Annotated in this window: 59 protein-coding genes (2 of these 59 only partly in view); 13 read left to right on the top strand and 46 right to left on the bottom strand. The window is 45.9% G+C overall.

What is annotated here, in order from left to right; all coding sequences use genetic code 11:
• Positions 1–79, bottom strand: partial view of a TerC family protein gene (locus tag J3P40_RS03215; protein WP_256002917.1) — the 5' end (the start) only. Its footprint begins 722 nt before the window's first position; 79 of the gene's 801 nt are visible here — the first part of the coding sequence; its start codon is at positions 77–79; its stop codon lies off the left edge, out of view.
• 185 nt (positions 80–264) lie between these two features.
• Between J3P40_RS03215 and aspS the strand changes: the two genes are divergently transcribed.
• The gene (aspS, locus tag J3P40_RS03210) at positions 265–2,010 is read left to right on the top strand and encodes an aspartate--tRNA ligase (RefSeq protein ID WP_256002914.1); all 1,746 of its coding nucleotides are present in this window, start codon (positions 265–267) and stop codon (positions 2,008–2,010) included.
• Between the two features lie 7 nt (positions 2,011–2,017).
• Here aspS and J3P40_RS03205 read toward each other — a convergent pair whose 3' ends face one another.
• From J3P40_RS03205 to J3P40_RS03165, 9 genes are all read right to left on the bottom strand, one after another.
• Entirely contained in the window at positions 2,018–2,476 is a 459-nt protein-coding gene (locus J3P40_RS03205) for a hypothetical protein (RefSeq protein ID WP_256002912.1), read from the bottom strand.
• The gene (locus tag J3P40_RS03200) at positions 2,448–2,840 is read right to left on the bottom strand and encodes a phage holin family protein (RefSeq protein WP_256002909.1); all 393 of its coding nucleotides are present in this window, start codon (positions 2,838–2,840) and stop codon (positions 2,448–2,450) included. The genes J3P40_RS03205 and J3P40_RS03200 overlap by 29 nt, the downstream gene beginning before the upstream one ends.
• A 17-nt stretch (positions 2,841–2,857) precedes the next feature.
• Positions 2,858–3,124: a YtxH domain-containing protein gene (locus tag J3P40_RS03195; protein ID WP_256002907.1), complete on the bottom strand. Its 267-nt coding sequence runs from the start codon at positions 3,122–3,124 to the stop codon at positions 2,858–2,860.
• A 35-nt stretch (positions 3,125–3,159) separates the two neighbouring features.
• Positions 3,160–4,221, bottom strand: a complete 1,062-nt coding sequence (locus J3P40_RS03190; protein WP_256002905.1) for an AI-2E family transporter — start codon at positions 4,219–4,221, stop codon at positions 3,160–3,162.
• A gap of 12 nt (positions 4,222–4,233) precedes the next feature.
• Positions 4,234–5,691, bottom strand: coding sequence for a hybrid sensor histidine kinase/response regulator (locus tag J3P40_RS03185; RefSeq protein ID WP_256002902.1), 1,458 nt, complete (start codon positions 5,689–5,691; stop codon positions 4,234–4,236).
• Entirely contained in the window at positions 5,678–7,291 is a 1,614-nt protein-coding gene (locus tag J3P40_RS03180) for a sensor histidine kinase (RefSeq protein WP_256002900.1), read from the bottom strand. The genes J3P40_RS03185 and J3P40_RS03180 overlap by 14 nt, the downstream gene beginning before the upstream one ends.
• A gap of 50 nt (positions 7,292–7,341) precedes the next feature.
• Positions 7,342–8,742 carry a sigma-54-dependent transcriptional regulator gene (locus tag J3P40_RS03175; RefSeq protein WP_256002898.1) on the bottom strand — a complete coding sequence of 467 codons (1,401 nt, stop codon included), beginning with the start codon at positions 8,740–8,742 and terminating at the stop codon, positions 7,342–7,344.
• A gap of 133 nt (positions 8,743–8,875) precedes the next feature.
• Positions 8,876–9,652, bottom strand: a complete 777-nt coding sequence (locus tag J3P40_RS03170) for an enoyl-CoA hydratase/isomerase family protein (protein ID WP_256002895.1) — start codon at positions 9,650–9,652, stop codon at positions 8,876–8,878.
• Between the two features lie 2 nt (positions 9,653–9,654).
• Complete coding sequence (locus J3P40_RS03165) at positions 9,655–10,074, bottom strand: cobalamin B12-binding domain-containing protein (RefSeq protein WP_256002894.1); 420 nt, start codon at positions 10,072–10,074, stop codon at positions 9,655–9,657.
• 78 nt (positions 10,075–10,152) lie between these two features.
• On the opposite strand from J3P40_RS03165, the gene J3P40_RS03160 reads away from it, so the two are divergent.
• Entirely contained in the window at positions 10,153–11,814 is a 1,662-nt protein-coding gene (locus J3P40_RS03160) for a glutamine--tRNA ligase/YqeY domain fusion protein (RefSeq protein ID WP_256002893.1), read from the top strand.
• Position 11,815: 1 nt separating this feature from the next.
• On the opposite strand, the gene J3P40_RS03155 is transcribed toward J3P40_RS03160, so the two are convergent.
• A complete protein-coding gene (locus tag J3P40_RS03155) occupies positions 11,816–12,649 on the bottom strand; it encodes an N-acetylmuramoyl-L-alanine amidase (RefSeq protein WP_256002892.1) in 834 nt (277 codons plus the stop codon).
• 151 nt (positions 12,650–12,800) lie between these two features.
• On the opposite strand from J3P40_RS03155, the gene J3P40_RS03150 reads away from it, so the two are divergent.
• On the top strand, positions 12,801–14,420 hold the full coding sequence (locus tag J3P40_RS03150; protein WP_256002891.1) for a DUF8614 domain-containing protein: 1,620 nt from the start codon (positions 12,801–12,803) through the stop codon (positions 14,418–14,420).
• Here J3P40_RS03150 and J3P40_RS03145 read toward each other — a convergent pair whose 3' ends face one another.
• The 8 genes from J3P40_RS03145 to gltX form a co-directional block, all read right to left on the bottom strand.
• On the bottom strand, positions 14,421–14,789 hold the full coding sequence (locus J3P40_RS03145) for a response regulator (protein WP_256002888.1): 369 nt from the start codon (positions 14,787–14,789) through the stop codon (positions 14,421–14,423).
• Positions 14,782–15,360 carry a chemotaxis protein CheB gene (locus tag J3P40_RS03140; protein ID WP_256002885.1) on the bottom strand — a complete coding sequence of 193 codons (579 nt, stop codon included), beginning with the start codon at positions 15,358–15,360 and terminating at the stop codon, positions 14,782–14,784. The genes J3P40_RS03145 and J3P40_RS03140 overlap by 8 nt, the downstream gene beginning before the upstream one ends.
• Positions 15,357–16,181: a CheR family methyltransferase gene (locus J3P40_RS03135; protein ID WP_256002882.1), complete on the bottom strand. Its 825-nt coding sequence runs from the start codon at positions 16,179–16,181 to the stop codon at positions 15,357–15,359. Before J3P40_RS03135 ends, J3P40_RS03140 begins: the two co-directional genes overlap by 4 nt.
• 1 nt (position 16,182) lies before the next feature.
• Entirely contained in the window at positions 16,183–16,548 is a 366-nt protein-coding gene (locus J3P40_RS03130; protein WP_256002879.1) for a response regulator, read from the bottom strand.
• Position 16,549: 1 nt separating this feature from the next.
• On the bottom strand, positions 16,550–20,140 hold the full coding sequence (locus J3P40_RS03125) for a response regulator (RefSeq protein ID WP_256002876.1): 3,591 nt from the start codon (positions 20,138–20,140) through the stop codon (positions 16,550–16,552).
• Positions 20,141–20,146: 6 nt separating this feature from the next.
• Entirely contained in the window at positions 20,147–21,274 is a 1,128-nt protein-coding gene (locus tag J3P40_RS03120; RefSeq protein ID WP_256002873.1) for a hybrid sensor histidine kinase/response regulator, read from the bottom strand.
• A gap of 75 nt (positions 21,275–21,349) precedes the next feature.
• The gene (ypfJ, locus tag J3P40_RS03115; RefSeq protein WP_256002870.1) at positions 21,350–22,189 is read right to left on the bottom strand and encodes a KPN_02809 family neutral zinc metallopeptidase; all 840 of its coding nucleotides are present in this window, start codon (positions 22,187–22,189) and stop codon (positions 21,350–21,352) included.
• 98 nt (positions 22,190–22,287) lie between these two features.
• Positions 22,288–23,799 carry a glutamate--tRNA ligase gene (gltX, locus tag J3P40_RS03110; RefSeq protein ID WP_256002867.1) on the bottom strand — a complete coding sequence of 504 codons (1,512 nt, stop codon included), beginning with the start codon at positions 23,797–23,799 and terminating at the stop codon, positions 22,288–22,290.
• Positions 23,800–23,847: 48 nt separating this feature from the next.
• Here gltX and J3P40_RS03105 point away from each other — a divergent pair, with 48 nt between their 5' ends.
• From J3P40_RS03105 to J3P40_RS03075, 7 genes are all read left to right on the top strand, one after another.
• Positions 23,848–25,071, top strand: coding sequence for a sensor histidine kinase (locus tag J3P40_RS03105; RefSeq protein ID WP_256002865.1), 1,224 nt, complete (start codon positions 23,848–23,850; stop codon positions 25,069–25,071).
• A gap of 62 nt (positions 25,072–25,133) precedes the next feature.
• Positions 25,134–25,319, top strand: coding sequence for a hypothetical protein (locus J3P40_RS03100; RefSeq protein ID WP_256002863.1), 186 nt, complete (start codon positions 25,134–25,136; stop codon positions 25,317–25,319).
• Between the two features lie 213 nt (positions 25,320–25,532).
• Positions 25,533–26,153: a TetR/AcrR family transcriptional regulator gene (locus J3P40_RS03095; protein WP_256002862.1), complete on the top strand. Its 621-nt coding sequence runs from the start codon at positions 25,533–25,535 to the stop codon at positions 26,151–26,153.
• Positions 26,150–27,472 (top strand): TolC family protein, encoded by a 1,323-nt coding sequence (locus J3P40_RS03090; protein WP_256002861.1) that lies wholly within the window; start codon positions 26,150–26,152, stop codon positions 27,470–27,472. Before J3P40_RS03095 ends, J3P40_RS03090 begins: the two co-directional genes overlap by 4 nt.
• A gap of 10 nt (positions 27,473–27,482) precedes the next feature.
• On the top strand, positions 27,483–28,523 hold the full coding sequence (locus tag J3P40_RS03085; protein ID WP_256002860.1) for an HlyD family secretion protein: 1,041 nt from the start codon (positions 27,483–27,485) through the stop codon (positions 28,521–28,523).
• Positions 28,524–28,525: 2 nt separating this feature from the next.
• Positions 28,526–30,073 carry a DHA2 family efflux MFS transporter permease subunit gene (locus tag J3P40_RS03080; RefSeq protein WP_256002859.1) on the top strand — a complete coding sequence of 516 codons (1,548 nt, stop codon included), beginning with the start codon at positions 28,526–28,528 and terminating at the stop codon, positions 30,071–30,073.
• A 239-nt stretch (positions 30,074–30,312) separates the two neighbouring features.
• Positions 30,313–32,901, top strand: a complete 2,589-nt coding sequence (locus J3P40_RS03075; protein ID WP_256002856.1) for a phosphoenolpyruvate carboxylase — start codon at positions 30,313–30,315, stop codon at positions 32,899–32,901.
• A 67-nt stretch (positions 32,902–32,968) separates the two neighbouring features.
• Here J3P40_RS03075 and J3P40_RS03070 read toward each other — a convergent pair whose 3' ends face one another.
• From J3P40_RS03070 to J3P40_RS03035, 8 genes are all read right to left on the bottom strand, one after another.
• Complete coding sequence (locus J3P40_RS03070; protein WP_256002854.1) at positions 32,969–33,220, bottom strand: DUF6952 family protein; 252 nt, start codon at positions 33,218–33,220, stop codon at positions 32,969–32,971.
• The gene (locus J3P40_RS03065; RefSeq protein ID WP_256002851.1) at positions 33,217–33,528 is read right to left on the bottom strand and encodes a thioredoxin family protein; all 312 of its coding nucleotides are present in this window, start codon (positions 33,526–33,528) and stop codon (positions 33,217–33,219) included. Before J3P40_RS03065 ends, J3P40_RS03070 begins: the two co-directional genes overlap by 4 nt.
• Before the next feature lie 11 nt (positions 33,529–33,539).
• Positions 33,540–34,184 carry a peroxiredoxin gene (locus J3P40_RS03060; protein ID WP_256002848.1) on the bottom strand — a complete coding sequence of 215 codons (645 nt, stop codon included), beginning with the start codon at positions 34,182–34,184 and terminating at the stop codon, positions 33,540–33,542.
• Positions 34,185–34,304: 120 nt separating this feature from the next.
• Positions 34,305–35,432: a hypothetical protein gene (locus J3P40_RS03055; RefSeq protein WP_256002846.1), complete on the bottom strand. Its 1,128-nt coding sequence runs from the start codon at positions 35,430–35,432 to the stop codon at positions 34,305–34,307.
• A 20-nt stretch (positions 35,433–35,452) separates the two neighbouring features.
• Positions 35,453–36,025, bottom strand: coding sequence for a YceI family protein (locus tag J3P40_RS03050; protein ID WP_256002843.1), 573 nt, complete (start codon positions 36,023–36,025; stop codon positions 35,453–35,455).
• Positions 36,026–36,097: 72 nt separating this feature from the next.
• Positions 36,098–36,904 carry a hypothetical protein gene (locus J3P40_RS03045; protein WP_256002840.1) on the bottom strand — a complete coding sequence of 269 codons (807 nt, stop codon included), beginning with the start codon at positions 36,902–36,904 and terminating at the stop codon, positions 36,098–36,100.
• A gap of 3 nt (positions 36,905–36,907) precedes the next feature.
• Complete coding sequence (locus tag J3P40_RS03040) at positions 36,908–37,444, bottom strand: heavy-metal-associated domain-containing protein (RefSeq protein ID WP_256002837.1); 537 nt, start codon at positions 37,442–37,444, stop codon at positions 36,908–36,910.
• Between the two features lie 82 nt (positions 37,445–37,526).
• Positions 37,527–37,925: an HYC_CC_PP family protein gene (locus tag J3P40_RS03035; RefSeq protein ID WP_256002834.1), complete on the bottom strand. Its 399-nt coding sequence runs from the start codon at positions 37,923–37,925 to the stop codon at positions 37,527–37,529.
• Positions 37,926–38,015: 90 nt separating this feature from the next.
• Between J3P40_RS03035 and J3P40_RS03030 the strand changes: the two genes are divergently transcribed.
• Together J3P40_RS03030 and J3P40_RS03025 are read left to right on the top strand one after the other, a co-directional pair.
• Positions 38,016–38,705, top strand: coding sequence for a peptidylprolyl isomerase (locus J3P40_RS03030; RefSeq protein ID WP_256002832.1), 690 nt, complete (start codon positions 38,016–38,018; stop codon positions 38,703–38,705).
• Between the two features lie 2 nt (positions 38,706–38,707).
• Positions 38,708–39,508 carry an exodeoxyribonuclease III gene (locus J3P40_RS03025; protein ID WP_256002829.1) on the top strand — a complete coding sequence of 267 codons (801 nt, stop codon included), beginning with the start codon at positions 38,708–38,710 and terminating at the stop codon, positions 39,506–39,508.
• Positions 39,509–39,522: 14 nt separating this feature from the next.
• On the opposite strand, the gene J3P40_RS03020 is transcribed toward J3P40_RS03025, so the two are convergent.
• From J3P40_RS03020 to J3P40_RS02990, 7 genes are all read right to left on the bottom strand, one after another.
• Entirely contained in the window at positions 39,523–40,086 is a 564-nt protein-coding gene (locus tag J3P40_RS03020; protein WP_256002826.1) for a 5-formyltetrahydrofolate cyclo-ligase, read from the bottom strand.
• A 271-nt stretch (positions 40,087–40,357) separates the two neighbouring features.
• The gene (gene efp, locus J3P40_RS03015; protein ID WP_256002824.1) at positions 40,358–40,918 is read right to left on the bottom strand and encodes an elongation factor P; all 561 of its coding nucleotides are present in this window, start codon (positions 40,916–40,918) and stop codon (positions 40,358–40,360) included.
• Between the two features lie 117 nt (positions 40,919–41,035).
• A complete protein-coding gene (locus tag J3P40_RS03010) occupies positions 41,036–41,656 on the bottom strand; it encodes an ABC transporter ATP-binding protein (RefSeq protein ID WP_256002822.1) in 621 nt (206 codons plus the stop codon).
• A gap of 5 nt (positions 41,657–41,661) precedes the next feature.
• Complete coding sequence (lpxA, locus tag J3P40_RS03005; RefSeq protein WP_256002819.1) at positions 41,662–42,447, bottom strand: acyl-ACP--UDP-N-acetylglucosamine O-acyltransferase; 786 nt, start codon at positions 42,445–42,447, stop codon at positions 41,662–41,664.
• Positions 42,444–43,856, bottom strand: a complete 1,413-nt coding sequence (locus tag J3P40_RS03000) for a bifunctional UDP-3-O-[3-hydroxymyristoyl] N-acetylglucosamine deacetylase/3-hydroxyacyl-ACP dehydratase (protein ID WP_256002816.1) — start codon at positions 43,854–43,856, stop codon at positions 42,444–42,446. Before J3P40_RS03000 ends, lpxA begins: the two co-directional genes overlap by 4 nt.
• A 14-nt stretch (positions 43,857–43,870) precedes the next feature.
• Entirely contained in the window at positions 43,871–44,929 is a 1,059-nt protein-coding gene (lpxD, locus tag J3P40_RS02995; protein ID WP_256002797.1) for a UDP-3-O-(3-hydroxymyristoyl)glucosamine N-acyltransferase, read from the bottom strand.
• Between the two features lie 50 nt (positions 44,930–44,979).
• A complete protein-coding gene (locus tag J3P40_RS02990) occupies positions 44,980–46,203 on the bottom strand; it encodes an HD domain-containing protein (protein ID WP_256002795.1) in 1,224 nt (407 codons plus the stop codon).
• Positions 46,204–46,269: 66 nt separating this feature from the next.
• On the opposite strand from J3P40_RS02990, the gene porX reads away from it, so the two are divergent.
• The gene (gene porX, locus J3P40_RS02985) at positions 46,270–47,823 is read left to right on the top strand and encodes a T9SS response regulator signal transducer PorX (RefSeq protein WP_256002793.1); all 1,554 of its coding nucleotides are present in this window, start codon (positions 46,270–46,272) and stop codon (positions 47,821–47,823) included.
• Between the two features lie 465 nt (positions 47,824–48,288).
• Here porX and J3P40_RS02980 read toward each other — a convergent pair whose 3' ends face one another.
• From J3P40_RS02980 to J3P40_RS02925, 12 genes are all read right to left on the bottom strand, one after another.
• Positions 48,289–49,443 carry an ATP-binding protein gene (locus J3P40_RS02980; RefSeq protein WP_256002790.1) on the bottom strand — a complete coding sequence of 385 codons (1,155 nt, stop codon included), beginning with the start codon at positions 49,441–49,443 and terminating at the stop codon, positions 48,289–48,291.
• A gap of 82 nt (positions 49,444–49,525) precedes the next feature.
• A complete protein-coding gene (locus J3P40_RS02975) occupies positions 49,526–50,305 on the bottom strand; it encodes a hypothetical protein (RefSeq protein ID WP_256002788.1) in 780 nt (259 codons plus the stop codon).
• Between the two features lie 227 nt (positions 50,306–50,532).
• A complete protein-coding gene (locus J3P40_RS02970; RefSeq protein ID WP_256002785.1) occupies positions 50,533–51,237 on the bottom strand; it encodes a hypothetical protein in 705 nt (234 codons plus the stop codon).
• Positions 51,238–52,031: 794 nt separating this feature from the next.
• Entirely contained in the window at positions 52,032–52,715 is a 684-nt protein-coding gene (locus J3P40_RS02965; RefSeq protein ID WP_256002782.1) for an Imm52 family immunity protein, read from the bottom strand.
• A gap of 186 nt (positions 52,716–52,901) precedes the next feature.
• Positions 52,902–53,348: a DUF4304 domain-containing protein gene (locus tag J3P40_RS02960; protein ID WP_256002780.1), complete on the bottom strand. Its 447-nt coding sequence runs from the start codon at positions 53,346–53,348 to the stop codon at positions 52,902–52,904.
• A gap of 1 nt (position 53,349) precedes the next feature.
• Positions 53,350–53,688, bottom strand: coding sequence for a hypothetical protein (locus J3P40_RS02955; RefSeq protein WP_256002777.1), 339 nt, complete (start codon positions 53,686–53,688; stop codon positions 53,350–53,352).
• A gap of 254 nt (positions 53,689–53,942) precedes the next feature.
• Positions 53,943–54,233 carry a colicin immunity domain-containing protein gene (locus tag J3P40_RS02950; RefSeq protein WP_256002774.1) on the bottom strand — a complete coding sequence of 97 codons (291 nt, stop codon included), beginning with the start codon at positions 54,231–54,233 and terminating at the stop codon, positions 53,943–53,945.
• Positions 54,234–54,241: 8 nt separating this feature from the next.
• A complete protein-coding gene (locus tag J3P40_RS02945; protein WP_256002771.1) occupies positions 54,242–54,652 on the bottom strand; it encodes a hypothetical protein in 411 nt (136 codons plus the stop codon).
• Between the two features lie 59 nt (positions 54,653–54,711).
• The gene (locus tag J3P40_RS02940) at positions 54,712–55,485 is read right to left on the bottom strand and encodes an RHS repeat domain-containing protein (RefSeq protein ID WP_256002768.1); all 774 of its coding nucleotides are present in this window, start codon (positions 55,483–55,485) and stop codon (positions 54,712–54,714) included.
• Between the two features lie 107 nt (positions 55,486–55,592).
• Positions 55,593–56,051 carry a hypothetical protein gene (locus tag J3P40_RS02935; protein WP_256002766.1) on the bottom strand — a complete coding sequence of 153 codons (459 nt, stop codon included), beginning with the start codon at positions 56,049–56,051 and terminating at the stop codon, positions 55,593–55,595.
• Between the two features lie 853 nt (positions 56,052–56,904).
• Positions 56,905–57,468 carry a PIN domain-containing protein gene (locus tag J3P40_RS02930; RefSeq protein WP_256002764.1) on the bottom strand — a complete coding sequence of 188 codons (564 nt, stop codon included), beginning with the start codon at positions 57,466–57,468 and terminating at the stop codon, positions 56,905–56,907.
• On the bottom strand, positions 57,458–57,671 hold the final stretch of the coding sequence (locus J3P40_RS02925; RefSeq protein WP_256002761.1) for a helix-turn-helix domain-containing protein. It continues 233 nt past the right edge of the window; the window shows 214 of its 447 coding nt (coding positions 234–447); its start codon lies off the right edge, out of view; the stop codon is at positions 57,458–57,460. Before J3P40_RS02925 ends, J3P40_RS02930 begins: the two co-directional genes overlap by 11 nt.

The raw sequence follows: 57,671 nt of genomic DNA, 5'->3' as shown, positions 1-57,671 counted from the left end.
TGTCTATGCCGAGGACGATCTCCAGTACCGTCAGCGTTAATAATGATATCCAGGCCTCTGGGCTGCTCAAAAATTCCATATTCTTTTAAATATTAGGCTAAGATAGAAAAAGCCCGTCGAAAGTATGAACAAGATTTGGCGGTTTTGGTTTTGCTCCGGAGAAGTTTCTGCGGCGCCCGCTCGATTAATTATTCAGTTAAATGTTCCAGACGGCAAATATGTAGTTCAAAATCAATATTTTTGCCGCTTTAATACACTAAAAACATGCTTAGAACGACAACTTGCGGTGCTTTAAACCTTGAGAATCTGGGTCAAGAAGTGATTCTGTGCGGCTGGGTGCAAAAATCCAGGGACTTGGGCGGAATGACCTTTATCGATATTCGCGACCGGTATGGGATTACCCAGCTGGTGTTCAATATGGACGACAACCGTGAACTGTGTGAAGCGGCCCGGAACCTTGGCCGTGAATTCGTGATAAAAGTGACCGGTACTGTTGTTGAGCGCTCTAATAAAAACCTGAAGATACCTACCGGCGAAATCGAGATCAAAGTTTCGGCGCTGGAAATTCTGAATGCCGCTAAACTTCCGCCTTTCATGATTGATGATGAAACAGATGGCGGTGATGACCTGAGAATGAAATACCGCTACCTGGACCTGAGAAGGAACCCGGTAAGAAATAATATGGTATTGCGTCACAGAATGGCGCAATCTGTACGTCGTTATCTGGACGGCCTGGACTTTATAGAGGTGGAAACCCCGGTCCTGATTAAATCGACACCGGAAGGCGCACGTGACTTTGTGGTGCCAAGCCGCATGAATGCCGGTGAATTCTATGCCTTGCCGCAATCGCCGCAAACATTTAAGCAATTGCTGATGGTTTCTGGTTTCGACCGTTATTTTCAGATTGTGAAGTGCTTCAGGGATGAGGACTTACGTGCAGACAGGCAGCCGGAATTTACGCAGATCGATTGTGAAATGTCTTTTATTGAGCAGGAGGATATTCTGAACACATTTGAAGGCCTCATCCGGACGCTATTTAAGGAAATAAAAGGCATTGATTTACCGGAAGTGCCACGTATGCAGTATGCGGATGCGATGAGATTGTACGGTTCTGATAAGCCAGACACGCGTTTCGACATGAAGTTCGTTGAGCTTACTGAACTTGTTAAAGGCAAAGATTTCCCTGTATTTGAGCAAGCAGAACTTGTGATCGGAATCAACGCCAAAGGATGTGCCTCTTATACCCGTAAACAATTGGACGAGCTGACTGATTTCATCAAACGTCCGCAGATCGGTGGTACTGGTCTGATTTATATGCGCCATAATGAAGATGGTTCCCTAAAGTCTTCGGTGGATAAGTTCTATGACGAGACTGAGCTTAAAAAATGGTCGGAAGCCATGAATACGGAGGCGGGCGACCTGGTGCTGATCATGGCAGGCATCAAAGACAAGGTCCGTAAGCAGCTTAGCGAACTACGGCTTGAAATGGGCAGCCGGCTTGGGCTACGCGATAAAAATGCGTTCAGCGCCTTGTGGGTGCTTGACTTTCCTTTACTGGAGTGGGACGAAGAGACCGAACGTTATCATGCCATGCACCACCCCTTTACGTCACCAAAACCCGAAGATATCCCTCTGCTTGATACGCAGCCAGGAGAGGTAAGGGCAAATGCCTACGACATGGTGCTGAATGGCACGGAGATCGGGGGCGGATCTATCCGGATTCACGATCGTGGGTTACAGGCACTGATGTTTAAACATTTGGGCTTTAGCCCGGAAGAGGCACAAAAGCAATTTGGCTTTCTGATGGATGCATTTGAATATGGCGCGCCGCCACACGGGGGTATTGCATTTGGATTTGACCGGTTGTGTTCGCTCTTTGCGGGACTGGACACGATCAGGGATGTGATCGCCTTTCCGAAAAACAATTCAGGAAGAGATGTGATGATAGACAGCCCTTCGGCTATAGACGAAAAACAACTGACCGAATTAAAGATAAGAACAGCTTTATAAGCTGTTCTTAATAGGTTTCACTATCCGGCGGGATGCCATAATCTACGTAGGCAACCTCTGGCTTAGCTGCTTTTTTCTTCTTGCCGGTGAACCACGACTTAACCGTAGCAAAAGCATTAGCTATATTTTCTGCGTCCAGCGTTTTTCCGATCTTTCCCGAGGCAAGGCCCACCACCGCCTTGGTGATGATTCCAGAACCTTTAAACAGGGTATTGTTCATCACAAACGGCAGGATCAGCGACATGATACTACTGCTGATGTGCAGTTCCTCGTCTGCTTTAAGGAGATTTGAAGGATTCAGATGCCGTTTAAATAAATATGCAGGGGTAAACTGCTTGAGGTACGCTTTGCCATCGGCAACGATCGCCTCAGCCTGCATGTCGTTCTGCATCTTCAGGCTACTCAGCCTCGCTTGAAGGTCGTCCAGGTTCCGGATATTATATTTTCTTTTCATCGTTTCCATCATCTTCATCCAGTTTAGTAAAATATCGCCTTACAGTAACGTTAATGATGCCTTTCTCGATGTATTTGTCTTTGGTGAAAAAGACAATGAGTGCCAGAAGAAGATAAATCAGCGATACAGCACCAAAGCCGGCCGTAAAGCTGCCAAAAACATCAGACAGATATAAGGCCAGCGTAACTGAACCGAAAAGGAACGCAAGAATGAAACATACCAGCACCACGGTGTTAGTGACGATATCTGCGAATATCTTGGCAACCTTTTTCACCATCATAAGGTGCATGTATTCCAGCTTTGTCTCCAGGTAAACCTTTACATCTTCGTAAAGATCCTCAATACGCTTTTCTTTGATTTCTTCTTCCTGCATCATACGAAATTTAAGCGGTTTTAAGCATGTTCTAAATCGTCAGCATATTCTTCTTCGGTCTGCCCTAGCTTGCTCTTTACGGAACTTACGACCTTTTCTTTCAGGCTGGCCAGATTATTTATCTCATCGGCAGCACGGTCTTTAATGGTGTCGCCAAGGTCTTTGAGTGACTGGCCAAGTTTATCCCGGGTATCACTTCCTTTTTCAGGTGCGAACAGTAAGCCCAACGCTGCGCCCGCAGCTAAGCCTGCTAACAATGCTACCAACACTTTTGAATTATCATTCATAACTTTAAAATTTATATGTTTTTGTTTTGAAAATTCTATTGTAATAACCCCTCTTCATCGGAATTTGTTTTGATTCTCTCCAATCTTTCCGTAGCCAGTGCGCTCGTTTCGTAGATTTTAATAAGCAGCACAAAATAAGATATCAGCAAGGGTCCAAATACGAGTCCTAATATCCCAAATAGCGGAATACCGATCACGACGCCGATAACCGTAACGATGGGATGAATGTTTCCAACCTTTTTGGCGATCATAAACCGTAGCACATTGTCGATATTGATCAGAACAATGAAACCGAAAACCAGCATAGACCATCCCGCCATGTTGTTCCCGTTTGCAATCTGTATAAGTGCCGCAGGTACAAAGACGATTGGCGGACCGAGGATGGGCACGAACGAAATAAAGGTGGTAATAACGCCCCAGAACACCGGGTCGGAATATCCGAGCACATAGAATGCGACGCCCAGCAGCGAGCCCTGTACCAGGGCAATAAATCCCTGCCCTACAACATTGGCGTAAGTCGTATTGCGCATTTCTTCAGCGAAACGCTGCGCGTTTTGCTCCCTGAACGGAGCATATTTGAGCAAAGCTGCTTCGAATTTTTCCCGCTCCGCCAGCATGAAAAAAAGCAGAAAATACATCAGCAGAAGCCCGAATACGATATTAAACGCCCCGGTGATCAAGGAAGGGAACAATCCGGCGGCCCATGCGCCTGCCTTTTGTATGCCATCCTGGATAAGCTCCTGGACGTCGCCACCAAGTGGTACCAAATGAGTAAGTTTGAACATGATCCGCTTGAAGTACGCCGGATCGTTCTGAAGTTCGGCGATTTTCTCGATGACCATGCTGCTTAATCCATAAAAAGGCAGAACAAGGACGATCAGGGAAACGAATAATAACAGCACTGCAGCAACCTTTCGATTCATCTTTTTGGTTTCAGCGAGAAATATAAATCCGGGCCTGAGTATGGTATACAAAACCAGGGTGCTTAAGATTGATCCGAATATTCCCTGAAGCGAATACAGAATAAGTATTCCGAGCGCAATAATAATGATCAGATTGATATTGTTACGCTGCTTATAGCTGAAAAGTGACATCATATTAAATTAGATCTAAAGCCAAAGTGTGCTGTCTTTATAAACCGGAACCTGAATAAGAAACTGGCTGCCTGAAGGAAGCGCCTTGTACCTGATCTCCCCATGGTGGGTGGTAAGCAGCCGTTGGGCATGGGTAAGTCCCAGTCCGTTCGCCCTTATCTTAGTAGTAAAGAAAGGTTCAAAAATCTTAGACCTGTTGCCGGGAAGTATACCTGGGCCGTTATCTTCGACTGCAATTTCAAAACTCTTCTCGTTGATAGATGCCTTTACGCGAATTTGCTTTGGGTATGTTTCCATGGCCTCGACGGCATTTACCAGCACTATTTTTAAGGCTTCCACCATCTTCTGCCTATCCACAAAGGCCTGCGCACCGGATAAGTTGACTTCCCGGCTCAGCTGGATACCATGTCCGGCGATCAAATCCTGAATACCGGCAAGCGCTTCGTCAATAACCTCGCTAAGGTCATGCCGCTGCAAATTCAACGTCTTTGTTTCCGTACTGGATATGAAATTATGGATCAGCTGATTTAGCCTGTCGCAGTTGGCACGAACGATCTCCAGATTGCGCTGTACGGATTCATTATAAGCGAAACCTTCCTCGCTGGCCAATTCCTCAAGGGCGAGATTTATGGTCGACAACGGATCCCTCAGTTCGTCACCCAAGCCTCTCGCTATATGTTCAGAAATGGCCATTTTACCTAAATTCACAGATTGATCTTCAATTTGCTTGCGATAGCTCAGGTCGCGAACAATGGTATGGTAAGTTTCCGTTACACTGATCATGTCGGTTTGAATAAATGAAGACAAACTGCAATGGTACACATCGCCTGTGCCCGACACCATCTCACATTCAAAGTCGCTTAGTAGTCCTTTTGTTTCCAGAAGATGATGGAATTGTTCGGCATCAACGGGATTTCTAAACAATGACCGGTCATCGAGGCCGGAAATCTGATCATGCTGATATCCGAAAAACCTTAATCCTCCGCTATTCATATCCTGGATCCGGCCCTTATCGTCGGATATAAAAATGGGATCTTTGGCCTGCTCGAACATCGTCCGGTATTTACGCTCGCTACTCTTCAGCGCTTTCAAGATTCCCGCCTGCGTTAATGAGTACCTGATGCAGCGGTCAAGCATATCAGCTTCGATCTCATCTTTTACAAGATAATCCGCGGCGCCATACTGCATCGCCTGCTCATCAATTGAGCGGTCACCTTTTCCTGTTAACATGATAACGGGTTGTTCGGACCCCGAATTTTTTGCTTCCTGAAGCAACTCTATACCCGTACTTTTTCCAAGTCTGTAGTCGACCAGATAAACATCGTACAATGCTTTGCGTATAGCTGAAATGCCCTTCTCATAACTATTTACCCAGGAAAGCTCATATTTATCGGCCAACTCTCCAAATATCGCTTTGGTCAAGACATAGTCGTCTTCGTCATCGTCGATCAGCAGCACTTTAATTTTTTCCATCACTTTTTAAATTGAGCGTGTTAGTATGCTTTTTAGGCAACAGCACAGTGAAAACGGAACCTTGTCCCGGCTCACTGTCTGCATATATCAGCCCATTATGGTACGACACTATCTTTTTGCATATGGCCAGTCCAATACCCGTCCCCTCATATTCACTACGGATATGCTGTCTGTGAAAGAGATCAAATATCCGTCCTGCGTCGTTTCTATCAAAACCTATTCCGTTATCTTCAATGGTGATTGAAGCGTATTGTTGCCGGGGAACTATACCTTCCAGGTTCAACTGATCGTCTGTGGCCGACTGTGCGCTGATCTTAACGTGGGGGGGCTGTCCGGATCTGGTAAATTTAAGCGCATTACCTATCAGATTCAAAAACAACTGGTAGAGCTGAGTCTCAACGCCATAAACGCCTATCGATGCACTTACACTGATCGTCGCCTGTTTCTGCTCGATCGTATAATCCATGTCGTGCGTTATCCTTGTGATCAGATCACCCAGGTCGACCACCGTAAACCGCTTCCCATCACGGGTAGCTTTTGAAAATGTAAGCAGGTCGCTGATCAATACCCGCATGCGGTTAGCTGCCTGATCCATTCTGGACAAATAATCTTGAGCCTCTTCATCAAGGTTGCCACTGTGCTGCTCCTTAAGGCGCTTGCTAAAGGCCTGGATTTTTCGCAGCGGTTCCTGCAAATCGTGCGAAGCGACATAGGCGAACTGCTCCAAATCCTGATTTGACCGGTTAAGCGCGGATATCTTTTCTTCAAGCTGTACTTGCGCTTCACGCAATTCCGTAACGTCCTGAGTTGTTCCGATATAGGCAAAATTGTCGTTGATGCCAATACGCTTATATTCGCCCGCAGTAAGTACATGCCTGATCTGACCCGAAGGGCGCACAATACGATAATTTAGTTTAAATGGCGTTTTCCTTATCTGAGCCCGTTCAAATTCGGCCGTGACCTCCTTAAGATCCTCCTCATGTATCAGACTTTGGTAAGTATTGATATTCATTGTCACCGAATGAGGGAACAACCCGTGAATATTGTACATTTCGTCTGACCAAAGGATGTACTGTTTTCCTTCCATCCACTCCCAACTCCCGCTGTGAGAAACTTTTTCCGCCTCTCTTAGCAATGTCTCGTTAATTCTCAGCTTGAGCACGGCCTCCTTCAGTTCTGTGATATCCTGGATGGTCGCCACAAGCCGGCTTTCCTCCGACAGGTAAAGTCCTTGCGCAAGAATATACTTTCTAAGACCTGAAGGCTGCATGATCTGGTATTCAACGGCGAAATTTGAATTATTGTTTACCGCGGATTCCAGTGCCTTGGCGACCTTCTCCCTGTATTCGGGAACGATGACCCGGGTGTTTAGTTCTGCATCTGGTGTTATCTCGGTCTTAGTAAAACCATAAATGCGGTAAAGCTCGTCCGACCATTCAACCGCCCCCGAGCGTGTGTCTACCTGCCATGTTCCGATATGGGCTATCTGCTCTGCCCGCTCCAGCAGTTGCCCTTTGCTGGCCAACCCACGATTAGTTTGTTCTAGTTCCGTTACATTGTGCGTATATCGCCGGATTGCCCCGCTCAACCTCATGTTCATATACAACAAGATGAGGCATATCAGGCCGATTGCGATGGAGAAAAACACGGCTATGTGTCAAGATTGATCGCTTTCATTTTATTATACAAAGTTTTGCGATCGATATTAAGGATCTTGGCTGCCTTGGTCTTATTGAAGTTGACCTCGCGCAGCACCTTCAAAATGGTTTCGTATTCAGCCTCCAATGCTGCGTTTTTCAAGTCTCTGGGCTTATCAAACCGGGAAAGCGAGTTCTCTATCGCAGAAGCCTTGGCATAGGTCGATATTTCGAGTGGAAGGGCTTTCAATTGAATTTCGTCGGTTTCCGCGAGCAGCGTAGCCCGTCGAACAACGTTTTTTAACTCCCTTACATTTCCCGGCCAGTTATAGGTCAGAAGGCACTCCTCCACCTCTGCGGAAAATCCTTTTACGTTTTTATCCAGTTCCCTGTTTGCGAAGTCCAGAAAATTATTGGCGAAAGTAAGGATATCCCGACCTCGCTGACTCAAAGGCGGAAGTTCAATGGAAAATTCATTGAATCTGTGAAACAAATCTTCCCTGAACTTACCTTTTTGGATAGCGTTGGCCAGGTTCTCGTTAGTCGCTACAATAATGCGCACATCAAGGTCTATCTCTTTGGTGCTACCGATCCGCTTTATCTTTCGCTCCTGAACCGTGCGGAGCAAGGCCGCCTGAATATCGTAAGATAGGTTGCCTACCTCATCAAGAAACAAAGTACCGCCGTTCGCCATTTCAAAGTGACCGATCTTCGTATATAAGGCTCCTGTGAAGGCGCCTTTTTCATGCCCAAAGAACTCGCTGCCGGCAAGTTCCTTGGTTAAGGATCCACAGTCCATTGCAACAAAGGGCTGATCTTTTCGGGGACTGTTGAGATGAATCGCCTTTGCAACCGACTCTTTCCCTGTACCACTTTCCCCCATCAGGATGACGCTGTAGGAAGTTGGTGCTACAAGCTGTATCTGCTTGAGCAAATCTTTTGAAGATTGACTCTGACCTACCACAAAATTGTCCGTATTAACATAGGTTGCTTTTGCCGGCTTTTGCTTAGGAGCATCTGCGGAAATATCGGATTGGTCCGTATTCAGCGCGATCTGCGTCTCAATGGCTTTGTTGATCGTGTTCAGAATTTCATCGGGATAGAGCGGCTTGGTGATGTAATCATAGGCCCCAAGTTTAATAAGTTCAACAGCCAGCTTGATATCTGAATAACCAGTGATGATAATCACTCCGGTTTTAGGGTAGCTTTCCTTAATTCTGATGAGCATTTCCTTTCCATCTGTATCTTCCAAACGATAGTCGCACAGCACCAGATCGTACTTTTCCCGGCTCAGGTGTTCCATGGCAGTAACGCCGCTGGTTGCGGTAGTCACGCTGAAAGAATTCCTGGTTAAAAACTTCGAAAGAAGCAGACCTATATTGACCTCATCATCTACTATTAATATTTTTCTCATATAGCTAACTTGGCACCTTATTTACGAAATAAATATAGGTATGTTTTTTTTATTGGGAAATATTCTCCACAGTTTTATTTAAAAAAGTCCCAATAAACCTCGAAGAAAAAAGGAAATAAGGCGTGTTCCCGAGCTATATGCCCTTGAATACCGGCTTGCGCTTTTCCATAAAGGCCTGCACCCCCTCCTGGAAATCATGTGTACCGAAGCACGCGGCAAACTCGTGAATTTCCGTCAGAAAGCCGGAATTTCCAGTCGACGCGTTTACGGCCCGGATAGCTGCGGCGATCGCCAGAGGCGCGTGCTGTATGATTTTCCTCATGACCTCTTCTGACTTTTCCATGAGTTCTGCTAAAGGAACAATATGATTCACTATTCCGATCTCCAGAGCATTCGACGCGGTGATCATCTCTGCCGTTGCGATCATTTCAAGTGCCCGACCTTTGCCGATCAGCTGAGTCAACCGCTGTGTACCGCCATAACCAGGGATAAGCCCCAAAGTAACCTCCGGTAAACCCAGCCGCGCGTGATCTGCGGCTATGCGAAGATGACACGACAAGGCCAGTTCCAGCCCGCCTCCGAGTGCAAAACCGTTGATAGCAGCGATAACCGGCTTAACGGAAGTCTCGATAGCGTTAAAAACGCTGCGTTGACCTGTCTCCGCTAAAGCCTTACCCTGTTCTACATTAAAGGATGCGAATTCAGCGATATCGGCGCCTGCAACAAACGCCTTCTCACCGGCACCTGTAAGTATAATCCCTCCAATGTTCGGATCTGCCTGCGCCGAAGCGATGACATCACTGAGTTCAGTGATCGTCTGAGTGTTTAGCGCATTGAGTTTCGGAGCTCTGTTAATCGTGACATGAAGAATACGGTCTCTTAATTCGACGAGAAGGTTTTGATAGGTCATAGTTAAAAAGTTCTGTTTACTGACACCCAGTTCTTTATATAATCGACAACGGACGCCATTGTAGTGCCCGGCGAAAACAGCTCTCCCACACCCATTTTCTTGAGCGCTAAGGCATCTGCCGCCGGAATTATGCCACCTCCGGTAAGCAACACATCGTTGAGTCCCTTCTCATTCATCAACCGTATGATCTTAGGGAAAACGGTCATATGCGCGCCGGAAAGAATTGAGATGCCGATAGCATCGACATCTTCCTGCAATGCTGTATTTACCACCATCTCCGGCGTTTGCCTTAAACCTGTATAGATGACTTCCATTCCGGCATCGCGGAGCGAAGTAGCGATTACTTTTGCGCCTCTGTCATGTCCGTCAAGCCCCACTTTCGCGACAAGAACACGTATCGGTCTTTGTAATGCGTTATCCATATTAATGTGAATAGTATGCGGTAAATGTAATTAATTTAGCGGTTTTATGTTAACTTTGAGGCAAAAATTACAGTTTTTATGAGTGAGAAAAGATCATTGAACTTTATTGAAGAGATCATTGAAAACGATTTAAAGAGTGGCCGGTACGAAACCTTAATAACCCGCTTCCCTCCGGAACCGAACGGTTATCTGCACATCGGACATGCAAAAGCCATTTGTCTTAATTTCGGCCTTACTCAGAAATACGGAGGCTATACCAATCTCAGATTTGACGACACAAACCCAGTGACGGAAAAGACAGAATATGTGGACAGCCAGCAAAACGATATAAAGTGGTTGGGCTTTCAGTGGAAAAATGAACTTTATACCTCTGACTATTTCGATACTTTATACGCTTTCGCAGTAAAACTCATCGAAAAAGGACTGGCCTATGTAGACGATAGCACGGCAGACGAGATTGCTGAACAGAAAGGCACTCCGACTGAACCGGGGAAAGACAGCCCTTACAGGACCCGAACAATTGCAGAGAATCTTGATCTTTTCAGCCGGATGAAAGCAGGCGAATTCCCTGACGGAGCATGCACGCTCCGCGCAAAGATTGACATGGCAAGTCCGAATATGCTAATGCGCGATCCGATCTTATACCGGATCAAACACGCGGAGCACCATCGTACAGGAAACAAATGGTGCATCTATCCTATGTATGATTTCGCTCACGGGCAAAGTGACAGCATTGAATCAATTACCCATTCTATTTGCACACTCGAGTATGTTGCGCACCGTGAATTGTACGACTGGCTGATTGAGCAATTGGACATCTTCCCGTCTAAACAATACGAGTTTGCCCGACTAAACCTGTCATATACCGTAATGAGCAAGCGTAAGCTTCTGCAGCTTGTAAATGATGGTGTGGTAAGTGGCTGGGACGATCCGCGCATGCCTACGATAAGCGGTCTGAGGCGCAGAGGATATACCCCGGAGAGCATTCGCGATTTTTGTGAAAGAATCGGGATCGCAAAGCGCGAAAACATCATAGAGTTAAGCCTCCTGGAATTCTGTATCCGGGAACATCTTAACAAAACCGCCACCCGAGTGATGGCCGTGATGGACCCAATTAAACTTGTTATTACCAATTACCCTGAAGACAAAGAGGAGATTTTAATTGGCGAAAACAATCCGGAGGCGGAAGACAAAGGCGGGACCCGGGAAATACCATTCAGTAATACATTATGGATCGAGCGTGAAGACTTCATGGAAGTCCCGGCAAAGAAATGGTTCCGGTTAGCCCCGGGCTCCATGGTTCGGCTGAAGCATGCATATATTGTGAAATGCGAGGATTTCAAAAAAGATGACAACGGCAACCTTACAGAAGTCCACTGTTCTTACATCCCGGAGTCTAAAAGCGGGTCTGACACAAGCGGTATTAACGTAAAAGGCACCATCCACTGGGTAAGCGCTTCTCACGCAAAAAAGGCAGAAGTGAGGCTCTACGATCGTTTGTTCACGGTTGAGTCGCCAGACGCGGAAGCGCGAGATTTTAAGGACTACCTTAACCCGAACAGCGTTGAGGTACTCCATGACGTATACATTGAACCTTTTCTGGCTCAGGCTTCATCCAACGTACGCTACCAGTTCATCCGCAAGGGATACTATTGCCTCGACAGGGACGCTACTGCCGAAAAGCCCGTTTTCAACCGTACTGTCTCTCTCAAGGACGCCTGGTCTAAAGCCAACAAATAGGCTAGAGATATTTGCGGTACAAACTGAATAACACCTGTTTATCGTAGGGCGTTAGTGCAGGGCTAATATCTGTTTGAATAAAATGCCGCTTAAAGGCGGTAATTGCGGCCGGGAGATTACTGACGTCATATCCGATAATCCGAAGCGCAGCTTTTGTATCAAAGGTATCAGGAGGCGTTATTAGAATAGCGTCATACCAATATCCGAAACCTTTCTCGGCAAGTGTTTTCCATGGAAACATATTCGGATCCTGCTTTCGGCCGGGCGCCATATCGGAGTGACCTATAAAATTGGCTACCGGAATGTTGTGCTTCTTTTTCAACGCGGCTAGTACCTCGAGAAGACTGTTGATTTGAGCGTCAGGATAGGGTTCGCTTCCCGTGTTATCCAGTTCAATGCCGATCGACGACGAATTAAGATCGGTATCATTTCCCCATTTGCCCGCGCCGGCATGATGAGATCTGAGGTAATCATTTACCATCTGGATCACTTTTCCGTCGCGCCCAATTATGTAGTGAGCACTCACTTGTGTTCTTGCCAGGATAAAGGTATTGATGGTTTGTTCGGTCGATTTTTGCGCGGTATGATGAAGAATAACAAAATTCGGCTTTCTCAGTCCGAAATTTACAGAGCCAACCCATGCCTGTTGATTCGCGGGAATTGTCTCACTTCCCTGATTTAAAGGGGGCGTTGCTTCAATTATCTTTGCATAGGCTCTGGCCTGACTTTTATAGATTTTATTCGTCGCTGCATATTTTCCGCCTCCGCAGGAGCTAAGCAGAACGGCAAAACTTATAAGGGCAAAAACATTTTTGCTGACGGGGGAGTTTTTCATAGCATAGGTATTGGGCTGTGAAATTACTAATTTTTGCTATTTTAGCCGCTATTTCTTCGGAGCTACTAGCCCGACTTACCGTTAAATTAAGAGTACGACCATTATGAGAAATATCTTTATTGCTGCCTGTTGCTTTATTTATACCAGTATCATGCTGATTTCATGTACAAATTCTACCGGAACCCGCGCTGGTACAACCGTGACAGGAGACGACAGCCTGCAGCGGTATGTTGCCGAACGCATCAGTATCTATGAACAGGTCAAACTGACGACCAACCTGAACGATCTTTCTCCTGATGACCGGAAAATTCTGCCGCTTTTAATTCAGGCTGCCCAGATCATGGACGAGCTCTTTTGGAAACAGGCCTATCCGCAACGTGACAGCCTGTTGAACGCAGTAAAAGACGAAAAGACAAAAGCCTTCATCTGGATCAATTACGGGCCTTGGGACCGCCTGAACGGCGATAAGCCATTCGTCGCAGGAATTGGTCCTAAACCTGCCGCCGGCACATTTTATCCTGCCGGTATGACCAAAGAGGCCCTCGAAAAGTCAACGGTGAGTGATAAATATGGCTTGTACTCTGTGATACGGGCGGACACTCTGGGTCGTATGACATCCGTACCGTATCATGTACTTTACGCAGCAGAATTGCAAAAGGCCTCTTCGTTACTTAAGCAGGCGGCTTTACTCACGGAAAACGCCGGGTTCAAAAAATACCTTAACCTGCGTGCGGACGCTTTGGTAACAGACAAGTATACGGCGAGTGATTACGCATGGCTGGATATGAAAGACAATACGCTGGACATCATCATCGGGCCTATTGAGAACTATGAAGATAAGTTATTCAATGCCCGCGCCGCCTACGAGGCATATGTCCTCGTAAAAGACAAAGTATGGAGTGAGCGCCTTACCAAATATGTTGCTATGCTCCCCGAGCTGCAGCGCGGACTTCCCGTGCCTGAAAAGTACAAACAGGAAAAACCGGGAACCGACTCTGAGCTTAACGCCTATGACGTTGTCTATTATGCGGGCGACTGCAATGCGGGCTCAAAGACCATTGCGGTAAATCTTCCCAACGATGAAATAATACAGCAGAAGAAAGGTACCAGACGTTCCCAGCTCAAAAATGCGATGAAAGCGAAGTTCGACAAGATCCTGATTCCTGTTGCTAACGAACTGATTGATAAGTCGCAGCTAAATTATATCAACTTCGACGCGTTCTTCTCCAATGTTATGTTTCACGAGGTTGCCCACGGACTGGGCATCAAAAAAACGGTAAACGGCAAAGGCTTCGTCAAAGAAGCACTTCAGGATCAATACTCCTGGCTTGAAGAAGGAAAAGCGGATGTCCTGGGGCTGTACATGGTTACCGGTCTTTTAAAGAAGGGGGAACTCAAAGGAAAGATTGAGGACTATTATACGACTTACATGGCCGGTATCCTGAGGTCTGTTCGCTTCGGCGCCTCCAGCGCACACGGAAAAGCAAATATGCAGTGCTTTAACTTCTTCAAAGAAAAGGGCGCATTTGTCCGCAATGCCAACGGTACCTACAAAGTAGATTTCAGCAAATTCGAAACTGCGATGAACGCGTTAAGCAGCCTTATTCTGCAGCTGCAGGGCGACGGCGACAGGGCTGCTGCGGAGCGGGCCCAGAAGGAAAATGCAGTTATAGGCGCCGAACTTAAGCAGGATCTGGACCGCCTTACTCAAAAAGGTATTCCTGTAGACATTGTATTCGAGCAGGGGGTCGATGTCCTGGGCGTAAAGTAACTAAGGCGAAATATAACGGCTTATGATATCTTCCAGATCTTGAATATCGAATGGCTTAGACAGATAATCATCGGCTCCAGCCTGTTCTGCAAGAGATTTCACATCATTGTTCGCGGAAAAATAGATTACCGGGATGTTTCTCAGCTCCGGATGGCTCTTAAGCGCCTTGGTGGCTTCAATTCCGCCAACATCAGGCAGCCAGTTGTCCATGAAAATGATATCTGGTACACAGGCCATTACCTGATCAATAATGTTATTCGAAGTCACCGAGGTTTTGATCTCGTAGCCGGCGTCCTCCAGAATGATTGTACATAAGTCGAGTATATCGGCATTATCGTCAAAGACGAATACTCTTTTGGGTTTATTCATGATGGTATTTAGATAACGTGTTTATAAACTCTGCTATTTGTGGGATAGTCAGAATATGATCTACGGATACATTTTGCTTTGCCTGAGCAGGCATATAAGACACCTGAGCTGTTTCGGGATCCTGTATCGCAGCCACCCCTCCCCATTTCTTCACCTGCCTCAGCCCTGCCACACCGTCGGCGTTCGACCCTGAAAGCAGTAAGCATACAAGACCCTCCCTGTATACTTCTGCAGCGGTATGGAAAGTTACATCTATTGATGGCCTCGAATAATTCACTTTTTCGGAATAATCCAGCGAAAACGTTTCGTCCCGCTCTATCAGGAGGTGATAATCTGATGGTGCAATGTATACAACGCCGGGCTGAACAACCTCTTTTTCATCAACTTCCTTCACCGTCAGCCCGGTCCGTGAAGTTAAAAGATCCGGGAGCAACGAGTCGCTTCCATGCTTACGGTGTATGACAATAATGATCGGAAACGGCACAGGGATACGAACGATCGGAAGCACCTTAAGCAGTACGTCCAGGCTACCAGCCGAGCCACCGATTATAAATGCTTCACACGCCCTCATTTCTGTATTTTACGCCATATTTTCTCCGTGCCGAGTCGCTTGTATTTCTTTAAGAATGGAGAAAAATTGATCGTCTCCTTGGTTCCTAATGCAAGATAACCCAGTTCCTCAAGACTGTCGTCGAAAAGTCCGAATACCTTATGCTGCAATTCCCGGTCGAAATAGATCAGTACATTGCGGCACAAGATCAGTTGAAACTCATTGAAAGACCGGTCTGACACAAGGTTGTGCGTTGAAAAAATGATTTTCTTTTTCAGATCATCATTGAATTTAGCGAGGGAATAATTAGCCGTATAATAACCGGAGAACTCCTTAGTGCCGCCAGATAAAATGTAGTTCTCAGAATATTGTTTCATGTAGCTCAGTGCAAAAATACTCTGAGCGGCCCGATCAAGAACAGCAGGATTTATATCGGTTGCATATATCAGGGATTTTTCGAGCAGATTGAGTTCCTTAAGGATAATAGCTATAGAATATGCCTCTTCTCCGGTCGAACACCCTGCCACCCACACTCTGATAAAGGGATAGGTCCCAAGCTTCGGCAGCACTTCCTCGCGGAGCGTCTTGAAGAACATTGGGTCACGAAACATTTCCGTCACATTTACAGTGATTTGCTCAACAAACCGTTTGAAATACGAACTGTCATTGTTTATCCGGTACCTGAATTCCGCAAAGCTAAGTGCTTTATCGAGCGTGAAGAGTCTCAAAATTCTACGCTTCAGCGAGGCTCTGGAATATCCGGTAAAGTCGTAACCATATTGCTCCAAAGTATCTGCGAGCAATAAATCTACCTGTTCATCACTAATTACCGCTCCCTCCACATCAAACGTATTGAGTTATCAGCTTAATTAATTCATCGACGTTGATGGGCTTCGAAACATAGCCTGCTGCGCCTGCATCCAGGCACCTTTCCCTGTCGCCCACCATCGCCTGAGCAGTAACCGCAATTACCGGTATATGCTTCAACTGCTCAGTTTCAGCGATCTTTGCCATGGCTTCATAACCATCCATATCCGGCATCATCATGTCCATAAGCACAACCGAAATCCCTGGTTCAGCACCAAGCATTCGTATCCCCTCTTCGGCGCTTGTTGCCGACAAACAGGTGTATCCTTTCGACTTGAGCACTGCCTTTAAAGCGAAAATATTACGATTATCGTCGTCAACGATCAAAATCTTATTAGCCATATTATATCCTGTCATAAAGCCAGACCCTAAGCAACGAGATGAGTTGGTCAACATCTACAGGTTTTGAGATGTAATCCGAAGCACCGGCCGCAATGCATTTCTCCCGATCTCCCATCATAGCTTTGGCAGTAACAGCCAGCACCGGCAATTGTTTGAAAGCAGGTATTTTCCTGATCTCCCGTGTGCTTTCATATCCATCCATTTCCGGCATCATCATATCCATAAGGACAATATCTACCTTTGGGTTGTCTTTTAAAATCTGTAGGGCTTCCCTGCCGTCAGTAGCCGCGAGAACCTTCATTTTATGCTGTTCTAGTGCTTTTGTGAGTGAAAAAATATTTCTTACGTCATCATCCGCGATCAGGACAGTCTTATTGTTCAGGACGTCATACAAGCCTGCAAGCTTTTCCGTGACCACAGGCCGGTTTCTTTTATCACTCTCGTTTGCTTCAACAAGATGGAGGAACAGGCCTGCCTCATCAAGGATACGTTGGTACGAATGAGCCGTCTTCACTACGATCGAATCGGCATACTGCCTGATCCGGCTTTCCTCGCCTTTAGAAAGGTTCTTCCCGGTAAAGATAATGATCGGCAGGTTTTCCAGTCCTTCACTTTTTTTGATGGTCTCCAACGTTTCATAAGCATTCTTATCCGGTATGCCCATATCCAGAATCACACAATCTACTTCTTTTTTCTGCAACGCATCGATACTCTGGTTAACATTGTTGGCAACCTGGGTCATGATATTATAATTGCTCAAAAAGTAGCTCAGCGCTTCGGCGTGCTGCTTATTCTCTTCCACAATCAACACCTTTTTAGGATGCTTGCTAAGCGCATACTCCAGTTTCTGGAAAATTTGTTTCATGTGTTCAAGCGCTACAGGCTTGTTGATAAAATCTACCGCCCCTTTAAGCAGGCTTTCTTTCTTTACTTCAAGCGATGACATGATATGCACCGGGATAGGCCGTGTAGCGGGGTTAGACTTCAATTCTTCCATCACCTGCCATCCATCTTTCACCGGAAGCTGGATGTCCAGCAAAATTGCGAGCGGCCTGAAGCTGTTTGCCAGTTCTATACCGGCATCGCCCCGCACAGCCACAATACCCTTATATCCACGCTTCCTGGTAAACTGCAACAAGGTCTTTGCGAATGCCGTATCGTCCTCAATGATCAGGATTACTTTGTCCTGTGCTCCTATGTCATCCCTGTCGTCTTCAATATCTTTCGGAATAACACTCACAGTAAATCTCTCAGCGTTGGCTTGCTTTGGTGTTTCCTGTTTCGGCTTTTCGGGTTCGGATGAATCTGATTGCGTTACTTCCTCAGTGACAGCGTTTCGGTCAACCGGCAGCCTGAGTAAAAACTCGCTTCCAACATTTTCTTTACTCGTTAGTTCTATTTCACCTCCCAGAAGTTTTGAAAGTTCACGGCTTATCGATAAGCCAAGGCCTGTCCCGCCAAATCTTCTGCGTGTAGAGCCGTCGGCCTGTTGAAATGCTTCGAAGATTAAACCCTGCTTTTCTTCAGGAATACCGATACCTGTGTCCGTTACCTTGAATAAAAGCATGCGGCCGGCATCGTCCTTATTAACCGTCAGGGCTACTTTGCCGCGTTCCGTAAATTTAACGGCGTTTGAAAGCAGGTTTTTAAGGATTTGTTCCAGACGCATTTTGTCCGTGTTAATCTGCAAGCCATCCGCTATATCTATAACAAGCTCCAGCCCCTTGTTTTTAGCAAGCGGGGTAAAAAGTGACTTCATATCTGTAGCCACCTCGGAGATATTAACGTCCGCAAATTCCAGCTTCATCTTTCCTGCTTCGATCTTCGACAGGTCAAGAATTTCATCTATTAGGCCTAGTAGGCCCTGTCCCGAGCTTTGTATTACTTCTGCGTATTCGATATACTCCTTATCCAGCTCTTTATTCTCAGACATAAGCTTAGACAACAGCAAAATAGAATTAAGCGGCGTCCTCAGCTCGTGAGACATGTTTGCAAGGAATTCAGACTTGTACTTCGTACTCTGCTCGAGTTGCTCTGCTTTTTGCTGAATATCCAGGTTCCGCTCATGTATCAGCTGGTTCTTTTCTTCAAGCAGGCTTGTTCTTTCTTCGAGTTCCTGGTTGCTTTGCAGCAACTCTTCCTGTTGTACACGCAACTCCTCTTCAGAAGTTTGTATTTTCTGTGCCTGAGCCTCCAGTTCCGCATTTAGCCCCTCCAGTTCGCTGTGCTGAGCCTGAAGCTCTTCGGTTTGTGCCTGCGTTTCTTCCAGCAGTTCCTGAAGTTTCTTTCGGTTTTGCGACACATGGATTGCCATACCAATACTATCCGCAACACTCCCTAACAGCTCCAGTTGAAGCGGGCTGTAGCTTGAAAGCGAACCAAACTCCATAACGCCGACTACTTCGCCATGACGTGTGATTGGCGCCGCCACCACATTTCGGGGACTGGTACTTCCGGTAGCATAGCTCACGGTCATCTCACCTTCCGGAATATCGTTCACCAGAATTTGCTTTCCCGACCTTATTACCTGGCCCGCAAGCCCGTCGCCTAGGCTAATCCGGTTACGCCTCGCCTGGGCTTCAAGGGCAAACCCGCCTGCAAGATAAAGACTGTTGTCAGACTCAAGAAGATACAATGCGCCGACAACACTTTCCGTATAATCTGCAACATGCTCTAAAATGTTAGCGGCCAGCATTTCCACGGTCTTCTCCCCAACCATGGTTTCGTTTAACGTGGCTATTCCCGACTGAAGCCATTCCTTATCCGCAAGCTTAGAGAAAGAATACTCGAGAGATTCGGCCATGGCATTGAGCGATCCAGACAAACTACCTAACCCGTCTTTTTCTGTTTCGTCGAGCCGCGCACCATAATCGCCTTTAGATATCTGCGCGGCAACCGTTTGAATAGCGGCTATTCTCGCCGCCGTTTGCTCATTGTTTGCCCTCAGTTCTTCCTGCAGCCTCATGCGCTCGTCGTGATCTCTAGATACACGCAGGTAAAAGAAAAGCGTTATGAGTACGGCAAGCGCAGCCGCAGCAATGATTACAAGCGGCGTGTAGCTGGCTTGCTTATTTAATTCGGTCGTCCGCTCGTTAAGGAGTCGCATCTCTTCCTCCTGCATTTTCTTGATCAAGGCCCGTGCACGGTCCATGTATGACTTTCCCACCCGCAATTCGGAAACCGTAATCTGACCTCCGCTGTCTTTGATGTCAATGATTTTCTGTAAAGCGTTAAGCCGGTTTTCAATGATGTCCTGCAGGCGCTCAATATGGTATTGTTGCTGACCGTTATCTGCGGTTGCCAGACTTATCCTGTTAAGCAGTTCCAAGGCATTGCCACGCGCTCCATTGTAGGGTGTAAGAAACTCTGTCTCGCCTGTGAGCAGGTAACCTCGCTGACCGGTTTCGGCATCCTTCAGTGCGGAAAGCACCCCGTCTAAATCAGTCATAACGGCATTGCTGTGCGATACCAGTTCTGCGCTTTTAATCAAATTCGTTATGCTCTTGTAGGACGCCAGTGATGACACAAATAAGATCAGCAATGACAGCCCAAGCCCAATACGCAAATTGTTTTTGAGTGATGTTTTCTCCATAAGTCCTTATTGATCGTTTTCGGTCCCTGTATCTGAGGGAAGTATAAAGTAAAATTCTGAACCTTCGCCGAGGGTGCTTTTAACGCCCACCTCGCCACCGTGCCGTCTGATGATTTCGGCAGAGATATAGAGACCAATGCCAAGTCCCTGAAAATGGATCGCGGTCTCTTCTACGCGATAAAATTTATCAAACACATGTTGTTGCTGCTCCCTCGCAATCCCTATACCGAAGTCACGCACACCAAGGTATACTTTATCATCCTTCACATTCAGATATACATGAATTTCATCCGTGCCAGGAGAATATTTGATCGCATTCGTAAGAAAATTGACGATTACCTGCTCAATACGCATCTCGTCAGCATATACAAGGCCTGGTGCCTTGCCTTTCCGGACAATGTTAAAGCCTGGGTTCGACTGGTGAATAATTTCTATCACGTTGTCAAGCAACTCGTCCATAACGAAATGCTTTTTGGTAAACTTGAGCTTACCGCTTTCAATTTTAGAAATGTCCAGAAGATCTGCAATGAGCTCGTTGAGCTTCTCCAACTGAACTTCTGCCTTGGCAAGATGATTCTTAACCTTATCTATATCGCCTTTTTCTACGCTTCTGGCCAACAATTGCACATAACCTTTCACGCTCGTCAGCGGAGTTTTTAGCTCGTGACTGGCAATACTGATAAACTCGTCTTTTTTACGCTCAGCGCGTTTTCTGAATTCAATCTCCTCGAGCAAAGCCTTCTGAATTTCGCGCAGCTTACGGCTTTGCTCATAAATCCGGTAAAACGTCTTTACTTTCAAAAGTAAAATGTCCATATCTACCGGCTTGGTGATATAGTCGAGCCCGCCGGAAGAATAGCCGCGTGTAATAAACTTCAGTTCCTTGTTAACGGCAGACAAAAATATGATCGCCGTCTCCTTCGCCCGGCTGTAACCGGAAATAGCCTCTGCGACTTCGAAGCCGTCCATCCCTGGCATCTGCACATCCAGAATGATAAGTACATACTCATGCTTGAGCACCTTTTTCAAGGCCTCTTCTCCCGATGATGCCGTATCTACTTCAAAATTATGCCGCTCCAGAACCCTTTTTAAAGAAATCAGGTTTTCGGGCGTATCATCTACAATTAATATCATGTTTAAATATCCGTCATAAAGTTATAACACCACAGGGATAAATTCATGTTATAACTTACATGTTACTTTTCAGTATCAAGGGAGTTCCTCCGAGCTGAATGTATCGCCCTGACTAAAATCACCCGTTTCAAATCCTTTTTTAAACCAAAACGCACGCTGCGCCGAAGTTCCATGCGTAAACGCATCAGGAACCACTTCCCCATTGGTTTGCTGCTGAAGTTTATCATCACCAATAGCATTGGCTGCATTCAATGCCTCTTCCAGATCCCCAGGGTCAAGCCTGAAGTCCTTAAGATTCTGTGCGTGATGAGCCCAAAGCCCCGCCAGAAAATCTGCCTGAAGCTCCAGCTTCACAGAGAGCCTGTTATATTCTTTTTCACTAAGCTGAGCCCTTGCCCTCTGCACTTTTTCAGAAATACCAAGCAGATTCTGTACATGGTGGCCAACTTCATGTGCGATAACATAGGCCTGCGCAAAATCGCCAGACGCACCAAAACGGTCTTTAAGGTCTTTATAGAACGAGAGGTCAATATATACCTGCTGGTCGCCCGGACAGTAGAACGGCCCTACTGCGGCACTGGCATTACCACAGGCCGACTGCACCATATTCGTGAATAAAACAAGTGTAGGTTCCTCATAGCGTTGTCCCATCTCCTGGAACTGCTGCTCCCAAACCTGATTGGTCGATTCCAGCACCCCGTCAACGAACTTCCCTTCTGCATCTTCGGGGCTACCAGTAGCCCGTTCGGCCTGAGCGCCCTGCTGCAAAGGGAGCTGACTAACTAACCCACTCAGATCAGTTCCGAAAAGCAACCCTAACACAACAATGATGACGCCGATACCGCCTCCAATGGCGCCACCGCCCATTCCTCTCCTATCGTCCACATTGCCGCTTCCTTTGCCGAACCATTGCATATTTGTAGTGAGTTTTGGTTTATCCGTGTATTGCGACAAGGATTATACCAAAATAGCAAAGGTTTCAGGTTTATTGCATAATATGCTATGCAGGAATTTTATTCACTAAACATATTCACCGCAGATCGGATGCGCTGTATAGTTTCCTGTGCACCCAGCATCGCGGCGATATCGAAGACGCCCGGACCAAATTTTCCACCAACAAGCATCACCCTGAAGGGTAGCATCACCTCACCAGCTTTTAGTCCGTGTTCGGCGGACAGCAATTTAAATCTTTCCTCAAGGTCAGATGCAGAGCGTTCATCGGTAATTGTGTCCGCAAATGCGAAGAAAAAATTGGCTTTAATCTCAGTCCATTTTGGCTTCACTGCATCCACATCAAAAACCTCCGGAGCCTTAAAGAAATAACCTGCCTGAAGTTTAAAATCGCTGAGCAATGTACACCGGTCTTTCACCAGCCTCACAACATTCAGAAAATACTTGTCGGTTATTACGTCCGTGACCTGCTCGCCCAACACGGACCTAACCAGCGGCATCAGCACTTCCGCTTCGCTTTTCTTTATCCATTCCTGGTTAAACCACTTCGCCTTTTCAAAATCGAACTTGGCTCCAGCCTTACTGATCCGGTCTATCGAGAACTTGGCTATTAGCTCAGAAAGCGAGAATAACTCCTGCTCACTACCATCGTTCCAGCCCAACATGGCAAGAAGGTTTACAAACGCTTCTGGCAAGAAACCAAGCTCTTTAAAACCCCTGGTTTCTGCTCCGGTACGCGGGTCAGTCCAATTTTTAGCATACACCGGGAACCCAAGTCTGTCGCCATCTCGCTTGCTCAGCTTTCCGTTCCCGTCAGGTTTGAGAATCAACGGAAAATGAGCCCATTGTGGCATAGCGTCGGCCCAGCCCAGATATTTCCATAGCAGGATATGGATGGGAGCTGATGGAAGCCATTCCTCTCCACGAAATACATGGCTGATCTCCATCGCCTTGTCATCTGCAACAACGGCAAGATGATACGTTGGCATGCCATCTGCTTTAAGCAGCACCTTGTCATCAACCAAATTGGTGTCAAAGCTTACATGACCTCTGATCATATCATGGAATGATACACTTTCGTTTTCCGGCATCTTGATGCGCACCACATGCGGAACGTTGCGACTAAGCAGTTCTTCCACTTCTCCGGAAGTTAACGACAGGGAATTTCTCATACTCTCCCTCGTAGCCTGCCCGTAAGTAAAATTAGGCACTTCTTTTCGCTTTATCTCCAGCTCTTCCGGCGTATCGAATGCATAGTATGCATGTCCTTCACGAATCAACTGTTCAGCAAATACACGGTAAGACGCCTTCCGCTCACTCTGCCTGTATGGTCCATAGTTACCGCCCTTTTGCGGACTTTCATCGGGCACCAGCCCAGACCAATCCAAACAGTCAGCAATATATTCCTCCGCGCCTTCCACAAATCTGGTCTGATCCGTATCTTCGATACGAAGGATAAATGAGCCCTTATTTTGCTTTGCGAACAAATAGTTGAACAGCGCTGTCCGAACGCCTCCTAAGTGAAGTCCACCCGTGGGGCTGGGAGCAAACCGTACTCTAACTTTCTTTTCCATATACTATCCGCAAAGATATATTTTTGTAATTTGCCTTTTTCATATTCTATGAATCCGTACGAAAAAAAGCGCCGTTGGAAATTCTTTCTTTTGATCTTTGCCATCGTTATCGGAACCGCTTCCGTTTTTTATAGTAACTCGTTCGTTAAGAAAATGGAGCGCGAGGAGCAGCTCCAGTTTCAGTTGTACGTTAAAGTAACCGAACAGACGTTTTTAATGTACGACGACGATCGCTATACCAGTATGATCGACCTCATACGCAGCAACACAAAACTTCCGGTAATTCTTACAGACTCTCAGGGGGAAATCATCAGCTTTCAAGGGCTTGATTCAACAAAAACCAACTATAACCTGGAGAAAAAAGAAGGCATTACATACGATCCGTTATATTTCAAGAAAGAACTGTTTCGCATGAAAAAGCAGCATGCGCCCACACCGATAATCGGTCTAGACGGCACAGTATGGTATTTATATTATCGCGACTCCCCAACCCTAACACAGCTCCGCTATTTCCCTTACATCCAGCTGGCGGTCATCGCCGTGTTTTTGCTCACGGCTTACGTAGCCTTCAGTTCGGCCAGAAAGGCCGAACAGGACCAGGTTTGGGTCGGTTTAGCAAAAGAGACGGCACATCAGTTGGGCACACCTATCTCATCACTGATGGCTTGGGTAGAACTGATAAAATCAAGGTTTAACGCCGAGGACGACCCGCTTATTGCGGAAATGGAGAACGACATCAAGCGCCTGGAAGTGATCACCGACCGCTTTTCTAAGATCGGCTCAAAACCCATCCTGGAGGACCACGTGGTCTATACCGCGATCTATAACTTTGTCCAGTACTTTAAACTACGGACATCTGACAAGATCAGATTTGAGATTACCGGTGATGAGCAGGTTCGCGCTATGCTAAATGTACCGTTGTTCGACTGGGTAATTGAAAACCTGTTGAAAAATGCAGCAAACGCTATAGATAACGAAGGGAAGATCAGCATAAACATCGCCGAGAACCTCGCAAAGGAAGAAGTTCTGATAGACGTTACAGACACCGGATCGGGCATTTCCCGTTCTAAATTCGACGCCGTATTTCAGCCCGGCTATACCACACGAAAGCGAGGCTGGGGACTGGGCCTTTCATTGACCAGGAGAATCGTCGAAAATTACCATAGTGGTCAAATCTTTATTAAAGATTCGGAAATCGGCAAGGGAACCACATTCCGGATCATATTAAAGAGCAGCATCACTTACGAGCCTACCTCAGGCGCTCCGGCATAGTAACAAAAAATTACCTCCCAAATTAAAATAATCGATATCTTTGAGCCATTAAGATATTCACTATGACTGAGCAAGGAAAAAATAACAACACTTTTGACTGGGTATATTACGTATTAGGACTCTTCTTCGGCATTGTAACCACCTTAGCGATCACAAATAATTTTTTCTGGGCAATCTTTGGAGGCATAGTCGGTTTTATATTCAGCGCTATATTTCTCAATGGCATCGTGAAAGGCAGGGAATACTAACCCCTCCTAAATTTAAGTTATTGTTTGCTACCTTTTGCACGAACTGTCAGTTCCCGCTGTGGTCCTGTCGACAGTACTACAATTACGTTTGGCTTAGTTCCAGGATAGCTCAGTCGCGGCATTTTGTCAATCGCAGGTAATTTCAAGATTACCTTTTTTTATTTTCTCAATATTAATCAATCGATTGATTAGTTTTGCGCACCCAATCAACATATGGAAATAAAAGATAAAAGAACACGTATTCTGGAAGCTGCGGAGCGGCTGTTTTCCGAACTCGGGTATGAAGGCTCGTCTACCCGGCTCATAGCGCGCGAATCAGGTGCGAACATGGCCATGATTAATTACTACTTCGGTTCCAAAGAAGGCGTATTCATGGAAATCATAAATAAACGGATTAGCGACCTAAAGGAACAACTGGAGCGAATCAGCAAGGGCAGTGAAACCGGTATCGAAAAATTGATGAAGATTATTGACGAGTATGCGGTTCGCACCCTGAGCAATCATCGCTTCCACAAAATGATACATAGGGAGCTGTCCCTCCCCCAACGCCCTGAAATGTTTGGCAACATCAAAAAAGCGATGGCTGAAAACTATCAGATTATCGAGAACATCATCAACGAAGGAATATCTGAAGGCAGCATCAGGCAGGTCGATGTCCGGCTAACCATTCTCACGCTAGTCGGAACCATTAGCAAGATAGCGATATCGCCCGGAAAGATCACACATGGAACAAGCCAGGATCTTGGCAAGCCGGAAGACCGCAAGCAACTTACCGATCGACTGATTGCGCATCTGCGCGATTTGATCACCATATACCTAGCACCCCAAAAATGAAACATCTGTTCAAAAATTTAATACTTACAGGCCTGCTGCTTTCCGGGACCACTTACGCTCAGCAGGTGAGGCACCTGGACCTTAGTGAGGCGGTCAACCTGGGAATTGAAAACAGCAAAAATCTACGCCTCTCACAAAATAAAATTGATGAAGCCCTTGCTCACCTTGCTGTAGTTAAAGACAACGCTTTGCCTTCGGGAAACGCTTCGTTTTTATATAACCACGCCGAGATCCCGGGCAACACGCTGGTCATAGGGGAGTCCGCACCGCTGCACCTACCGAAACGTGCAGACGCCTTTGTCGGAACCGCCGCAGTCGAGCAACTCGTGTATGGTGGAGGAAAACTCAGGTATGCCGAAGCGTCGACCCGACTCTTGGCCGAAGTTGCGAGACTGGATGCCGACAAAAGCAAAGAAGAAATCGCCTACGCAGTGATCTCTACCTACTATAATCTTTTCAAAATCATACAGAGTAAAAAGGTGGTTGAGCAGAACCTTGAATCGATTGCCAGCCAGCTTAAGCAAGCTCAGCGATTCTTCAGCCAGGGTATTGTCACCAAAAATGATGTACTCCGTTTCCAGTTACAGGAGGCAAATGTATCGCTTACCGGGATGGAAATCGAGAACAACCGCAAAATCGTCAATTACAATCTGAACATTATGCTCGGCCTGGATGGAAACACAATACTCGACATTTCAGATCCCGAAGCCCACCTCCAAATGGCACCAAACCTGGGCAGTTTTACCGAAATGGCCATGGAAAACCGCCAGGAGCTCCGCCAGCTGGACTTACAAAATCACGCTGCGGAAGTAAACACAAAGTCTGTGAAAGCAGAAACCCTACCTAGTGTTGGTGTTGGCGCCAATCTTTATTACATAAACCCAAGCGGCCGCTTCATTCCACCGGTCAACCAGTTTATCTCCCCCATAACGCTCGGCGCAAATCTGTCCTGGAACATCGGCTCCCTTTGGACAACTAGGCACAAAGTTGCAGAAGCGCGCATACAGCAAAAAAGCATAACTCTGCAGAAAGATGTACTTACCGATCAGGTTAAGACAGAAATAAACAAGTCTTATCATGACTATCTGCTGGCGGTAAACCGTATCAAAGTGCTTGAAGCCTCTATCGTACAGGCCACAGAAAATGATAAGCTGCTTGCTTCAAAGTACCAGAACAATGTAGCCTCGGCTACCGACCGCATAGATGCTGAAACATTGCTATATCAAGCCCGCATCAATCTGGAAATTGCAAAGGCGGATGCAGGACTCGCCTGGTACACCCTGTTAAAATCAACCGGAAAAATCGACACTTCTAAATAATCCTACTGAAATGACAACTGAAAAGAAGAAAAACAAAATAATCCCGATCATACTCGCCGTATTAATCATCATAGGCGCCGGTTTTGGCATTAAAGAATACATCTATTACAGCAATCACGTCGACACCGATGATGCGCAAATCGATGGAGACATCAGTCCGGTTGTGGCCAGGGTAAGCGGATATGTTAAGCAGATCCGGTTCGAGGAAAACACCCACGTAAGCGAAGGCGATGTATTGGTTGAACTAGACGACAGCGACTACAGCGTCAAACTAGAACAGGCCGAGGCCCGCCAGAAAGGCGCCAGCGCTGGCGTTAATGTATCGCAAGCGCAAATCTCTGCCAGTTCTGCAAATACCAGTACCGCCAAGGCGAACATAGACGCGGCTAAGGCGAAACTTTCGCTGGCCCGAAAAAATTTCGAGCGTTATGCCAATCTGATAAAAGACGGCTCTGTTACACAGCAGCAGTTCGATCAGGCTAAGGCAGAAAGAGAGTCGGCCGAGGCGGAGTATGCCGCTGCAAACGATCAGTATATCGCCTTAGTTAAGCAAGTCAACACCAGCGAGTCGCAGTTGGCGGTAAGCAACTCTGGCGTAACTCAGCAACAGGCAGAGGTAGATTTTGCCAAACTCCAGCTTTCATACACTTTAATTAAAGCCCCTGCAAGCGGCCTGGTCTCCAAAAAGAACGTACAGAAAGGGCAGCTGGTCCAGGCAGGACAGTCCCTGTTCTCTATTGTAAATGACAACAGTTTGTATATCACTGCTAATTTCAAGGAAACGCAGCTCGAAGAAATCAAACCCGGCTCTAAAGTGAAAATAGAGGTCGACGCATATCCTGACGCCGAAGTCGAGGGGGAAGTCTACAACTTCGCCCCTATAACCGGAGCAAAAGGCTCCCTTTTGCCGCCTGACAACGCCACCGGAAACTTCGTTAAAGTTGTTCAGCGCGTACCCGTAAAGATCAGGATCACAAAAGCGCCAAAAGAACTTATGTCCTCGTTCAGGCCGGGCATGAGCGTTAAAGTATCCGTTTCCGTAAACGACTAAGCATGGCCGAAAAAGGTTTAAAAAAGTGGATCATCACATTCACAGTCATTACCGCATCCTTGCTGGAGCTTATTGATACGACCATAGTAAATGTGGCAATACCCCAGATCCAGGGCAACCTCGGTGCCACCCTGGAAGACGTCGCCTGGCTTTCTACCGGCTACGCCGTAGCCAACGTCATCGTACTGCCTATGTCCGGCTGGCTGGGCGGGCGCTTTGGCCGTAAAAACTATTTCCTGTTCTCCATTATCCTCTTTACCATAGCCTCCTTTCTTTGCGGGAATGCCACAAACCTCGAAGAGCTCATTATCTTCCGCATCCTGCAGGGACTCGCTGGAGGCGGCCTGATATCGACCGCACAAGCCATTCTAATCGAAACCTGGCCAAGGGAAGACGTCGGCATCGCCACAGCTCTTTTTGGCCTGGGTGCGGTAGTAGGGCCAACGGTAGGGCCAACCATTGGTGGCTACCTGCTCGAAATCAGCACATGGCCCATGATCTTTTATGTTAACATTCCCGTTGGAATCCTGGCGGCGTATTGCACGTATACTTTTGTACGCGCTACACCTAAAGAGGATAAAGGGGCGCCGGTCGACTGGTGGGGCATTCTGCTTTTGGCCGTTGCCGTTGGCAGTTTACAAACCGTACTGGAAAAAGGAGAAAGCGAGGACTGGTTCGCGACACCATATATTACAGCGCTTGCCGCCCTGTCGGTGATCGGGCTGTTGCTGTTCATCTGGCGGGAGACCACCACTGACCATCCGATAGTCAACTTCAAGATCATGCGCCACAGAAGTTTCTCCATCGGCATGTTTACCTCGTTTATTCTAGGTTTCGGATTATACGGCTCCGTCTTTGTCTTCCCCGTTTTTTGCCAGAACCTCTTAGGCTTCTCCCCGCTTCAAACGGGGGAATTGCTGTTTCCCGGCGGACTTTGCACCATCATCCTGATGCCTTTCATTGGCATAATGCTAAAAAAAGGCGTTCCTGCTCAAATTATGGCGGCGATTGGTATGCTCCTGTTTTTTGTATTCTGCAGCATGCTCAGTAAGTCGACCCTACAGTCGGGCACCGGCGACTTTTTTCTTCCCCTGATTGTACGCGGTATTGGCATGGCTTTGCTGTTTGTTCCGCTTACCACCCTGGCCATACAGGACCTGAAAGGTCCGGAAATCGGGCAGGGCTCAGGCTTGAACAACATGATGAGACAATTAGGCGGGTCGTTTGGAATTGCCGCGCTAACTACACTAATTCATGTGAGGCAGGGATTCCACCGCAGCAACCTCCTCGTAAATATTAACGAGTACAACCCCGCGTTTACCGACCGCCTTAACGGATTCATAAAGAGCTTTATGGCACACGGTTACACCTATCTAGACGCAAAAAATCAGGCGATAAAGGCTATTGAGGGAACAGTAATTAAACAATCACTCCTACTCACCTATAGCGACGCCTATTGGGTTGCCGGTTTAATTCTGTTGTTTTCCATCCCTTTGGTCTTCCTCCAAAAATTCAGGAAGAACGTGGCGGTACCCACAGATGCACATTAACAAAACAGCCGGCAAGTTGTCTTGCCGGCTGTTCTACCCCAAAAAATTAACAATTACTACCTGTCCGCTTCTCATTGCGTTGTAACGGCAGGCAAATAAATCTAGACGGATTTGTTAAACCTCTATGGTACTAAGTTAATGATTTATAGAAAAATATCAAAATAAATTTAATCGAAATAAGCCGTCGGTATTTGAATCATTTTTGGTAGCTTAAGCGCGCAAAAAACAACCCCCCAATTATGATGCAGAAACAACGTGCAAAAGGCCAGCGAGAGTCCGTATTCAACAACGAAGTTGTATCTCGTTTCGAACTATATAACAGCCTTTTCCTTACCCTTCCGTTTTACAAGATCAAAGACACAGGAACACTGCTTCCTCTTTTTATCAAGTCCTGCGAAGACGGCGTCAATAACCGGAAAACGCCCGCAGACATTATTCGTGCATTCTTTGAAAAATACACCCAGACCGAGGGAACCAAAGATGTTATAGACCTGCTCTTTCGCTTTATCCAATACATCGAACGCCAGGTCGTTTTGTTCGATGCCATAGAAGACGCGAGCTTTACCAAGATCAATGCCTCAGATGAGCACAGCGCTTTGCTCGATTATCTGAAAAAGGGCGTCGACAACAATCCTCTGAGTGAAAAAATTGAGAAGCTTATGGAGGATTTTTCGCTCCGTCTGGTTCTTACTGCGCACCCCACCCAATTCTACCCGGGAAGTGTGCTTTCCATCATTACGGATCTGACAACCGCCATTAAAACAAACGATTTGTCGACCATCCATTCGCTCCTGCAGCAGCTTGGCAAAACGCCGTTCTTTAATAAGAAGTCGCCCACCCCGGTCGATGAAGCCCTGAGCCTTGCCTGGTACCTGGAAAACGTCTTTTACTTCGCGGCGGCCAACATACAATCTGAGATTGACCGCACGCTTACAGACTTCAATCTCGAACCAAAAAAGATCCTCGAACTTGGCTTCTGGCCTGGTGGAGACAGGGACGGCAATCCCAACGTACATACAGATGCGACCATACAAGTTGCGCGAATGCTCCGTCAGATACTGTTCCGTTGTTACTACCGCGACTTCCGTAACTTAAAGCGCCGCATCACCTTCCGTGGCGTAGAAGACGACATCGCCAAAGTACACGACATCCTGTATGCAAACGCCTTCGATTCCAGTCTTCAGATGGAAAACATATCGGATAGCATTGTCGGATATCTCAGCAACATCAAGAATACTCTGGATACAGATCACGACGGGCTCTTTACCGATCTTGTGTCGGATCTGATACGCAAAATAGAACTTTACAAATGCCACTTTGCCTCACTTGACATCAGGCAGGACAGCAGGGTACTCAGAGACGTACATGCATATTGCCGACAAAGCAAGCCCATTATTTCCCTGTTCCCTGAAAACTACGATGAACTGAGCGAAGAAGAAAAAATTAACACGCTTGTATTCAAAAGCGCGCGACTGCAGAATCCGGCTACGCCCGACCCGCTCATTGACGACACCTTACAGACCATCTCGGAGATCAAGCAGATCCAGGAAAGTAATGGAGAAGAAGCATGCCACCGGTTTATCATCAGCAACTGCCAGCGGGCAAGCGACATCCTTCAGCTTATCGAGCTGTTTCTCTGGAACGGATGGGAAGAAGACAGCTTGACCGTCGACTTCGTACCGTTGTTTGAAACCGTACACGATCTGGAAGTAGCGGGCGATATCATGGAAACACTATACGCGCACCCCTTCTATAAAAAACATTTAGCGAGTCGCGGAAACAAGCAGCATATCATGCTCGGGTTTTCTGACAGCACCAAAGATGGGGGTTATCTAATGGCCAACTGGTCTATATTCAATGCCAAGGTTGCGCTTACATCCACGGCCAACAAGCATAACATACAACTCGCCTTTTTTGACGGCAGAGGCGGCCCGCCATCACGCGGCGGAGGCAAAACACACCGCTTTTATGCCTCGATGGGCAAAGAGATCGCCAACAAAAATATTCAGCTGACCATTCAGGGGCAAACCATCAGTTCACAATTCGGGTCTATCGACAGCGCAGAATTCAATATCGAACAGCTGATCAACGCGGGGATTTCAGCCGGCATCCGGGAGAAGCACAATATCCTGCTGGATCCGGTGCATAAAAACCTGCTCGACAACATGGCCAGGACCAGCTTCAACGCGTTTGTATCGCTCCGCAAGCACCCCCTTTTCCTGAGCTATCTGGAGAAGTTCTCGCCGCTTACCCTGCTTTCTAAAATCACCATCAGCAGCAGGCCGGTAAAACGCAGCTCCGGAGGATCATTGAAGCTGGAGGATCTGCGGGCGATCAGTTTTGTTACCGCCTGGAGCCAGTTAAAGCAGAATATCCCTGGTTTTTACGGTATGGGTACGGCACTTAAAGACCAGGAAGAACAGGGCAACTGGGATAAGGTTGTGGAAACCTACAATGAGTCGGGATACTTTAAGACCATCATCGACAACTGTATGATGTCCATGAGCAAGTCAGACTTCTCGATAACCGCCCATTTTCAGAACGACGAAGAGTATGGCCAGTTCTGGAAGAGCCTGTACGACGAATTTGAGCTGTCTAAGCGGATGCTCCTTAAGCTGTCGGGACATGAAACACTGATGGAGAATTATCCGGCAGAGAAGCGCTCTATTGCCGTGAGAGAAAAGATCGTACTTCCATTGGTATTGATCCAGCATTTCGCTTTGGAACGCCTTCGCGGCGATATATCTGCCGATGAGCGTCAGTGGTACGAAAAGCTGGCGATCAGAACGGTATATGGTATCGTTAATGCAGGAAGAAACCTGGCATAAGAAATAAACCAAGCAATAAAAAAGGGGATACATCATGCATCCCCTTTTTTGCTTTTCCACCTTCGGGCTATCCCCGATCGATCGAGCCCATGACTTTCTGAGAAAAAGCATTTAATGCATCCTTCTCAGCCATTCCCGATCTCACGCTGCCGTGTACTTCGAGCGCTCCGCAGATATTCGTGATCAGTTCGCCTGCCACATCAATCTCCGCCTCGCTCACACCCCTGAACTCGCAAAACGACTCTAAAACGGTGAGCGTAGTCTCCAGGTCTTCCGGCGTACTGTTCTGATACAACTGTCTGATTACAGGAATTTTCATGACTTTACTTTTTCAAATAACTCGGTCAGCAACTCAGCTTTATTGGTCTGAACCTGCCCCGCAAGGGACCCGCCGCTAAAAGCCGCAAAGGTTGGCAGATTGTCCACGTTAGCCAGCTTACGCGACTCCGGGAACTTCTCTGCGTCTACGATCAGGAAAGCCACGTCCTCGTTCTCCGAAGCAAGCTTCTTGAACTTCGGCTTCATGATCCGGCAGTTACCACACCAAGAGGCCGAAAACTGCACCATGACCTTGTCGTTGCCGGCAATATATTGCTGAAGGTTATCTTCTGTTAATTCTACAAACATCTTTGTTTTTGTTAGTTCGCACTTACATTAGCGCTCAGGTATTCTGCCACACTGGTCCTGTTCGCACTCATCGCTTCTTTACCCTCTTCCCAGTTTGCCGGACAAACCTCGCCATGAGTTTGTACGTGGCTGTATGCGTCGATCAGACGCAGATACTCTTTTACATTCCTTCCAAGCGGCATATCGTTCACACTCTCATGGAAAACCTTACCAGTCTCATCGATCAGATAAGTGGCGCGAAACGTCACATTCGAACCCGAAAAAGTCTCATTGCCTTCCTCATCATATTCAACTTCCTGTTCTACGATACCCAGAATGTTCGCCAGGTGCCTGTGTGTATCCGCAAGAATAGGATATGTTACACCTTCAATACCACCGTTATCTTTCGGCGTATTTAACCAGGCAAAATGCACCTCGTTTGTATCACATGACGCACCTATTACAATGGTATTTCTTTTTTCAAATTCAGGAAGTGCTGCCTGGAACGCATGAAGCTCTGTTGGGCAAACAAAAGTGAAATCTTTTGGATACCAAAACAACAACACCTTGCTGTTTTTACTAACGGCCTCTTCAAAAACGTTGATCTTTAAATTGTCGCCCATTTCAGACATGGCATCAACACTGATGCTTGGAAATTTTCTACCTACTAGTGCCATAATTTTATGTTTCGTGTTTAAAATTTTACTGGTGCAAAGGTACGCCAAGCCACCGCCAAATGCAAGCAAAGCGATCGATAAACCGATATCAATTCTCGATAGAAGTATAGACAAAATCTATTACCTCAAAACGCGGCCAGTCTTATCGATGGTTACGTTGAAAGGGTTCAGATAGTCCATCATCAAAGCCGCCAGCTCACGGCGACTAACAACCTTGGAGGGATTGTAGGGCGTTTTGAAACCATAGGATGTGTTCCAGTTCTTCCTTACCTGTTTTTCTGTACTTTCGGGGGCTTTGCCGCCCACGTAACAAATAAGGCTTAACGCATCGCCCGCAGTCAGTTTATCCGACTTATGGTCATCAAACCATATCTGGGCCTTATAATAATATTCTTTGATCACATCCTTTACCTCAGAAACGGATACCGGTTCCTCAGGCTTAAAATACGCTTTACCTTTGTTCAGAGAAGCCTTGAGGACGCCGGTCAGACCGGCGAACTGAATAGCCCTCCAGTTGGTATCTGCCGGTTTAACGTCTTCAAACGGGATTAGCGCCAGGTTATACTTGATCAGTTCGCCCTGAATATCTTTTAGACTCGCCTCGCTGGTCTTCTTCTTGAAGAAAGCCGCATAAGCCGCAGTAGCGCCTGCTGCCTGACCGAACGCCAGCGAATGCTGAGTGGCAGGTAAGATGATCTCGTTCTCGTTCGAAGCCCCGAGCAAAGCATGTAAACTCAGTATCGAGGCTTCAGGTGCATCCGCACCATAATTTGCCCCGATACTGGTTCTGTAATTATTATTCTGATAATCAAAGGGCTGCCAAATCGCGGGTGCTTTAACCGTGTCAGGTCGAACAAGCACTTCGGCCCTAACCTTGCGACCATCGCCAAGTTCCATAACCCAGCCCTGCCCAGACCGCTTCAGCTTTTGCCAGCTTACACTTCTTACGACAGACAGGTTTTTAGTGCTGTCTACCCATTTCCTTATCCCCGGCTCGCCAAGACTATCCAGCAAGGCAGTAAGCGTAGCCTCCAGGCCAGTTCCTGAACTGGCTTTTTCCATCGAAAGGCCAAGGTCATTGCCCGGTAGCAGCAAATGCGTTTTAACACCTGAAATGGCCGACTGCAGGCTCGCTGCGACAGCGCTATTTCCACCGCCTAGCACCAGCACACCCGTCTTTATCGTCTGCCCCCAAGCTATATGGAGCAAACAAAACAAAAACAAACAGGTGAGCAATCCCTTCTTCATTCAGAACTATATTTTAAAGTTTATTTTGCCTGAGCAAACTCCAGGTTCAGGGTGATCTTAACGTCTTTTCCAACACCCATTCCTGAAGGATCATATTTTATGTTGTAGTCCAGCCTGTTAATGGTAGTTGTAGCCATAAATCCAGCCTTGGTATTCCCTTGCTGATCTTTAGCAGTTCCACCAAAAACAACATCAAATTGTACATCTTTAGTCACATCGCGAATGGTCAGCTTGCCCGCAAGCACATAATTGCTGCCGCTTTTCTTTTTAAAAGAAGCACTCTCAAAAGTCATGTTAGGGTACTTTTCCGCGTTAAAGAAGTCATCAGACTTTAGATGTTTGTCGCGCATTTCTACATTGGTGTTGATGCTGTTAACATCTACCGTAAAGCTGATCTTAGCATCAGACAGGTCTTCCTTGGCCGCAGTTACGGTGCCGTTAAACTTACCGAAATTACCGTCTACAAAGGAAATACCCATATGCTTCACGGAGAAGTTCACAAAGGAGTGCATCGGGTCAACCGTCCATTTGGTTTGTGCAAACGACGCTACGCTGAATGTCAGCGCGATAAAAAATAAAAATGTCTTTTTCATGTTTCTAATTTTTCATACAAAGATACATCCGCACAAAACCTAAGCCATTGATCTATGATAAGAAATCGCCTGCTATTTAATGGCATTAAAAAAATTAAACTCCGCCCGAACCAAATACATATTGCGGGTATAGCGCCCCGGAATATTACCCGCCACCTGGAAGCGATAACCAACATCGATTCGGGTGCGACTATTTAAAATCATTTGAACCGCCGGAGCAAAGTCAACATAGGAACGTCCGTTTGCGGGATTTGTTTTGCCCAAGGCCTCAAAATACAAGTTTAAGTTGGGCTGATTGTAATTCCTGTACACCAAAGGGAAAAGCAGGTAACCGGACGACAGACTATATCCGATCATTTGGTCCGGTTCCGGCATGTCAGGCAATTGCTTGTCTGCCTTAACAAACGCCTTGCTGTAGTTCAAGTTGGCCGAAAGCGCAAGCTTATGCAACAACTGCGTAAACACTACGCCCCCCTGCACGCCGCTGTTGTCGCCCTCCAGGTTAATGTCTTCTGTATAAGTGGGCCGCCTGCTGCTGCTGACCCGTGCATACGCTGCAGCCCGAAAATGCGATTGGACATCGTCTATAGATAAAAACCTGTATTTGGTGTACACGCTGCCACCTTCAAATGCATAGCGTCCATCCATATCCGACAAAAACGCCTGTCCGTGCAGCATCCAGCTCTTGTTAAAACCGACCATCAGTTCCGGGATACTGCGGTTAGCAAACTCCGGGCTGAACACTCCCTCATTGGTTAGCCTTAGTCCCACCGACTTAGCAGGCATATTGCTGGCAGGCTCGGTAAACACATACAATTCCTGAGATTGCGCAGTGCTGGCCAAAAAGACCAGCACCAGCGCATATAACAACCCCCTCATCCTTTAAATAGACAGGTGATAAACACGTGTACGCTTACCATTTACAAGGGCGTAACCCGATTTGTAGGCTTCTGATTTCACTTCTGCCGCTTTCTTCTTATACTCAGCATTAGAAATAAAGCCTTTGTCGACCACATTGGCTTTCACCTTCCCGTTGAGCACCTTATTTTTCGCATTCACGAACTGATACATTTCAGAACCAGCAAGGGCTTTGCCTGAAGGGTCGACCTTTACCTGGTTAAAATTAAATGTAGCGGCCAGATTACCCACCGAAAAACCCGCATCCTGTACCTTATCTGCGATCTTATCCAGATTAACACGTTTGCCCGCATCAAAGCTCAGCACAAAGACATTGCGGTTAAGGTCGGGTTCCACATTTTTGACAAAATCCAGCGTACGGAGCGACTTCTCGGTAGCCTGAGAACACATCGAGCAGGTAAGCCCCGTAACCTGAAGTTCTGCAGAAGAAATTTGCTGAGCGGAAACCTTTCCTGCGGTCAGCACGAATATAATTAAAGCGAAATATTGAATCGTTTTCATGTTAGAATCATTTGAAGTTAAAAAATAGTATAAGCCACGGCCAACCAATACCTGGCAAGCCGGAAAAAAACCATCTTAACTCCTAATTCCTGAAAACACAGTTGAAAAGGTGCAAACGCACAAGCGAGGAGAGCGGGGGAGCCTTACCTTCTGCATCCTTAAAAACAACGGCCAACCCGCCCACTTTGAAATACGGCAACACCGCATCAAAGAGCATTTCCAGACTAACAATCTTGGGAATACTGATCTTACCAGAAGCCTCATGGCTGTCTTCAACCTTAGCATCCACATCCGTAGTCTTGCAGCAGTCATGGCTTTTCGCATCAGTTCCTGTTGCCTTGCACGACCCGCATTTAGCCGCCTTGGTGAAACTAAAAGAAGAAAAACTGCCGTTGCAGAAATGCATACTGACAGCAATGCCGATTACGCTGAACAGGTAAAAGACACATAAGCCTAAAGCAATTTTTCTTTGTAACTTCATAAATCACTGGAGGTTGACGAGTCAACGCTCAGGTACAAATATATAAAATTAAGCCGATCAAAACCAAAAGCATTATCTTGCAGCGCGATTATGAAAAGACTTCTTACCCTACTCTTATGCCTAAGCCTTAGCGCAGTATTCGGGGCCAGGCCAAAGCACAAATATGTCCGCATTCAAACCAGCATGGGCGAATGCGTCATAAAGCTATATAATGAAACGCCTTTACACCGCGATAATTTTGTCAAGCTTGCCAAAAAGAAAACTATAGACGGCACCCTGTTTCACCGCGTTATCAACGGATTTATGATCCAGGGGGGCGATCCGGACTCTAAAACAGCCCAGCCTGGCAGCGAACTGGGCAATGGCGATGTGGGCTACACCGTACCTGCAGAGTTCAGAGACAGCCTGTTTCACAAAAAGGGCGTACTTGCGGCTGCGCGCGACAATAACCCGGAGAAAGCCTCCAGCGGATGCCAGTTCTACCTTGTCCAGGGAAAAATATTTACAGACGAAATGCTGGATGCACTGGAAAGTAAACGTCAGGGTTTCAAAATACCAGGATGGCAGCGGGAAATATATAAGACCGCAGGGGGTACACCGCATCTCGACCAAAACTATACCGTCTTCGGCGAAATCGTTCAGGGCGTCGCTATGGTCGACAGTATTGCGACGGTAGCCACCGACGAGCGCAACCGTCCGCTAACCGACGTGAGAATGGCAGTGAAACTGCTCAGCAAGCGTGAAGCACGCCGTCTGGAACGTAAACTTTCAAAATCCTGACCGTGAAAATCATATCATACAACATCAACGGCATCCGTTCCGCTTCTACTAAAAACTTTTTCGGCTGGCTTCAGGCTACCGATGCCGACATGGTATGCCTTCAGGAAGTAAAAGCACTGCCCACACAGATTCCGGAAATCATTGCCTTGATTGAACAACTAGGCTATCAGCACTTCTGGTTTCCAGCCGAAAAGAAGGGCTATAGTGGCGTAGCCATACTTACCCGTATTCCGCCAAACCACGTGCAGCTAGGATGCGGGGAGGAATGGATCGACAGGGAAGGGCGTGTTATCCGGGCCGATTTCGACGACTTTTCCCTGATGAGCCTTTATATGCCATCGGGATCCAGCGGAGAGGAACGTCAGATCAAGAAGTACGAGTTCATGCGCTTTTTCGACGGCTATATCGCCGAACTAAGAAAGACACATCCAAATCTTATTATATCGGGCGATTATAATATCTGTCATACCGCCATCGACATACATAACCCGAAAACAAACGCGAATTCCTCAGGCTTCCTGCCCGAAGAACGGGAATGGATGGAAACCTTTCTCTGCAACGGTTTTATAGATACTTTCAGGTATTTTAATAAAGATCCACATCACTATACCTGGTGGAGTTTCCGGGCAAATTCACGGGCAAAGAACCTCGGCTGGCGCATCGACTATCATCTGGCCTCCCAGCCGATGCTCAGTAAATTAAAACGGGTAACCATCCTGCCCGACGCGGTCCATTCCGACCATTGCCCGGTACTGTTAGAACTGGACCTCCAGGCCGAAGGGGGTACCCATGGCCCTCTCTGATCATCCAGGGGCGCTCAATCAAACGAGTACATGTGCTCCGGGGTAATGCAGCAATCCAGCCTGACATCATTCTCATGCACATCCTCAATTTCCTCAACCGGTCCAAAAAAGGAGACCCCCACTTTAAGGGTCTCAAGGCCGCTTAGGAAACGATCATAAAACCCCTTACCGTAGCCCGCGCGGTAGCCACGGCGATCGAAGGCAAGTAAAGGCACCAGTACCATACCCACGTCGCCCGTGTGCAAGGCCGATTTCTGCGGCTCCAGGATATTATAAAGATTTTTTTGCAAGTCCTCACGCCCAGCGTACACGTGGTTGGTCATTAAGGCAGAATCAAAGTCCGCCCGCGGCACAATAATCTTTACGTCCGGATGTTCCGCCTGTAACCATTCAATAAACAAAAAAGTATCCGGCTCGTTCTTCTCTGCAATTGGCAGAAAAACATGAAGCGTCTTTACCCCGGTAAAATCAAGCCTTTTAAACTGTTCCAGCAAACCCAAACTCAACTCGGCAACCTGCAGCTCCGACAACGCCTTACGCTGCCTCATAGCCTCCTTTCTGATCTCCGCTTTCTTCATGTAAAACATCATTATTCTCAACAAAGATATCAACAACCCCAGCAATAACATCACCCCTCATCCCGAAGACCGCATTTTTTAACTGAACCTTTCGCATTAAAATGATGTGTTGCTGAGCGGCCTAGGAAATTTTGTCCCGCGAAGCGGGCAAAAGATTCCAGCCTCGAAGGAGCACATCATTTTACAACCATAGGCACAAAAAAAAATAAGGCTTCGGGAACCACTCCGAAGCCTCAATCAACCTAAACCTAAAACTAAACTATGAAAATTCTTATTTTACTCTTTCTACGTAATCACCTGTACGGGTATCAATCTTAACCTTATCGCCCTGATTGATAAACATAGGCACTTTGATCTCTACGCCTGTCTCTACGGTCGCATACTTCAATGCATTTGTAGAAGTATCTCCTTTTACAGCAGGCTCAGAGTACGTTACTTCCAATTCCACATGAGAAGGCGTTTGCGCCATGATCGGCTCGTCACTTTCAAATGCGATGATCACGTTCATGCCTTCTTTCAAAAAGCGGACACTTTTACCGAACAATACCTTAGGGATATTGAACTGCTCAAACGTGTTGTTGTCCATCACCACCAATGCATCACCATCTTCGTATAAATACTGATAGTCATTGGTTTCTACACGACAAATTTCTACTTCTTCGTCAACACGAAACCTGTATTCAACCAGTTTACCGGTTTTCACGTTTCGCATTCTAGACTGATAAAAAGCGCGCAGGTTACCTGGTGTACGGTGGATAAATTCCTCAACCTGTACCAGTTCTCCGTTGAAGCGAAGGATGTTGCCGTTTTTTATATCTGATGCTTTTGCCATTTTCCTGAAATTGCGCCCATACTACCGGCCCTTTTTCGTGCCGCAAAGGTATAGACTATTTTTTAATTATACAATACCTATTTTAAAATTATTTTTAGCTCCTCTCAAAGATAAATCTTATCCCTTAAAATCCGCCATCTCAACAAAATGATTACAAAAGGAATATTCGTCTTCCTGATTAGATCCAACTACGACAAGCCTGTCTGAAGCAAACCTGCCGATCAGTTGTTGATACCATGCCAGTCCTTGCTTGTCTAAATTCGATGTCGGCTCGTCCAGAACAAGCACAGGCGTGTCCGAACACAAGGCCAGCACCAGCCTTGTGCGCTGCTTCATACCCGAAGAAAAATATTTAAGTGGCCTGCCCCGCGCACCGGAAAGCTCCAGTATCTCAAGCACAGATGCCTGGTCCAGGTCGGGATAATAACCCTTAAAACGAAAATGAAATTCGACGGTCTCTTCGAGCGTAAATTCCTCAATAAGGTCGAGGTAAGGCGCTGCAAAACTTACGTACCGGTAGAAATCCTCTATCCGCAAATCCTTTTGCTGATGCACATATTTCAGTTCGCCTTCCGACAAAGATAAACTGCCCAGAATCACGCTTAACAACGTAGACTTACCCGAGCCATTTGCACCGAGAACAGCATAAGACTGGCCAGACACAAAGCGATAAGATAAATTACGGAATACCCATTCCTGGTTAAACCTTCTACCCGCCCTGTCAAGCAAGATCTCCATGCGGTTTAGCTCCCCGAACCGAAGCCCTTCATCACCCCCCTGTTCGAGTTGCGAATAAAGTCAACGATCTCGTCGCGGATCTCCGTAGGCGCAAATTCTGCCTCTATCATATCCAGCGCCTTGGTCACATTGTTATGCTTTACAAAAAGCACCCGGTAAATCTCCTGAATCTCGTTGATTTTCTCAGATGAAAAGCCTCTTCTTCTTAAGCCCACAGAATTGATCCCGGCATAAGAAAGCGGCTCCCGCGCAGCCTTAACATAAGGAGGAACATCTTTACGAACCAAAGAACCGCCTGTAACGAAAGCATGGGCACCTACTTTTACAAACTGATGTATGGCCACAAGTCCGGCCAGAACCACATAGTTACCAATGGTAATATGCCCCGCCAAGGTTGTGCTGTTCGAAAAGATGCAGTAGTCGCCCACTTCGCAATCATGCGCAATGTGCGAGTAAGCCTGGATCAGGCAATTGCTCCCAATCACCGTCTTCCACTTATCCTTCGTCCCGCGGTTAATCGTTACACACTCCCGGATGGTCGTGTTATCACCTATCTCAGCCGTTGTTACTTCTCCGGCAAATTTAAGGTCCTGCGGAACGCCGGAAATAACCGACCCCGGGAACACCCGGCAATTCTTTCCGATCCGTGCGCCGTCCATGATCACCACATTAGAACCTATCCAGGTCCCCTCTCCGATCACCACATCCTTATGAATCACTGCAAAAGGCTCGATAACTACATTGTCAGCAATTTTAGCCTGCGGGTGTATATACGCTAATGGTTGTATCATGACGGAACTTCAGTGTCTTTAACTTTAACGATCTGCGCCATCATCTCGGCTTCTACCACAACTTTACCGGCTACCATTCCCACGCCCTTCATTTGGGCTATGCCCCTTCTGATAGGCTCCATCAAATCACATCTGAACACGATCGTATCTCCAGGAGAAACCTGGGCCCTGAAACGTACATTATCGATCTTTAAGAACAAGGTCAGGTAGTTTTCAGGATCAGGTACCGTGCTCAGCACCAGCACCCCGCCGGTCTGCGCCATAGCCTCAATCTGAATAACCCCGGGAAAAACCGGAGCGCCAGGGAAGTGCCCTTTAAAAAACTCCTCGTTCATAGTCACATTCTTCACCCCAACCACATGTGTTTTCGAGAGTTCGAGGATCTTATCGATAAACAAAAAGGGCTGTCTGTGCGGCAGAATATTCATGATCTGCACGGTGTCGTAAAGCGGCTTAACCGTTGGATCGTACACGTGCTGTACCTTCTTGTTCTTTTCTTTTTTAATAGCTGCTTTAATCTTCTTGGCAAAGGCAACGTTTGCGGCGTGACCAGGGCGCGCCGCCATGATATGGCCCTTCAGGTGAACCCCTACCAGCGCAAGATCGCCGATCATGTCGAGCAGCTTATGACGGGCCGGCTCGTTCTGATAACGCAGTTCCATATTGTTCAGGATACCTTGCGGCGCTACTTCCATGGCTGTGCGGTTAAAGATCGTAGCCAGGTGATCCAGCTCATCTTTGGTCACCTCCTTATCCACAATCACAATCGCATTGTTCAGGTCGCCCCCCTTAATTAAGTTGTTCTGCAACTGATACTCCAGTTCATGCAAAAAACAGAAAGTCCGACAGGAAGCGATCTCCTTTTTAAACTCTGCTATGCTTGTAATGCCAGCGTGCTGACTGCCAAGCACCGGCGAATTATAATCGATCATGCAGGTAAAGCGGTAATCGTCCAGCGGCATCGCCACAATCTCCACCTTCCTGTCGGCCTCGGTATAGGTAATATTATGCGGGATCTGGAAATACTCACGATCTACCGCCTGCAGTTGAGATCCTGCCGCCTCAAGCGCTTCAATAAACTGTATGGCGCTGCCATCCATAATCGGCGTTTCAGGCCCATCCAGCTTGATCAGCACATTATCCAGGTCCATACCCACTAAAGAAGCCATCACATGCTCCACCGTGCTTACGCTGGCCCCGTTCTGTGATATCGTCGTTCCTCTTGCGGTATCCGTTACGTTATCGCAATCCGCGTCAATAACCGGCTCTCCCGGCAAATCTATTCGTTGAAACTTAAAGCCGTGGTTTTCAGGTGCCGGACAAAACGTAAGTGTTACGTTTGCCCCTGTATGCAAGCCTACTCCCGTTACCGATACCTCGGTTTTTATCGTCTTTTGCTTAACATTCATGCTATTCTCTTGGTCTATTTTGTGTTCTTTAATGCGGTTAGCTCCTTAATTTTTGCCTCGAGCGCTGCAATCCTTTTTTCTACAGACGGAAGCTGTCTGAATATGACGGAAGCACGCATCCATTCGCGCAGCGGCTGCGCCGGACTACCGTGCCATTGTTTGTTTTCTTCTTCAATGTTGAAATTGATCCCCGCCTGGGCACCGATCTGTGTTCCCTTAGCCAAAGAAAGATGCCCTGCTATGCCCACCTGACCGCCAATCACCGCACGTTCACCTATTTTGGTACTGCCGGAGATTCCCGACTGGGCGGCAACCACTCCATGCGCACCGATATCCGCATTATGCGCCACCTGGATCAGGTTATCGAGCTTTACACCCTGCCGTATAAACGTAGAGCCCATCGTCGCACGATCGATCGTAGTGTTGGCACCAATCTCCACATCATCCTCCACCACCACATTGCCAATCTGGGCAATCTTGGTATAAGTACCATCGGCCTGGGGCGCGAAGCCGAAACCATCGCTCCCAATTACCGCATTCGCATGAATCAGCACGCGGTTTCCGACCACACAGTTATGATAAATTTTAGCGCCCGCATATAATGTACAATCCGAACCAACCTTCGTGCCCTGCCCGATATACACCTGCGAGTTGATCTTGGTATTGTCGCCGATCTCCGCATTCTCCGCGATATAAGAGAATGCCGCAACGTAAACATTGGCACCGATCTTAGCTGTTGGATGAATAAAAGACGGTTCCTCTATGCCACTCTGCAAACGCGACTGGTCTACCGCCTCATTGTAACGCTCCAGGAGCATGGAAAACGCACTATACGGATCCGCTACTTTTATCAGCGTACTCTTAACAGGCTGTGAGGGCACAAAGTCCCTGCTCACAATCACTGCCGAAGCACTTGTGCTATACAAAAAGTTCTCATAGCGCGGATTAGACAAGAAACACAGGGAGCCAGATTTACCGTCTTCAATCTTCGAAAGCTCACTCACTTTTGCATCTTCATCACCCTCAATGGTTCCGTCGATAAATTCGCTAATCTGCTTGGCAGTAAATTGCATTTTACAAAGTTAAATGTTAAATTGACATGAACAAATAAACTAACGGCGCGTTAAATCGACGCAGGATAGCATAAAATATACTTTCTAACGGTTTTATCGAGCGATTCGATATTCGACAGGTCGGAAGCTTTTGCAATATCAGTAGTTTGGTTATTTTTCATTAATATACTAATTCTTCCGCTTCCCGGATCGTAAGCCCTGTTGGTAATTACATCCGTAAACACAAAATATTCTGCCTCTTCGGCCGTCAGTCCCAGCTTTTCCATGGCCTGGTCACGGATATTCAGCACCCGCAGCGGATCGGGAGCCTTGTTGCTGATCTCCACCTTATACAGATTCCGGTTTATCATCATGCTGCATAAAGCCGACAGCACCTTGTCTTCATGCCCGCTCCAAACCTTCACCGCAGCAAAAATATCCTGGTCATCAAGCTTCAAAAACTCCTTCAAATGACTTTGATCCTTAAAAAAATCCGCACTGTTCAGGTTCCGGGTCAGGAAATAAGCCAGGGAAGGCGTAGCAAACAGTTCTGCACCTGAAACAGCCAGCAATTTCGCCCGCTTTAAGATCTGCACCAGCATCATCTCGCCCGAAACGACCGTTTTATGCAGATACACCTGCCAGTACATCAGTCGACGCGCCACCAGAAACTTTTCTATGGAATAAATCCCCTTCTCCTCAATAACCAGCTCATCATTAAGCACATTAAACATCTTGATGATCCGGTCGGAACTGATCACACCCTCGCTCACGCCCGTAAAAAAACTGTCCCTGTTCAGGTAGTCCATCCGGTCCAGATCCAGCTGACCAGAAACCAGCTGCGCAAGAAAAGGCTTGTGGTACTGCCCCTTAAAAATCTGAATAGCGCCGGTCAGCCTTCCCTCAAACTCCTCATTCAGCCGTTCCATCACCAGCATGGAAATAGCCTCGTGCCTGATGCCATGCACAAGCGAGTGCTCCAGGGCATGCGAAAAAGGACCGTGACCAATATCATGCAGCAAAATCGCCACCGTAGCGGCCTCTTCTTCCCCGGCGGTGATGTGCTGACCTTTATTCCGCAGCACCTCAATAGCCAAACCCATCAGGTGCATGGCGCCAAGGGCGTGATGAAACCGTGTGTGCAGTGCGCCAGGGTAAACCAGATGCGTCATGCCCAACTGTTTTATATATCTAAGCCGCTGAAAATAAGGATGAGAAATCAGGTCGAAGACGAAAGCTGAAGGTATATTAATGAACCCGTAAACCGGATCATTTATAATTTTCTTTTTGTTCAATAGGTGAAATAAATTTATACGGTACAAAAATTGCTATTTTTATTCACAACTCAAACTATCCGATACATGCAGGAGACCAAGATTCTATGGGCCGATGACGAAATTAACCTGTTAAAGCCGCACATCCTTCTTTTAAACGAGAAAGGCTATCAGGTAACCACCTTTACAAACGGCAACGACGCCCTCGAAGCATTTGGCAAAGAACATTTCGACCTCGTGTTTCTCGATGAAAACATGCCCGGATTAAGCGGCCTTGAAACGCTGACGGCCATAAAGAACCTGAATAATGATATCCCGGTAGTCCTCATTACCAAGAGCGAAGAAGAAAACCTGATGGAAGATGCCATCGGCTCCAAGATAGATGATTACCTTATTAAGCCGGTAAACCCCAAGCAGGTATTGCTCACCATCAAGAAGCTGATCGACAATAAGCGCCTCGTTAGCGAGCGCACCTCGATGGCCTATCAGCAGGATTTCAGGCGACTGGGCATGACCTTAAACGACAAGCTTACCTACGAGGAATGGGTTGATGTGTACAAAAAACTGGTATTCTGGGAACTTGAGCTCGAAAAGCTCGACGACCCGCAGATGCACGAAATCCTCACCATGCAGAAATCGGAGGCCAATGCGCAGTTTTCCAAGTTCATAGAAGACCACTACTTAGGCTGGGTAAACGGTCAGGATCAGGCCCCTTTACTGTCCAACGAGCTGCTCAAGAAAAAGGTGTTCCCGCTCATCAACAGTACCACACCTACCTTCTTTATCCTGATAGACAACCTTCGGTACGACCAGTGGCGCATCATAAACCCGCTCATCACCGAATATTTCCGGCTGGAAGAAGAAGACATTTACTCCAGCATCCTGCCCACGGCAACGCAATACGCTCGGAACGCTATTTTTTCGGGGCTTATGCCGCTGGAGATGGAAAAACGCTTCCCGGGGCTTTGGCAAAACGACGACGATGAAGGCGGCAAAAACATGCACGAAGAAGCATTTTTGGCCGACCAGATCAAGCGCAGCTTGCGAAAAGACTGCAAGTTCAGCTACCATAAAATCCTGACCTACGACGATGGCCGGGCACTTAACGACCAGCTGAACAACCTGCTTAAAAACGAATTCAACGCCATTGTGTACAACTTTGTCGACATGCTTTCCCATGCACGTACCGACATGCAGATGATCCGCGAGCTGGCCAACGACGATGCCGCATACCGCTCCCTCACCCTGTCATGGTTTGAACATTCCCCGCTGTACGACCTGCTGAAACGCCTGTCGCAGAAAAACGTCAAGGTTGTCATCACCACCGACCACGGCACCATCCGGGTAAAAAACCCAAGCAAGGTGATCGGCGATCGTAACACAAACACCAACCTGCGCTACAAGCAAGGCCGCAATCTGAACTATAACGCCAAAGAAGTCTTCCTGATCAAAAACCCGCACGAAGCCCACCTGCCCAAAATCAACATCAGCTCCAACTATATCTTTGCCAAGGAAGACAAATACTTCGTGTACCAGAACAATTACAACCAGTTCGTCAACTATTACAACGAAACCTTCCAGCACGGAGGCATTTCCCTGGAAGAGATGATCATACCTATTGTAACATATACGACGAGGTGATATGAGGCTTGTACTCGAATCGTTATATAAGTCGATTTTCAATTATTGGGTTAGAAAAAATGGCTATACATCACTAACTCCAACACTCGCTTCTATCTGTTCGACATTAGTTCTACTTATACTCTTCTTCGACATTTTGTTTCTGATTAACATTTTTGAAGATAATATAATCCGGTTTAATGTAAATAAAGGCATCTTGTGGCTCAGCATTTTATTGGCAGTATTATTAAATCATGTTCTATATTTCGATATTTTAAGAATACCAAAAGCTGGAAAAACCAATGATTTATTATTCGAAGTAGACGATCGGAAATCTGGCCGAATACTAAAGTTTGTGGTGATTAACACGATCGTCTTCGTAGTACTTGTATTTACCTCTATATTTGTATCCTACGCTCGGTCTTAGCGGATCAGCGGGCATCATTGACCCTCTTACTCTATAACCGTTTTGAAGACCGGAGTCAGCTATATTAAAGTAGACAACAACTCCCTTAATCCGATTACAGTAATGTTATGCGCCGTAGGATAGCTTTCCCCTTCAGGAACGACAATGTAGCTCCGGTCTGGCTGAAGGTCATCAATACAGCTTAAGAAGCCTCTTGACACAGACGGAACGTTCGACAGCTTAATTTCTATACACACCACCGGTCTGATGCCGTCAACCAAAACTAAATCACATTCTGCTCCCGCCTGAGTGCGGTAAAAGAACAGGTCGAGGTGAGCCGGCTTAGTCTGATAGATTTGCTCCACTACATAGCCCTCCCACGAGCTGCCCGCTACCGGATGGCCCAGCAACGCATCGAAAGAAGGAATATTTAGCAATCTGTGCAAAATACCCGTATCACGAATATATGTTTTAGGAGATTTGACCAGCCGCTTTTTTGCGTTAACAAACCAAGGCTGTAATCTCCTCACCATGTAACCTCCTTCCAGAAAATCCAGATACTTCATCACCGTGGTTGCGCTTACACCCAGCGAACGCGCAAACACCTCAGCATTTAACAAGTTTCCATTAGAGTGCGCTAGCATACTCCAAAAATTACGCAGGGTAACGGGCGACAAAGCCACACCAAACAACATCGCCAGATCCCTTTCCACATAACTCCGGATAAAGTCATTCAGCCACGCTTTACTATTCTCGTCATCAACTGCAAGCAACGCCTCAGGAAATCCCCCTTTGAACCAATGTTCTCTATGGTTGAACTCGTTCTCTAGCTCTGTAATGCCAACCGGAGTAAGCTCCCTGTACGATATACGACCCGCCAGCGACTCCGACACTCCTCTCACCAATAGCGGCGATGCAGAGCCCAAAAGAACAAACCTCCCAGGTTTCCTATTGGCATCAATCAGCGGACGAAGTATGGAAAATAAAGATGGCATCAGTTGTATCTCGTCTATAATTACCAGCGAATCCTCATACTGGCTCAGATAAGCATACGCGTCGGCCAGCCTGGCCTGATCTGCAGGGTTCTCCATATCGAGATAAACATACTGCCCGTCATCCGAAGCCAGGTTTTTAGCCAAAGTAGTTTTACCCGCCTGCCGCGGACCTAAGATCGCCACAGCAGGGGATTGACTTATTCTCTTTTTAATTTCCGCCTCAAGATTCCTCTTAATCATGATTCAAAGATACCGATTAACCTAGTAAATCCCAACTTTAAGTTTGGATTTACTAGGTCGGCATATTAGAAGAACTTTATGGTCAATACTCATAGATATGCTCAGACTTAACACCACCCGGTGTAAGCATCGACAGACATCTCACCGGGAAACCAGCTTTATTGTACGTATATTGGTTAGTAGTTAACATATCCATATATCCCGCACCCTGCCTGGTTACATTGTTCGGAAGGAAATAACCGACGGCATTAAAGCTAAACGCGTACCCCTTCATCTGTTCATACTCAAAATGTATTAGCGAGACATATGGTAACCCGCGTAGCGGATTCCTCTTGTCGTCCAGTTCAACATCCTGCATCATGTCTGTCGTCGAAACAGGCGGCATTCCCGTACCATCTTCCAGGTAAGCACCCTTGGGCAGTACCGTCGTTACCTTTGGAATCTCCCCTGAGCTGTAATCGAACTCATAAACAAACTTTCTCGCTGCCTGCGTTGCTTCCACCATTTCAACACGAACTAGCCTGTCGCCGGCATGAACAAAGCTGGTTTCCAATATTAATCTTGCCGCCTTACCTGAAAACTGCTCATAGGTTTGGGCCGCTGCTATCTTTCCGGATGCATATTGGTAATCTGTATACGCATTAATCTGACTGTTCTGGTAGTGCTTTGTTTGCATAAGCAACCCACTCCGGTCATATAGAAACACTATTTTCCTGGAAATCTGCCCCTCCACAGTGGCAATCGACTTTAACCTTGTGTCCGCATTTGCCGGATTATCTTTCTTGCAAGAAGTTAAGGCAGCCGCTATAAGGAGATAAAAAATAAACGGTGATATTAGATTGAGACGTTTAGATGGTTTCATTGATATTGAGAAGTTTCGTGCTAATGTATTAAAATATATGCCTCATGTAAAGAAAAGTCGATTTTCTTTACATGATAAGTGTTTCATGTAAAAGTTCTGTGCATGACACGCTTTATCGCGTTCTAAATGTGCCTCTGCTTACTTTTCGCTAACACCATTGCCTAAATCTTTTTTTCATATACATTAATTCAGATGAGACTAATGTAAATAAAGAAACCAATATCACTTTACTGAACCTGCTCTAACTCACTTACTAGTTCCGCAAGCGCTCCCAAATACATGGCCTCTTCAGAAAGCGGCGCATCTCCAAAAGAATTAAGAAAAGAGTTTATCTCTGCTACAAGCGGCTTCACACTACCAACGATCTCTTGGATCTTTACCTTAGACAAGGTCTCCACTAACTCTGTTCGCAGATTATCATCTATAGCGTTCAATTTCATCGCCAACTTGACGAGTGGCTGTAGCCGGTTTGGCACTCGCATCTCGCTAAGTGCGACAGCCCGGTCGTGTAAAAACAGATCAGCATGCGAATCAAGCATCTCAGAAAACCCTTCGGCAATGCTCAATACATCCCTGTTCAGCTCTAACAACCCGCACATGCGATTACGATATACATAGACTGCCTCCGCCTCGGTCAGTTTTAGCAGAGACAGCAGGTTTCCGAAAACGGACCAAAATTGAAGGAACTGATCTTTCGCTTTATGCATATCTAAGGACGAAACATATACATCGTACAAGCATTCAGTCTGCTGAAGCTTTCTGTTTATTGGAATAATAACATCCGGCCGACCGATAGCCAACACGAACTTACTGTCAAGATCAAGATAAAATTCAAGTAGATCATCATATTCATTAATCTGTAATCGGTGTCCTCTAAAGTCAGTGGCAACGATGCTTTTTAGCGACACCCGTTCAATGTTCGGATTTATCAAATGTTGGGACTTGATCCTTAGTCCTGTATTAGCTGAGATTGTCTTTAGGGCTTGCGATATCATTACATAAAGATATCCATTTAAATGACCTTTCTTGTTAAAAGAGTTGTACGAGATTCACCGACGCTGCGCACACAGACATCCGACCTTGAAAAACCGCATCAATCAATAAAAGAATGCTTATATATGGTCTCAGGTTTCAATCTAACCGTTCTTACACTATTTTGAAGAGTCAGCTTACCAGGTTCTTTTTTAACAGGATTTTCCGATTTATCTGGATCATAGTAATCCTTCCAATTCGGTGGATGGGGATATGTTATCGATAAAAAATATCCGAACTCTCGCTTCGGCGCCCAAAATGTCTTGTCGATATATCTTTTCCCACCGATCTTTGTTGTTACTCGAACAGTCGAATTTAAACTATAATCAATACAAAACTTCCTGTATACGCTTACGGAATTTGAACTATCAGCTTTGTACCAGAATATTCTTTCTTGGTCGACATACAAGCTTACCTCTTCCGCTCTGTATAATTTGGCCACAATCAACACTAAATTAGAACAAGTGTCTGATTGCTCATAAGTTTCACTTGACGTGTCGGTACAACCAGCTATGGTTAGCACAACAGTCATTAAAGTCCAACCGGATATCTTCATAGCTAAATGTTAGACTGTGGAATCATTGCATACCTCATCAATCAACCATGGAATTCTTTCAATATTCATAGTTAATTATCTTGGTAAATTATATTTCTCTATAACGGATTTATCAGCCTTAGTGAGATTCATTAACTATTAGAACGAGGTCTTCAATATCTTCAAGTCGTTGATCAAATCATAGTCATTAGCCAATCCCGTATCAGTTCTTAAGTAAAAAAGATGACCTCCTTTATAGCTTGAGTCATGAATTATTTTATGACTTAGCGTTGGATTTTTAATTAATTGTCTTTTGTAAGTAACCCACCCAACCTCATTAACCACATCAAGTTCCTCTTGTAATCTTCTTGAATTCAAAACTAAAATATCTGGATTGAAATTTTCAACTACGAGATCAATAATTTGACGAACTTTAGGTAGTCCGAGTAATCTCTGTTTAGCTTCACCTTCAGAAGGGAACTTAATCAAAATATTATTGCCTAAACGTGGGGAGCTACAGCCAACGTTGAAGGATACAGAACTAGATTCATAATCACTTTGACCATTCCATAAGCCTAACCTATATCCAATTGAATTATATCCTTCCCAATCAAGATCATTTTTTTTTACCCGTAGTAAAAAAAGGCGATGCAATTCATTTTGACGTATAACAACTTGTTTTTCTAATGCTTGCTTTCTACTATTACCTAATTCATAATAATATTGAAATTGATTGTCAATTACACTAAGTCCTTGTAGAACATTAAGAGCAGGTTGTAGTATTTCCTCGAGCTTCTGCTTTCTGTTTGTCCAATATGCTCCTATATAAAACACGTCATTCATAAAATTCTAGTTTTACATCACCAAAAGCTCAAAACACAATCTTCAACAACGTTTTAAAGTAGGCTTGGATTCCTTTTGATAAATTCTTCTTACATATCTACACTCTGTGCTAAAATGCTAATTTATACTTAACTACCCTAGACTGCCCAATACTAAGATGACATTATTTTTTTAAGCTTAATTGTTTCAAGTCTCTAGCAATTCCAACTGCTCTTTTATGACTGGCAGCAAAAATAGCTTTCCGGTGCTAGCCATCTCCTTAGTTTTTTTTCTTGACAATGCAACATCTGCTAGCGGATTGATTAAACTCTGAAAAAGCTTTTGTATTTCTAAACTAGTATGCGCTTTATCGTTATGTATTTCGAGGTCCAATGCACTATTATCATTCACTTGTTTTGAAATATGTCCCGCCGCACTTTTAGCAAGCTCCTTACTTTTACTATAACTTCTACCAAATACACCCTTTATGTAGCCCTTAATGTTTAAATAGTAACTATTAGAATAACTGGATTTTTGTAATTCAAGAACAACAGTACCGTCATCACTCTCCTTAAACCAGGCGCCATATGCCTTCACAAAGCCGTTTTCTTTGGCTAATAAATCAAAAATTTCCTTTAATTCTTTACTGTCCATTCTAATATGTGTCTAATACAGTTTTCCAATTAATGCCTTCAAAATGCGGATACTTTTCAAGCATTTCCGGAGATTGTAGTTCTTGAAGATACATCTTTAATTGATTCCTCCCTGCTTTGATAGCTCTTGGATTGTTAGGCTTTAGTTCATAAATCACACCATTTTCGATATCCAGAAAGTCTATCCTCTTTCCAGAGAGCAGTCTAAATTCTTTAAACCCTTCTTCACCCACTTTATAAAGCTTATGCATCTTTTTGCCTAGCGCAGTAGCCGCTGTCTCTCCGTTCTTGGCAACATTCTCAACTAACTTCTCCGCCGCTTCCCCAACAATCTTTTTCAATGCCGGACCGCCAGCCGAAACAACCTTTCCCGCTATCTTACCACCAACAGCATCAGCCGCACCAAAATAGTAAATTAGGCGTATCCAATTCTACTCCAAGTTCACTTTCGGAATCACAGAAGGAAAACCTGCGCAGCGTTGCACTTTCCGCTTCCCAGACCGGTAGCACTTTTATTAGCGCTAGCAGCAAAGTAATCCAATGAGGTCGAAGAACTGGAAGCTACAAAGTCCCGCTGATTGGTGGGACTCTGTAGCTATATAAGGCTTAGTTTCTCTCTTACATCGATAGCCTTTTTCCGTAATTCTTCTACAGTGGAAAAAGCATTAATATCTAACTCATGATCACTTTCAAACTCCGAAAATCTGCTTACAACTAAATCTAATTCATAAAACATCTTTCTTTCAATATCTGTTAATTCTTCATTGTTAAGCTCTAGGCTGTAACTATAATAGAATTCATCGCAAAAAGTCCGCTCATCTATCTCATTATTAAGATATTTATTGATAAGCCAATACAATCGCCTTTTATCGCTTTTTTCGTACATAACAATTCTTACTTTGGCGTGAAATATTTAAAATGCCAAATGTCATTTGTTGTCTTATCATAAAGAACTTCAAGATTATATGGGACATTATTCTTAAACATCTCTATAGTATGCATTAATGCTCTTGACCCTCTAGGATCCGCAAGTCCCGGTGCCCCTTCAATTGCCTCTTTAAGTATCTGAACAGGAACTGCTCTACCCGGATTTGCCATATGCCTTGCAGCGGTAGCGCCAAAATTAAAAATTTCTGCCCCTGTCTTAGCAGCAATATTCTCCGCCAGGCCAGCCATAAATTCTGTCCTTCTACCTGCCTGCCCCAAAAGGAACGTTGTCCCGCTCTCCGCCGCACCAACAGCCCCTGAAGCTACAATTGCACTTACTGTCGCTATCCCTTCCGCTGTATTCAATACCGGCATCATCTCGCAAACGGCCTCCTGAATCGTTGGCCCCTCAGGTTGGGGTGTCGGGGTCCAGGTTACTAACGTATGGTACCGTCAGCATTGAATTTGTAGGTATATCCTTCTTTCGTTGTTCCTTCTGCAGTCTTACCAGCATATCTTTCGCCTTCCTTGAGGTCAACATCGTCTTCACTGGTAACGTCATCTCGCCAACGCATTTTATTATCTGCTCCCCAAACCCAGTCATAAGGCATCATACCATCCGGATCAATAAACCTCACCGGATTGTCAAAGGCATAGTTATACGGGGAATGCCTCCGCATCTTGTCAGCCATTGGGTCGATCACATGCCATCTGCCTATCACCGGGTCATAGAACCTTGCACCATAATCCAGCAGTTTCTCGTGCTCCTGCTTCTCCTTACCGTTGTAAGTGTAAAGGTTCTTAGGGCTTGGAACCAACCGGTCTATCTCTTTACCAAAAGGATAGTAGTCAAGTTCCTGGATTTTCACCGCAGCATTGCTGCCATCTATCTCAAAGTACACACGGCCATTACCAAGGTGGTCTGTCAGCAGGTATTCATATTTGTAAGTGTTGGTGCCGGTTCTTCTTACCCTGCCCTCCCCCGTATTTACAAACTGTAATACACCACCCTCGTAATGGATACCACTAATATACTCATTATTTAAGGTTGCGCTACCGCTGACCGATTTTTTTAGCTTTTCCCCATTGCCGCTGTAAGTATGGGTGCTAACCGCACCATTCGCGTTGATATTAGTTGGCAGGTTGAGATGGTTGTAAGCCATATCATACATGTTGTTACCTGCGCTTGTGGTATTAATCCTGGTTGTCATGTTCCCGTTGCCGTCGTAGCCATATGTGGTCGTTCCGGGGTAATGTGTGCCTGAAAGACAAGACCCTCTAAATTAAGGGTCTTGTTATATCTCATTATTTTATGATATCAATTAGAAGATGGCATTGGCATATCTGATGACATGGCCGATGGCCTTCTTTTAGGCACACAATAATAGTCATCATTTTTATATGCTTTTGCTCGAAGCCCCCTAAACTCCTCGCCGTCCAGGGAAACGTATGATACTCTGATCGTTTTGAACCTTTCACCTACATTATAGGCGACCTCTCTGTCGAAATAAAGGGTCAAGCTATCATTTTTGAAACTATATATAAATGGCTCCAGGCCTTCTATAGTTCCAGCAGTATCGGTTCGCTCACTAAGCTTATTTAGATCAGTTGAAACAGCGGAAAGTTGGTGGTCATCTGTTACTCCCCAATTCAAGGTATTAACGTAAATTACCTCCCCCTTGCTCGAAGTGAGCGCTTGGCTAGTGAAGGAGTCTCCAAAGTCTGACGAGCAACCTTGAAGAACCAAAAATACAAAACCGAATATCGGTGTTCTCATATTCTATCAAAGTTCATAATATTTATCGAAAATAATCCCAACTTTTTCTGAAAGTGGGTATGTCGGCAACTGGTCGGATTCCGTAGACGAGCTATAGCAGGATGAGACACCTGCAAGTGTTGCTGAAATACTCATTCATAGTAATATCAACGCCTATAAAACTCGTCAAATTTTAAACAGTCCACATCAATCTCCCCTTTATTCAATATAGCTCTTGAGGCGAAAATTGTTAGTGGTGATATCATTGCGGAATTTTCAGACTCGTATCTACGTATTGTATTGGTATCCCAGGCCTGTACCAACTTTAATGTCTCCGCGTCAAAAAAAGATATGTTACTAAAAGTGAGCCTATCCTTAAAACATTCATATGAAATAGCCTTTCTGCTATTCCAAATCCTACCATAGGATGTACCAGTTTCTAAATCGTATGTCTCAATAAAAAAAACGGTATCGCATTGGCCAATAAAATTCAAGCTATCCTTAGCGATTAGCTTGTTTCGAATATTCTCATAAAGAGCTATGCCGCTTCTTCTTTCAATTAGCTTTCTTTCCAATTGTCTCTCTGTGATTTTTGAAGAGACATTAAGGATAGCTCTGGTCTGCGCGAGTAAAGTATTAATTTTAAACAACATAACTAATACCACAAACAGAAACTTCTTAATCATATTCAATACATTTTTTAGTACGTAAAATCCTATAGTTACCTCTATGCCGTTTCGCATTATGCACGCATAACAGCATCACCACATTCTGTTCAGTAAACGCATTGTGGCTCCCTTAAGCCCATTTTCTCTCTATTGGTTATCACATTCTGTGATTTCCAATCCGACAATTCCTCACTGCGCTGTGTCGGTTACAATAGCGCATGGAGATAATCTGCTGTATTTTTTAATCCGTTTCTTCGTAGGCTTTCCAGTACCTGATATTCATCCATTGCAGGATTTCTCCGGTTGAGTACCATCTCTTTAAAAGCTTCTATTGCTTGCTCTTGATTCAAGTCGATGATATCTGTCAGAAAATCATCAGCGCTCTTAGCCTTCAATCCAAAGGTAGTAAGATAATCATCGGGAAAATCTTTGAGGTTGTTCGTGACAATAACATTCGCATTAGTCTTAATTGCCGCAGCAAGCACATGACGATCCTCTTCGTCCGGAAGCTTTAAGTCTATTATTAGACCGTCGTAGTTTAAAACCATCGCATCTGGAAACGCCGCATTAGCCTTTTGCACACGTTTCACCGCTTCAGATTCACCTACTCCTTTTCTGATCATCACATGCATCCACTCACTAAAAATATTCGCACTCCATTTTGGGGTATAAAGTTCATAATGTGCAAACCAGAACAGCAAATCTCTGATCACTACCGGGAACATTACGTTAGTATCCAGAACGGCTTTAAACCGGACGCTATGAATCATACAAGCCTATCTCTTCATCAAAGCCCATAATATCAATAAGATGAGTCTTCTGATCTTTCTTCATCTTTTGCTTATATGCCAACACATCCTCAAGCATAATTCTGCGATGTCTCCCAACTTTGACAAAATCAATTTTACCTTCTTCAAGAAGCTTAACAAGATAAGGTCTCGAACACCCAAGTATTTCAGCGGCTTTTTGTGTC

It is taken from the genome of Pedobacter deserti (assembly GCF_024436415.1).
Classification (GTDB): Bacteria; Bacteroidota; Bacteroidia; order Sphingobacteriales; family Sphingobacteriaceae; genus Pedobacter; species Pedobacter faecalis.
The sequence above is the reverse complement of the archived record's forward strand: the minus strand, read 5'-3'. Positions and strand labels throughout refer to the sequence as shown.

What these genes read in the sequence shown, in the direction of transcription:
- J3P40_RS02935 (WP_256002766.1), bottom strand. Translation starts at nt 56,051, where the DNA reads ATGAGAACACCGATATTCGGTTTTGTATTTTTGGTTCTTCAAGGTTGC.
- J3P40_RS03130 (WP_256002879.1), bottom strand. Translation starts at nt 16,548, where the DNA reads ATGGCTAATAAGATTTTGATCGTTGACGACGATAATCGTAATATTTTC.
- J3P40_RS03010 (WP_256002822.1), bottom strand. Translation starts at nt 41,656, where the DNA reads ATGGAGATCTTGCTTGACAGGGCGGGTAGAAGGTTTAACCAGGAATGG.
- J3P40_RS03040 (WP_256002837.1), bottom strand. Translation starts at nt 37,444, where the DNA reads ATGAAAACGATTCAATATTTCGCTTTAATTATATTCGTGCTGACCGCA.
- J3P40_RS03185 (WP_256002902.1), bottom strand. Translation starts at nt 5,691, where the DNA reads ATGGAAAAAATTAAAGTGCTGCTGATCGACGATGACGAAGACGACTAT.
- J3P40_RS03190 (WP_256002905.1), bottom strand. Translation starts at nt 4,221, where the DNA reads ATGATGTCACTTTTCAGCTATAAGCAGCGTAACAATATCAATCTGATC.
- lpxD (WP_256002797.1), bottom strand. Translation starts at nt 44,929, where the DNA reads ATGCAATTTACTGCCAAGCAGATTAGCGAATTTATCGACGGAACCATT.
- J3P40_RS03055 (WP_256002846.1), bottom strand. Translation starts at nt 35,432, where the DNA reads ATGAAGAAGGGATTGCTCACCTGTTTGTTTTTGTTTTGTTTGCTCCAT.
- J3P40_RS03050 (WP_256002843.1), bottom strand. Translation starts at nt 36,025, where the DNA reads ATGAAAAAGACATTTTTATTTTTTATCGCGCTGACATTCAGCGTAGCG.
- J3P40_RS03060 (WP_256002848.1), bottom strand. Translation starts at nt 34,184, where the DNA reads ATGGCACTAGTAGGTAGAAAATTTCCAAGCATCAGTGTTGATGCCATG.
- J3P40_RS03085 (WP_256002860.1), top strand. Translation starts at nt 27,483, where the DNA reads ATGACAACTGAAAAGAAGAAAAACAAAATAATCCCGATCATACTCGCC.
- J3P40_RS02975 (WP_256002788.1), bottom strand. Translation starts at nt 50,305, where the DNA reads ATGAAACCATCTAAACGTCTCAATCTAATATCACCGTTTATTTTTTAT.
- J3P40_RS03000 (WP_256002816.1), bottom strand. Translation starts at nt 43,856, where the DNA reads ATGAATGTTAAGCAAAAGACGATAAAAACCGAGGTATCGGTAACGGGA.
- J3P40_RS03030 (WP_256002832.1), top strand. Translation starts at nt 38,016, where the DNA reads ATGAAAAGACTTCTTACCCTACTCTTATGCCTAAGCCTTAGCGCAGTA.
- J3P40_RS03160 (WP_256002893.1), top strand. Translation starts at nt 10,153, where the DNA reads ATGAGTGAGAAAAGATCATTGAACTTTATTGAAGAGATCATTGAAAAC.
- J3P40_RS03155 (WP_256002892.1), bottom strand. Translation starts at nt 12,649, where the DNA reads ATGAAAAACTCCCCCGTCAGCAAAAATGTTTTTGCCCTTATAAGTTTT.
- lpxA (WP_256002819.1), bottom strand. Translation starts at nt 42,447, where the DNA reads ATGATACAACCATTAGCGTATATACACCCGCAGGCTAAAATTGCTGAC.
- J3P40_RS03075 (WP_256002856.1), top strand. Translation starts at nt 30,313, where the DNA reads ATGATGCAGAAACAACGTGCAAAAGGCCAGCGAGAGTCCGTATTCAAC.
- J3P40_RS03065 (WP_256002851.1), bottom strand. Translation starts at nt 33,528, where the DNA reads ATGTTTGTAGAATTAACAGAAGATAACCTTCAGCAATATATTGCCGGC.
- J3P40_RS03080 (WP_256002859.1), top strand. Translation starts at nt 28,526, where the DNA reads ATGGCCGAAAAAGGTTTAAAAAAGTGGATCATCACATTCACAGTCATT.
- efp (WP_256002824.1), bottom strand. Translation starts at nt 40,918, where the DNA reads ATGGCAAAAGCATCAGATATAAAAAACGGCAACATCCTTCGCTTCAAC.
- J3P40_RS03140 (WP_256002885.1), bottom strand. Translation starts at nt 15,360, where the DNA reads ATGAGGGCGTGTGAAGCATTTATAATCGGTGGCTCGGCTGGTAGCCTG.
- J3P40_RS02980 (WP_256002790.1), bottom strand. Translation starts at nt 49,443, where the DNA reads ATGATTAAGAGGAATCTTGAGGCGGAAATTAAAAAGAGAATAAGTCAA.
- J3P40_RS02940 (WP_256002768.1), bottom strand. Translation starts at nt 55,485, where the DNA reads ATGACAACCAGGATTAATACCACAAGCGCAGGTAACAACATGTATGAT.
- J3P40_RS03045 (WP_256002840.1), bottom strand. Translation starts at nt 36,904, where the DNA reads ATGAGGGGGTTGTTATATGCGCTGGTGCTGGTCTTTTTGGCCAGCACT.
- porX (WP_256002793.1), top strand. Translation starts at nt 46,270, where the DNA reads ATGCAGGAGACCAAGATTCTATGGGCCGATGACGAAATTAACCTGTTA.
- J3P40_RS02930 (WP_256002764.1), bottom strand. Translation starts at nt 57,468, where the DNA reads ATGATTCATAGCGTCCGGTTTAAAGCCGTTCTGGATACTAACGTAATG.
- J3P40_RS02960 (WP_256002780.1), bottom strand. Translation starts at nt 53,348, where the DNA reads ATGGACAGTAAAGAATTAAAGGAAATTTTTGATTTATTAGCCAAAGAA.
- J3P40_RS03145 (WP_256002888.1), bottom strand. Translation starts at nt 14,789, where the DNA reads ATGAATAAACCCAAAAGAGTATTCGTCTTTGACGATAATGCCGATATA.
- J3P40_RS02950 (WP_256002774.1), bottom strand. Translation starts at nt 54,233, where the DNA reads ATGTACGAAAAAAGCGATAAAAGGCGATTGTATTGGCTTATCAATAAA.
- J3P40_RS03090 (WP_256002861.1), top strand. Translation starts at nt 26,150, where the DNA reads ATGAAACATCTGTTCAAAAATTTAATACTTACAGGCCTGCTGCTTTCC.
- J3P40_RS03100 (WP_256002863.1), top strand. Translation starts at nt 25,134, where the DNA reads ATGACTGAGCAAGGAAAAAATAACAACACTTTTGACTGGGTATATTAC.
- J3P40_RS03070 (WP_256002854.1), bottom strand. Translation starts at nt 33,220, where the DNA reads ATGAAAATTCCTGTAATCAGACAGTTGTATCAGAACAGTACGCCGGAA.
- J3P40_RS03095 (WP_256002862.1), top strand. Translation starts at nt 25,533, where the DNA reads ATGGAAATAAAAGATAAAAGAACACGTATTCTGGAAGCTGCGGAGCGG.
- gltX (WP_256002867.1), bottom strand. Translation starts at nt 23,799, where the DNA reads ATGGAAAAGAAAGTTAGAGTACGGTTTGCTCCCAGCCCCACGGGTGGA.
- J3P40_RS03150 (WP_256002891.1), top strand. Translation starts at nt 12,801, where the DNA reads ATGCTGATTTCATGTACAAATTCTACCGGAACCCGCGCTGGTACAACC.
- aspS (WP_256002914.1), top strand. Translation starts at nt 265, where the DNA reads ATGCTTAGAACGACAACTTGCGGTGCTTTAAACCTTGAGAATCTGGGT.
- ypfJ (WP_256002870.1), bottom strand. Translation starts at nt 22,189, where the DNA reads ATGCAATGGTTCGGCAAAGGAAGCGGCAATGTGGACGATAGGAGAGGA.
- J3P40_RS03175 (WP_256002898.1), bottom strand. Translation starts at nt 8,742, where the DNA reads ATGAGAAAAATATTAATAGTAGATGATGAGGTCAATATAGGTCTGCTT.
- J3P40_RS03120 (WP_256002873.1), bottom strand. Translation starts at nt 21,274, where the DNA reads ATGATATTAATTGTAGATGATACGCCCGAAAACCTGATTTCTTTAAAA.
- J3P40_RS03165 (WP_256002894.1), bottom strand. Translation starts at nt 10,074, where the DNA reads ATGGATAACGCATTACAAAGACCGATACGTGTTCTTGTCGCGAAAGTG.
- J3P40_RS03170 (WP_256002895.1), bottom strand. Translation starts at nt 9,652, where the DNA reads ATGACCTATCAAAACCTTCTCGTCGAATTAAGAGACCGTATTCTTCAT.
- J3P40_RS02945 (WP_256002771.1), bottom strand. Translation starts at nt 54,652, where the DNA reads ATGATGCCGGTATTGAATACAGCGGAAGGGATAGCGACAGTAAGTGCA.
- J3P40_RS03125 (WP_256002876.1), bottom strand. Translation starts at nt 20,140, where the DNA reads ATGGAGAAAACATCACTCAAAAACAATTTGCGTATTGGGCTTGGGCTG.
- J3P40_RS03200 (WP_256002909.1), bottom strand. Translation starts at nt 2,840, where the DNA reads ATGATGCAGGAAGAAGAAATCAAAGAAAAGCGTATTGAGGATCTTTAC.
- J3P40_RS02965 (WP_256002782.1), bottom strand. Translation starts at nt 52,715, where the DNA reads ATGAATGACGTGTTTTATATAGGAGCATATTGGACAAACAGAAAGCAG.
- J3P40_RS03180 (WP_256002900.1), bottom strand. Translation starts at nt 7,291, where the DNA reads ATGAACATGAGGTTGAGCGGGGCAATCCGGCGATATACGCACAATGTA.
- J3P40_RS03020 (WP_256002826.1), bottom strand. Translation starts at nt 40,086, where the DNA reads ATGAAGAAAGCGGAGATCAGAAAGGAGGCTATGAGGCAGCGTAAGGCG.
- J3P40_RS03105 (WP_256002865.1), top strand. Translation starts at nt 23,848, where the DNA reads ATGAATCCGTACGAAAAAAAGCGCCGTTGGAAATTCTTTCTTTTGATC.
- J3P40_RS03195 (WP_256002907.1), bottom strand. Translation starts at nt 3,124, where the DNA reads ATGAATGATAATTCAAAAGTGTTGGTAGCATTGTTAGCAGGCTTAGCT.
- J3P40_RS03035 (WP_256002834.1), bottom strand. Translation starts at nt 37,925, where the DNA reads ATGAAGTTACAAAGAAAAATTGCTTTAGGCTTATGTGTCTTTTACCTG.
- J3P40_RS03205 (WP_256002912.1), bottom strand. Translation starts at nt 2,476, where the DNA reads ATGATGGAAACGATGAAAAGAAAATATAATATCCGGAACCTGGACGAC.